The following is a 56,458-nucleotide window of genomic DNA, read 5'->3' on the forward strand; positions in this document are numbered from 1 at the left end:
TTTCGTTCAGTTTTCAAAGAACTACTTCGTCGCTCATTTGCGACTTCCTTATGTTAACATTTTCGTTTTTTAATGTCAACTAAGTTTTTTAATTTCTTTTTTGTCGTTTTCTGCGTTTCTGCATCAGCGACGTTTATTAATTTATCATATACTTATCCTTAACGTCAACACTTTTTAATAAAAAATTCTTTTTCTTACATAACGAATACATTCTTCTGTATTAGCAACTCTCCGAAATAAACAAAAAATGATTTTATATCTCTCTTCCATCGCCTTTTTTACAACGCTATGTATATGCTCATCTTCAAAATCAAATAAAAGTTCCTCTAGCTCTCTCTTCAATATGTATTCCATTTCTTTTTTCTCTTCTTTCGTCAACATAAGCCCAAGCAAATCATCACCCCAATAGTTCCTTACGTAATAATAACAGCCCGCTCGTTTTCACTTATCAATAACACATCACTGAAAAACCAAAATACTATCATTCATTATATCCACCACTTACGATATTAATCCCTTGTTCTCTTTTTTTAATTTAAAGCATATATGTAACTGAAAAGGATTGGACAAAGGGGCGTAATATTATGTTTTTCTTTTTTATTACGAGTAAAAGAACATTTAAACACATTAGCTTAATAGTCGTACTTTCCTTATTTACAGCATGGCTACTCTTTTTAAAAACATATTCACATGACTCTGCTTTTTCAACTGCTACTGGCCCTAAAGTAATTTACAAAGGGGACACCGCTAAAAAACAAGTTGCATTCACGTTCGACATTAGTTGGGGAGACAAAAAAGCTATTCCAATCCTTGATACACTCAAAGAAAGAGAAATTAAGAATGCAACCTTCTTTCTCTCTGCTGCATGGGCTGAAAGACACCCTGATATTGTCGAACGCATCATGAAAGATGGACATGAGATTGGTAGTATGGGCTATAATTACACGTCCTACACTTCACTAGAAGCAAATGAAATACGAAGAGATCTTTTGCGGGCACAAGATGTTTTTACGAAGCTTGGTGTAAAACAAGTCAAGCTATTACGCCCACCTAGTGGAGACTTTAACAAAACAACCCTTAAAATAGCAGAATCACTCGGATACACTATCGTCCATTGGAGTAACGATTCAAATGACTGGAAAAATCCCGGCGTAAATAACATCGTTTCCACCGTCTCTAGCAATTTGAAGGGCGGAGATATCATCTTATTACACGCTTCCGATTCCGCCCTTCAAACAAATAAAGCTTTACCACTACTCTTACAAAAATTAAAGAGTGACGGTTATGAACAAACATCTGTATCACAACTTATATCCAACACTAGTACGAAAAGTGAAGATATAAAGTAGTTCAATTCCAAACAGTTCTTCACGCATAAAAAGCTCTACTATCTTACGTTAAGATAGTAGAGCTTTTTTATTCAGCCAATTAAAACTCTTCGTCTACTCTTTAAATTAAGCGGTTTTACTCGTCTGTCCTATTAAACGATGTAATACAAGCAACTGATATGCATTACATAATAGAAGTGGTATAACCATTAAATATAACCAATCTGTATCATTAATCCGAAGCGCTGGTACCCACTCAAGAATTGTTACAACAACCATAAAAAACAGAGCGGGCACAAAAGCTTTTTTGTTTGTTTCTTTACTCTTTACGTAAGCAACAATCGCTCCAAATACAAATAACATGCCAGCAACAAGTATGTTATTCCCCAATGAAACTTCCCCATTTGCAATAAGTACTGACCTTAAATAAACAAAATCAAACAATACGAACGCAATAAAGAAAAGCTGTACTGCATTCCATAAAGAAGATGACCGGAACATCCCTAGTCCAAAACGATGGATTGTTAAATACGCAAAGAATCCCATTTGACTTATAACACTAAAAATAAATCCTATGCCCATCAACCAAAAAGAAATCGCTAAAATTTCTTTACCGTCGAAATTTTGAAAAAATTTAGCGTACTTGTCCCACTCCAAAACAAACCCAATAAAGACTGTGCTAATCCCACCAAGAAACAACGTCGTTAAAAATAGTCGTACCCACTTGCGGCTATTCACAACACATCCCCCATTATTCTTATATTTCTAATTAAATTGTATCAATGACAATTTCAAAAAGCTAGCCATGTTCATGTATAAATTCCTTAAAGATATTTATATTAAAAAAAGAGAACTGTGCTGAAAGGAGCTCCAACTTATGAAACGGATGCTGCTCGTTTCGATTTCTTCTCTTTTACTTTTCGCACTAGTAGCATGTGCACAAGGAAAAGACACGAAATCTGAACTAGATTACGATCAAACAAAGAAAATGATTGTTGATATTTTAAAAACCGATCAAGGAAAAAAAGCAATCCAAGATGTATTAAAGGATGAAAAAATGAAACAAGCACTCATACTAGATGAAACGGTAGTAAAGAAAACGATTGAAGATGCGATGGTATCCGATAAAGGACAACAATTCTGGGAAAAACTCTTTAAAGACCCTGAGTTCTCATCGAAATTTGCTAAAAGTATGGGAAAAGAACAAACAAACTTGATGAAAACTTTACTTAAAGATCCTGAATACCAATCAGGTGTTATAGAGATTATGAAGAATCCTGAAGTAGAAAAAATCATGTTACAAACAATGAAGAGTAAAGAATATCGTCAATATTTACAACAAGTACTAACCGAAACCGCTGAAAGTCCACTCTTCCAAGCTAAAATGATTGATATCATTAGTAAAGGTGTGCAAAAAGCCGAAAAAGGCGGATCTGCTAAAAAAGGCGGTGAAGGTGGTTCTCAAGGTGGGAATAAAGAGCAAAAGTAAAAATAATAATTATAATAATGAGTGGACAATGTATGTATTGCCCACTCATTATTACTTTACTTTTGTGTAACGGCCGTTTTATCAATAACTGTCTCAGCTATCGCACGATAAATGAGACCCGTTGTATGTGTATCTTCATATACTGACGGCGCAAAGTCTTCTTTATTCCAATCAGGTTGCTGAAGTGGAATTCGGCCAAGTACATCTGTTTGGAGTTCCGTAGCTAGTTTGTCTCCTCCGCCTCTTCCAAACACATACTCTTTCTCACCAGTCGCTTTACTTTCAAAGTATGCCATATTTTCAACGACACCAAGAATGCTATGTTCTGTACGTAAAGCCATCGCTCCAGCACGTGCTGCTACAAACGCTGCTGTTGGATGTGGCGTTGTTACAATAATCTCTTTACAAGACGGCAACATCGAATGCACATCTAACGCAACATCACCTGTACCTGGTGGTAAATCTAATACTAGGTAATCTAAATCACCCCATTCTACTTCTGTGAAGAAGTGATTTAACATTTTTCCAAGCATAGGTCCTCTCCAAATAACAGGCGCATTATCTTCTACAAAGAATCCCATTGAGATTACTTTCACACCTAGACGCTCCACTGGAATTATCTTATCGCCTCTTACGATTGGACGTTTTTCTATACCCATCATATCCGGTACACTAAAACCGTAAATATCTGCATCAATGATACCGACTTTTTTCCCTAAACGAGCTAAAGCAATTGCAAGGTTAACGGAAACAGTCGATTTTCCTACCCCACCTTTTCCACTTGCCACTGCTAAAAATGTTGTTTTTGAGTTTGGTGATAATAAAGATTCACTTTTCTCTTCTTCTTGCGGTGGTGCAAACTGAGCTAATTCCTCTTCTGTAAATTCTGCGAAACGAAGTCCAACTGTTGCTGCTCCAAGTTCTTTTACTAACTTTACAATTCCAGACTGCAACTGCATTTGTTCCGCTGTACCTGTTTTTACAATTGCAATTTTAACACTTACATGTTCCTTCTCAGGCTTGACTGTTACCTCTTTAATTGCATTTGTTTCTTTTAACGTTTTATGTAAAAACGGATCTACAATCCCTTCCAACGCTTCCACTACTTGCTCTTTTGTTACCATAATTAGCCCAGCCCCCTGTATGAAAAATAACGTAATGTTAATTGAATTTATCTCTCTTTATTTTTGAAATAAATGCGTTTACATTTCCAGTATAACATATTTTCGGAAAACTTCGTTAACGAGAGAAACTCGAAAAACCCTCCTTATTCTGGAGGATTTCCCTTTTCCGTAAAATAACGTAATATACCACGATATATTGCAGCTGCTACTTTTTGCTGATATTTCTCCGAATTTAACATATATCTTTCATTCACATTCGATAAAAAGCCAGCCTCAATTAAAGCACCTGGTGTTTTAGCATACTTCAATAAGTACACGTGAGGAATTGTTTTAGCAGCACGATTCGTATTTTCTAAGCTTGTTCTCAATTCAGCTTGTATAAATTTCGCAGCCCGTTCATTTTCAATTAAAGAACGGTAATAGAACGTTTGTGCGCCTTTGGATCCACTACTAGTTAGAGCATTTAAATGGATACTTGCAAAAAAGTCTACATCAGGCTTATTAATGATCTCCACACGCCTTTTTAAATCCTCTGCTTTTCGTCTACTATATGACTTTGTATCTTTGTTAGCTAAATCATAATCTCCCTCACGTGTTAAAATAACTAAAGCACCTTGTTCTTGTAAATAATCTTGTACTTTTTTTGTAATCTCAAGCGTAATATCTTTTTCTACAATATCCTTTCCACCAACAGCCCCTCCGTCTGGTCCACCATGCCCAGCATCCAATACAATTACTTTCCCTGATAAGGGCAAATTCCAAGCTCGCCACGATTTTGTAATTTGAAATTCTTGTTTGACTAAAAAAAACAAAACAACCGCAGCGAGCGCAAAAGAGATAATTCGAATTCTCTTCATACCTTTCCTCCTCCAGCTAGTCCCTCTAAATTACTTATATGGGACAAGAGGAAAGTTTATGCTTGTCTTAGTGTAGCTTTAATCGATATCTTCTTTCACCTTTTTCATATCCTTCTTGCCACCACAAGCCGATAAACTGCTGGCAAGATTCATAAAGTAATTCCTCATCATTTAATTTAATTTCTCGTATAGTCATACTCGTTAAAAATTGAAATAGCGTTTCAGTTAATTGTTGCTCTTCCTCTAATGCTCTATATTTCACATCAAGGAACGATTCACCATAATAACCAAATTTACTGTATCTCGCTCCTAATAAATAAGATTCTATTCCTAATTCAATACAATAATCTTCATACTGACGATGAAGCTCTTGCATATGAAAGGCATCGCGAATATTTGAACGTAATGTTTTTAATGATAATTCTCGCAGCATCTTCCGCTCGTATTTTAACTGCTTTTCTTTTTGTTTTTCTTGTAAGCTGACAATGACATTCATAGTACTTATAAACCTCCCTAATACGTATTAGTCTAAACTTCTAAAGAAGAAGCATACGCAGGACGGTAGCACTAAAATATTCCAAACTACAAAAATTACAAAAGAGGAATTAAACATAAAAAAACCCCAACCAAAATGGTTGGGGTTTGAAGTTCGCAAAAATTAACGTTTTGAGAACTGAGGTGCACGACGTGCGCCTTTAAGACCGTATTTTTTACGCTCTTTCATACGTGCGTCACGAGTTAATAGACCTGCACGTTTTAGTGTTAGACGGTATTCTGGATCAGCTTTTAATAAAGCGCGAGAAATACCGTGACGAATAGCACCAGCTTGACCAGTGTATCCACCACCATTTACGTTTACAAGTACATCGTAGTTACCTAAAGTTTCTGTTGCAACTAGAGGTTGTTTCACTACTTCACGTAATGCAGCAAATGGGATATAGTTTTCAAAATCACGACCGTTAATGATAACGCGTCCTTCGCCTGGAACTAGGCGTACGCGCGCTACTGAACTCTTACGACGTCCAGTGCCATAGTATTGAACCTGTGCCAAAGTAAGCCCTCCTTTAATTAATTATCCGCGAAGTTCGTAAACTTCTGGTTTTTGTGCTTGGTGTGGATGCTCTGCTCCAGCATACACGTTTAGTTTCTTAGAAACTTGACGTCCTAAACGTCCTTTTGGAAGCATGCCTTTAATTGCAAGCTCTAACATTTGTACAGGGTAGTTTGTACGCATTTCTAGAGCTGTTCTTTGCTTAAGTCCACCTGGGTGGTTAGTGTGACGGTAGTAAATTTTATCGTTTAATTTATTACCTGTTAAATGAATTTTCTCAGCGTTAATAATAATTACATGATCACCCGTGTCAACGTGTGGTGTAAATGTAGGTTTGTTTTTACCACGTAAAATGGATGCTACTTCACTAGCAAGGCGACCTAAAGTTTGACCTTCAGCGTCAACCACATACCATTTACGCTCAACTTCGTTAGCTTTTGCCATAAAAGTCGTACGCATGTGTTTCCCTCCTCGTTATCTTTTCCATAGAAAAAATCTATTGTTTATCTTAAACACGATTTCCTTCCGGGGCTAATCGTGGTTTTAGAAACAATACCATATGTTATGATATACTTTTGAGTTTCTAATGTCAAGCAAATGTTACACCAGGATTAGTTGTTATAGTTTACCTGCCATAAGTAAAGTCCATGACCTGGAGCCATCTTTCCAGCGAATTGGCGATTTTGTTTCGCTAAAATCTCTGGAATGCTATCAGGATCAAGCTTTCCTTGCCCTACGCTAAGTAACGTACCAACAATAATTCTGACCATATTATATAAAAATCCATTACCCACAAAACGAAAAATTAATTCATCATCTTGCTCAATTAACTCGATTTCATAAATTGTTCGCACTTTATCTTTTTTGTCAGTTTTTGCCGAACAAAAAGAAGTAAAATCATGCGTTCCAATAAAATAAGGAATCGCTTTTCTAATCAATTCTATTTCGAGTGGATATGGATATTGATATACGTAATTTCTACGGAATACATCCGCAGTCTTTGATAATAATACACGATAGCGATATTCTTTTCTCTCGACACCGTAACGTGCATGAAACTCTTCTGTTTTCTTCTCTACCTGCCTGATAACAATATCATCTGGCAACATTGTATTTAAAGCATTACTCCATTGCCACTCTTCAAGAGACAAAGGTGTATCAAAGTGTATAACTTGTCCTTTCGCGTGAACGGTAGAATCCGTTCTGCCTGATGCCTGAACACGAACAAGCTCTCCTTTATGCAACTTCTGCAATGCCTTCTCTATTTCTTGTTGAACAGTACGATGCTGTGGCTGAATTTGGTAACCACAAAAATGAATGCCATCATATGCAACTGTACATTTTATTCTTTCCATTTCTCTATTCTCCATTACGATCGCACCCATGCCAAAATACAAGCTAAACAAAGTAAGCTTATAATCGTTACTGTATCGCTTGTTTTCCAGCGTAGTTGCCTAAATTTAGTGCGTCCTTCGCCATTTTGATATCCACGAGCTTCCATCGCAATCGCTAAGTCCTCAGCACGCTTAAAAGCACTAATAAAAAGTGGAACGAGTAATGAGATAATTGCTTTCATCCTATCTTTTATCGGACCTCCGGCAAAATCAATACCACGTGACGCTTGTGCTTTCATAATTTTACTCGTTTCATCCATTAATGTCGGGATAAAACGAAGAGAAATAGACATCATTAATGCGATTTCATGAACGGGAACCTTTATACGCTTCAATGGTTTTAATAACGTCTCCAAACCATCTGTAATCTCAATTGGTGTCGTTGTTAACGTTAATAATGTCGTCATTAAAATAATAACGAAGAATCGTATAGAAATGTATATCCCTTGCTCTAATCCTTTTTCATGTATTGAAAACCAACCAAGCTGGAATAGTACATCCCCTTCTTTATTTGTAAAAATATGCAGGAAAAATGTAAAAAGAAAAATCCATAAAATTGGTTTTAAGCCCGAAAGTACATAACGAATCGGCACTTTTGCAAAAAATAAAGCAATGAGTGCATATAAAAATAAAAATCCATATGAAATCGCATTATTTGCTAAGAAAACAACAAATACATATAAAAAGACAATCAACAGCTTCGTACGAGGATCAAGTTGATGAATGAGTGACTGACCTGGAATGTATCTCCCAATAATCAACTGCTGCATGATTCATGACCACCTTTTCGTAACACCTGTACAACTTCATGAGTAAGATCCTCTAAAGATAAGGTAGCCTTCGAAATTGAAATACCAAACTTCTCTTCAATTGCACGTTTATACTTTAAAGACATCGGAAGATCCACACCAATTTGTTCTAATTCATCAGCATGTGAAAATACTTCCTCCGCTCTTCCTTGCAAAAAGACCGTTCCTTTATGCATGACCACAATTTGATCTGCATACTTAGCCGCATCCTCCATATTATGGGTAACAAGAATGACTGTAAGCCCCTGTTCCTTATGCAAATTATAAAACATCTCCATAAGCTCGTGCTGTCCTTTCGGATCAAGCCCTGCTGTAGGTTCATCTAATACAAGTACTTCGGGTTCCATTGCAAGTACACCTGCTATTGCAACACGCCTCATTTGCCCGCCGCTTAACTCAAATGGAGAACGTGCTAATAACTCTATGTCCAATCCAACAAGCTGGATTGCATCTTTCGCCTTTTGTTTTGCCATTTCTTCAGACACACCGAAATTAGTGGGTCCAAAACAAATATCCTTCTCAACTGTCTCTTCAAATAGTTGATGTTCTGGGAACTGAAAGACCACCCCTACTTTTTTTCGTAGTGGCTTAAGCTTCTTCTCTTTCTTCCCTGCTGAGATTAAATGTTCACCAATTTGAACCGTACCATTTGTCGGCTGCAATAAACCATTTAAATGTTGAATCATCGTCGACTTACCTGAACCAGTATGACCGATAATGGCATAATATCCCCCACTTGGAAACGACACGTCTACATCATAAAGTGCGCGTCTTTCAAATGGAGTTTTATATTGATAACGATGTTCTACTTTTTGGAATGTAATCTCCAAAGTTCGTTCACCAAGCTTTCCATTGTAAGATGCGTATTTTGCAAGAGAATTTCATTTCTTTTTAATAATTCTGCTATTTTTACTGAAAACGGTACATCTAATCCAATTTCTTGGAGCATATGAGAGGACCTGAAAATTTGTTCTGGAGTTCCTTCCTCTAATATTTCTCCCTTGTTTAAAATAATGACACGGTCTGATTGTGCCGCTTCTTCTAAATCGTGTGTAATTGATAACACAGTAATACCTTTTTGATTAACAAGTTGTCTAACCGTTTCTACTACTTCACGTCTCCCTTGAGGGTCTAGCATTGACGTTGCTTCATCTAATATTAAAATAGATGGCTGAAGTGCTAAAACGCCTGCTATTGCGACTCGTTGCTTTTGCCCACCAGATAACGAATGGGGTTCATCATTAAGAAAATCTTCCATACGGACAAGTTGCAGAGCCTGTTCTAATCTTTCTACCATCTGCTCTCTTGGCATTCCAATATTCTCTAAGCCAAATACAACATCATCTTGTACTGTCGTTCCAACAAATTGATTATCAGGATTTTGAAATACCATCCCAATTTGTTTTCGAACATCCCATACCGTTTCCTCCGATAAAACCATTGTATCATTTACAGTAATTGTCCCTGATTCCGGCAAAAACAAACCATTCAATAATTTTGCAAGTGTAGACTTCCCTGAACCGTTTTGTCCAATAACAGATACCCATTCTCCTTCATATAAGGAAAATGAAACATCTTTTAATGCATAAGAGGCTGCCCCAGGATATTGAAATGATATATTTTCTGTCCGAAGTTTCTCTTTTTTCAATACAAGGCACCCTTTCCTTCGCCAAGTTAGCCTATTTTTTTTATTTAAAAAAAAAGGGCCATGACCAGTTACTTGAAAAGAACTGTCCTGCCCTTTTAATCATCATTATACTAACTCGATAATTACCATTGGTGCTGCGTCTCCGCGACGTGGACCAATTTTTGCAATACGAGTGTATCCGCCTTGGCGCTCAGCATAGCGTGGAGCTACATCAGCGAATAATTTTTGAACTGCATCTTGACCAGTCTCAGCGTTAGCAACTTCATTACGGATGAAAGCTGCTGCTTGACGACGAGCATGAAGATCTCCGCGTTTACCTAAAGTGATCATTTTTTCCACTACAGAACGAAGTTCTTTTGCACGAGTTTCTGTCGTTTGGATGCGCTCGTTGATAATTAAATCAGTAGCTAAGTCACGTAACATAGCTTTACGTTGCGCACTTGTACGGCCTAATTTTCTGTATGCCATTCGTAGTTCCCTCCTTTGTTGATGGGTTTAAATCCTCAGTCGTCTTTACGTAAACCTAAACCTAATTCCTCAAGTTTATGTTTAACTTCTTCTAAGGATTTACGTCCTAAGTTACGAACTTTCATCATATCTTCTTCTGTTTTGTTCGCAAGCTCTTGTACAGTATTAATTCCTGCACGTTTTAGGCAATTATAAGAACGAACAGAAAGATCTAGTTCTTCGATAGTCATCTCAAGAACTTTCTCTTTTTGATCTTCTTCCTTCTCGACCATAATCTCAGCATTTTGTGCTTCATCAGTTAAACCAACGAAGATATTTAAATGCTCAGTTAAGATTTTGGCACCTAAAGAGATAGCTTCTTTTGGCCCGATGCTTCCATCCGTCCATACATCAAGCGTAAGCTTATCATAATTAGCCACTTGTCCGACACGTGTCTTTTCCACTTGGTAAGTTACACGTGATACTGGAGTATAAATAGAATCAATAGGAATTACTCCTATTGGTTGATCTTCGCTTTTATTTGCATCAGCTGGCGTATACCCACGGCCACGCTTTGCAGTTAAACGCATGCGGAAATGCGCATTTTTTGCTAACGTCGCAATGTGTAAATCTGGATTTAAGATTTCTACATCACTATCGTGAGTAATATCAGCAGCTGTGACAATACCTTCGCCCTGTACATCGATTTCCAACGTCTTCTCTTCTTCAGAGTAGATTTTAAGAGCTAACTTTTTCAAGTTTAAGATGATCGTCGTAACGTCCTCTACTACGCCCTCAACTGTTGAAAATTCGTGTAAAACGCCATCGATTTGGATGGCAGTTACAGCGGCACCAGGGAGTGAGGATAAAAGAATACGACGTAAGGAGTTACCCAAAGTAGTACCATATCCACGCTCAAGCGGTTCAATCACGAATTTGCCATACTTAGCATCTTCGTTAAGTTCAACCGTTTCGATTTTCGGTTTTTCGATTTCAATCATTAACTAAACCCTCCTTCAAAACGTCGAAACCCCGGTTAAACAAAGGACAAACCCCTGTTTAACCGAAAGTCCCCCTTAGGCAGTTCCCGATTGTGCACAACAAGCGATGTTTCTGTACGAAATTTCTCGATAATGCATCATATCCATTATAGACAAAAGGGAAAATTCTATACAGAAAAATTACACACGACGACGTTTTGGTGGACGACATCCATTATGAGGAACTGGAGTAACATCTCTAATTGCTGTTACTTCTAGACCTGCAGCTTGAAGAGCACGAATTGCAGCTTCACGACCAGCACCAGGACCTTTAACAGTAACCTCTAAAGTTTTTAAACCGTGCTCCATTGCAACTTTAGCAGCAGCTTCAGCAGCCATTTGCGCAGCGAATGGAGTAGATTTACGAGATCCACGGAAACCAAGTGCACCAGCACTAGACCAAGAAAGTGCGTTACCGTGAGTATCTGTAAGTGTTACGATTGTGTTGTTGAAAGTAGAACGAATATGAGCTATACCAGCTTCAATATTCTTTTTCACACGTTTTTTACGAGTGTTTGTTTTACGTGCCATTGTTAGTTCAACCTCCTTTACTTATTATTTCTTTTTATTTGCTACTGTACGACGTGGACCTTTACGTGTACGAGCATTGTTTTTAGAGTTTTGACCACGAACTGGTAAGCCACGACGGTGACGAAGACCACGGTAAGAACCGATCTCCATTAGACGTTTAATGTTAAGAGATACTTCACGACGAAGGTCTCCCTCAACTTTAATACGATCGATGATATCACGGATACGTCCTAATTCGTCTTCCGTTAAATCACGAACTCGTGTTTCTGAAGAAATACCAGCTTCAGTAAGAATTTTTTCAGCAGTTGTGCGACCAATGCCGAATACGTAAGTTAAAGAAATAACAACGCGCTTGTCACGAGGAATATCTACACCTGCGATACGTGCCATTCTGAATGCACCTCCTTCTGATTAACCTTGTTTTTGTTTATGTTTAGGGTTTTCACAAATAACCATTACTTTTCCACGTCTACGAATAACTTTACATTTTTCGCAGATTGGTTTAACTGACGGTCTTACTTTCATGTCTCGAACCTCCTTAAAGATTACGGAGTGCTATATTATTTAAAACGGTACGTAATACGACCACGATTTAAATCGTACGGAGATAATTCTACCGTAACTTTGTCTCCTGGTAAAATACGAATGAAGTTCATACGGATTTTACCAGAAACGTGAGCCAATACGACATGCCCATTCTCTAATTCTACTTTGAACATAGCATTTGGCAACGTTTCAAGAACGGTACCTTCGACTTCAATTACATCATCTTTAGCCATTCAATAGTTCTCCCTTCTTCAAATCAGTAACATTTTACACTGCTCTGAAATCCCGGAGAGCCAGCTACTTATAAAGTGGTAAGGATTTCGTATCCTGCTTCTGTAAGAGCAATCGTGTGCTCAAAATGGGCACACCATTTACCATCTACCGTTACCACTGTCCAGTCATCAGATAGTGTTTTTACATATCGTCTTCCTTGATTCACCATCGGCTCGACACAAATGACCATTCCCGGCTTTAATCTAGGGCCTCTATTTGGTGGACCATAGTGCGGGATTTGAGGGTCCTCATGTAAGTCTTGCCCGATTCCGTGACCAACATACTCCCTAACGATCGAGAATCCATTCTCTTCAGCATGGGTTTGAACCGCATGTGAGATATTTGATAATCTTTCGCCTGGTTTTACTTGTTCTAGACCAAGATACAACGATTTTTCTGTGACATCAAGTAGCTTTTGAACAGATTCAGAAATGTTTCCAACTGGATACGTCCATGCAGAATCTCCATGGTACCCATTGTATTTCGCACCAATATCGATACTGATGATATCGCCCTCTTGGAGCTTTCGCTTCCCTGGAATCCCGTGTACAAGCTCTTCATTTACAGAAGCACATATGCTCCCCGGAAATCCGTTGTATCCTTTAAAAGATGGCGTAGCACCATATTTTCGAATCGTCTTTTCCGCTATTTGATCGAGCTCTTTCGTTGTAATTCCTGGAGTAATATGCTGTTTCAACTCTTGATGAGTTAAAGCAACGATCCTGCCAGCTTCTCGCATGATTTCTATCTCGCGAGGAGTTTTGCAGATGATCATTACGCTAAGCCTCCGATGAGAACATCGATATCAGCAAATACTTTATTGATATCTTGCTCACCATTAATGCTTTGTAAGTAACCAAGCTCCTCGTAGAAATCAAGCAAAGGTTTTGTTTGCTTAATATTTACATCTAGACGATTTGCTACAGTTTCTTCATTGTCATCAGAGCGTTGATATAATTCGCCACCACATTTATCGCACACGTCAGCTTTTGCTGGCGGATTGAATTCTAAGTGGTAAGTCGCACCGCACTCTTTACAAATGCGACGGCCTGTAAGGCGTTTTAATAACAACCCTGAATCCACATTAATGTTTAAAACATAGTCGATTTTTTTGCCAAGATCTTTCATAATCTCTTCAAGAGCTGATGCTTGTGCAACAGTTCGTGGGAAACCATCTAATAAGAAGCCTTTAATACAGTCTTCTTGACTTAAACGTTCACGAACAATTCCGATTGTAACTTCATCTGGAACAAGCGCACCTTTATCAATAAAAGATTTTGCTTGTAAACCAAGTTCAGTTTCAGCCTTCATAGCAGCACGGAACATATCTCCTGTTGAGATGTGAGGGATGTTATACTTGGCAACAATCTGTTCGGCTTGTGTACCTTTACCAGCACCAGGAAGCCCCATTAAAATTAAGTTCATCCTTGTTCCCCCTCAGTACATGAGCATGTAGGGAAGATAATTCTTCCCACTTACTCACTGCTTGATAAACCCTTTGTAATGGCGTTTTACTAATTGGCTTTCTAGCTGCTTCATTGTTTCTAAAGCAACGCCGACAACGATTAACATACTCGTTCCGCCAATCTGTGCAGATGGAGGAAGATTTCCCAATTTCGTAAAGATAACTGGTAGAATTGCAATCGCTGCTAGGAAAATTGATCCTACAAAGGTCAAACGATACAAGATTTTTGTTAGATATTGTTCCGTATTCTTACCCGGACGAATACCTGGAACATATCCACCTTGCTTATTTAGATTCTCTGACATTTGCTCTGGATTAACCTGAACAAATGCATAGAAATATGTGAAGGCTACAATGAGCGCAACATATATGATCATTCCCACTGGGTGAGAATAGTTAAAGTTTGCAATAATCCACTGCGATACATCATGTTTCGGGAAGAACTGTGCAATAGTTGGAGGCGTAATTAAGAATGAAACAGCAAAAATGACTGGAATAACACCCGCACTATTTACCTTAAGCGGTAAATGTGTGTTTTGTGCTCCAGCATGATTCCCATTCCCTCCTGTTACACGCTTCGCATATTGAATTGGGATCTTTCTAACAGCCTGTTGAATGAAAATAACACCAACAATAACCGCTAGCACAGCTAGTAAAATCAATGCAACTTTAACGATACTCATGAACAATTGATCTCCGATATTTTGAAACTGTTGTTGATACACTTGAGATATAACACTTGGGATCGCTGCGGCAATACCACCAAAGATAAGGATGGAAATACCATTACCTACACCTTTAGCTGTAATCTGTTCACCTAACCACATTAAAAATGCAGTACCAGCAGTCAGTACCGTAGCAATGTATAAATAAGTGCTCCAACCTGGATTCAAAATTAATTGTCCACCTACCATACCGTTAAAACCGATTGACATACCAAACCCCTGAATAAACGCAAGAACAATTGTAAAGTAACGCGTGAATTGCGTTAGTTTACGACGGCCCATTTCACCTTGCTTCGACCATTCCGAAAATTTAGGAACAACATCCATCTGCAATAATTGCACGATGATGGATGCTGTAATATACGGCATGATTCCCATCGCGAAGATGGAGAAGTTTTTCAAGGCGCCACCGCCAAATGTATTTAGGATACCTAAAGCATTTAATTGGTCTTGTGCTTTCAGTACGTCTCCATTTGTAAATGGCACTGGGATAAACGTGCCAATCCTGAATACGATTAACATCGCTAAAGTGAATAATATTTTACGTCTTATCTCAGCAACGCGCATAAAGTTGGAGATTGTACGAAACATTAGATCACCTCAACTGATCCGCCAGCTGCTTCAATTGCTTCTTTAGCACTTGAAGAGAACTTGTGCGCTTTAACAGTCAATTTTTTCTCTACTGCTCCGCTTGCAAGAATTTTAACACCGTCGTTTAATTTGCTGATAACGCCAGTTTCCAGCAATAATTCAGGTGTTACTTCTGTACCATCTTCAAAACGATTTAACGTTGATAAGTTTACAATAGTAAACTCTTTACGGTTAATGTTTGTGAAGCCGCGTTTTGGTAAACGACGGAATAATGGAGTTTGACCACCTTCGAAGCCAAGACGAACACCGCCGCCAGAACGTGCGTTTTGTCCTTTATGACCTTTACCAGCAGTTTTACCGTTACCAGAACCGATACCACGACCGACACGGTTACGTACTTTACGAGAACCTTCTGCAGGTTTTAATTCATGAAGTTTCATTCCCAGGCACCTCCTTATATTAATGAGTTATCCTTAAGCTTCTTTTACAGTTATAAGGTGAGAAACTTTGTTGATCATACCAAGAATAGCAGGAGTTTCTTCCTTAACTACAGTTGAATTCAACTTTTTAAGACCTAAAGCTTCTACCGTCGCACGTTGATCTTGTGGACGACCAATTACACTACGAGTGAGGGTAATTTCTAACTTTTTCGCCATTTGTTTTCCCTCCTTAACCTAGTAGCTCTTCTACAGATTTACCGCGTAATTTTGCAACATCTTCAGCGCGCTTAAGTTCGCTTAATCCGTTCACAGTAGCGCGAATCATGTTGATTGGTGTGTTAGAACCAAGAGATTTCGAAAGAATATCTTGTACACCAGCTAATTCAAGTACCGCACGAACAGGTCCACCAGCAATAACACCAGTACCTTCAGCAGCAGGTTTTAAGAATACTTCACCAGCTCCAAAATGACCGTTGATTGTGTGTGGAATTGTTGTACCAACTAATGGTACAGCGATTAAGTTTTTCTTAGCGTCTTCGATAGCTTTGCGAATTGCGTCTGGTACCTCTTGTGCTTTACCAGTACCGAATCCAACATGACCGTTTTTATCGCCAACTACAACTAGTGCAGCAAAGCGGAAACGACGACCACCCTTAACAACTTTCGCGACACGATTTATCGTAACTACACGTTCTTCAAGTTCTAATTTACTTGGGTCAATGCGATGCATCAATTTTCCCTCCTTTGACCATTAAAATTGTAATCCAGCCTCACGAGCAGCTTCAGCTAGAGCTTTAACACGGCCATGGTATAAGTAACCACCGCGATCAAATACTACTTCTTTAACGCCTTTCTCTACAGCACGCTTAGCAACTGATTCTCCAACTTTCGTAGCAGCTTCAGTATTGCTAGTACCGTTAAGAGCAAGGTCTTTATCAAGAGTAGATGCACTTACTAACGTTACACCATTTACATCATCAATAACTTGAGCGTAAATATGTTGGTTAGAACGGAACACGTTTAAACGTGGACGTTCTGCAGTACCAGTAAGTTTAGCACGTACACGCGCATGTCTTTTCTTACGAGTCGCATTTTTATCAGCTTTAGTGATCATTCTTGTCACTCCTTTCTCTCACCTAACGGGTTTACTTAGCAGTTTTACCTTCTTTACGACGAACAACTTCGCCTTCGTAACGAATACCTTTACCTTTATATGGCTCAGGAGCACGTACAGCACGGATGTTAGCAGCAAATTCGCCAACACGTTGCTTGTCGATACCTTTAATTACGATTTTAGTTGGTGCAGGTACTTCAACTTCAAGACCTGCTTCCGGAGTCATTTCTACTGGATGAGAATAACCTACGCTTAATACAAGTTTATCTCCTTGTTTTTGAGCACGGTAACCAACACCGACTAATTCAAGTCCGCGTGCGAAACCTGCAGTTACACCTTCAACCATGTTTCCGATTAAAGCACGAGTTGTACCGTGTAATGCACGGTGTTCCTTCTGTTCAGATGGACGCTCAACTGTTAGTGTATTTTCTTCAATTTTGATAGACATATCAGCATTGAATGTACGAGTTAATTCACCTTTAGGGCCTTTTACTGTTACAGTATTGTCTTCTGCAATTGTAATAGTAACACCTGCAGGGATTTCAAGAATCTTTTTACCAATACGAGACATGTGGTCACACCTCCGTTCGTTTTAAATATATATTACCAAACGTATGCTACTACTTCTCCACCAGTTTGTAATTGACGAGCGTCTTTGTCTGTCATTACTCCCTTAGATGTAGAAACAAGAGCGATACCTAATCCGTTAAGTACACGTGGTACTTCATCAGCTTTAGCGTAAACGCGTAAGCCAGGTTTACTGATACGTTTTAATCCAGTGATTACACGTTCATTGTTTGCACCATATTTCAGGAAAATACGAAGGATACCTTGTTTGTTATCCTCGATGTATTCTACATCACGAATGAAACCTTCACGTTTTAAAAGTTCAGCGATCTCTTTTTTGATTTTAGAAGCAGGAACCTCTAATTTCTCATGACGTACCATGTTCGCATTACGGATGCGAGTAAGCATGTCTGCAATTGGATCTGTCATCACCATGTGTTTTACCTCCTTCCCATTTGTGGGTTTTACCAACTAGCTTTTTTAACACCAGGAATTTGACCTTTATATGCAAGTTCACGGAAACAAATACGGCAAAGTTTAAATTTGCGGTATACAGAATGCGGACGACCGCAGCGTTCGCAACGTGTATACTCTTGTACTTTAAACTTAGGAGTACGCTTTTGTTTCGCTATCATAGATTTTTTAGCCACGTTTTCGCCTCCTCTACTTAGCGTTGGCTTCCATTATTTTTGGAATGGCATACCGAATTGTGTTAAAAGTTCACGAGCTTCTTCATCAGTTTTCGCTGTAGTAACGATTACGATGTCCATACCGCGGACTTTGCTTACTTTATCATAATCGATCTCAGGGAAAATAAGTTGCTCTTTAACACCTAATGTGTAGTTCCCACGACCATCGAATGATTTCTTAGAAACACCACGGAAATCACGTACACGTGGTAAAGAAACTGATACTAATTTGTCGAAGAACTCATACATTTGTTGTCCGCGTAAAGTTACTTTCGCACCGATTGGCATACCTTCACGAAGACGGAAACCAGCGATTGATTTTTTAGCGCGAGTTACAACAGGTTTTTGACCTGCGATTTGAGTTAATTCTTCTACTGCATTGTCTAAAGCTTTTGAGTTAGATACCGCGTCACCAACACCAGTGTTGATTACGATCTTTTCGATTTTCGGTACTTCCATCACAGATTTATAGTTAAACTTGCTCATTAGAGCAGGAGTAATTTCCTTTTGGAACTTCTCTTTAAGGCGATTCAATGAAGTGACCTCCTTTCTTAAGAAAATTATTTATCTAATAATTCACCAGATTTTTTTGCAATACGAACTTTTTTACCATCTTCTACTTTGAAGCCTACGCGAGTAGGTTCGCCTGTTTTCGGATCTAAAATCATAACGTTAGAAACGTGAATAGGTGCTTCTTTAGTAATAATTCCACCTTGTGGATTTAATTGAGATGGCTTAGAGTGTTTTTTAACGATGTTAACACCCTCAACGATAACACGGTTTTGCTTTGGGAAAGCCACAAGGATAACACCTTGTTTTCCTTTGTCTTTACCAGTGATTACCTGTACTTTATCACCTTTTTTTACATGCATCTTAATTCTGCACCTCCTTAGCAAGGCAATACCTTAAATTATAGAACTTCTGGAGCTAAAGAAACGATCTTCATGAAGTTGCTATCACGTAATTCACGAGCTACTGGTCCGAAGATACGAGTACCACGTGGGCTCTTATCGTCTTTAATGATAACCGCTGCGTTTTCATCAAATTTGATATAAGAACCGTCCGGACGACGAGCTCCGCTCTTCGTACGTACCACTACTGCCTTAACAACGTCACCTTTTTTAACAACGCCACCTGGTGTTGCTTGTTTTACCGTAGCAACGATAATATCACCAATGTTAGCATATTTACGACCAGAGCCGCCTAATACTTTAATTGTTAAAAGTTCACGTGCACCAGAGTTGTCAGCAACTTTCAAACGAGATTCTTGTTGGATCATGTTATGAAACCTCCCTTCGGACTAAAAATTCCGATTCGTCTATTTAGATAATAACCGCTTCTTCAACGATTTCAACTAAACGGAAACGCTTAGTAGCAGAAAGCGGGCGAGTTTCCATGATTTTAACGATATCGCCAAGTTTCGCTTGGTTTTGCTCATCATGGGCTTTGTACTTCTTAGAATACTTAACACGTTTTCCGTACAAGGAATGAGTTTTGTAAGTTTCAACTAAAACTGTAATCGTTTTGTCCATTTTGTCAGACACTACACGACCAGTATAAACTTTGCGTTGGTTACGTTCGCTCACTATGCAAACCTCCCCTCAATTTATCGATTAATTCCGATCTCTCTTTCACGAACTACAGTTTTCATACGAGCAATCGCTTTACGCACTTCACGGATGCGAGTTGGATTCTCTAATTGTCCTGTAGCAAGTTGGAAGCGAAGATTAAACAACTCTTCCTTTAAAGCTTTAACTTTTGTTTCGATTTCGGCAGTGGTTAATTCACGAATATCATTAGTTTTCATTAGATTCACCACCATTTTCTTCACGTTTTACGAATTTACATTTCACAGGTAACTTGTGAGCTGCAAGACGTAATGCTTCGCGTGCTACCTCTTCAGATACACCCGCGATTTCGAACATAATTTTCCCAGGTTTTACTACTGCTACCCAGCCTTCTGGTGCCCCTTTACCGGAACCCATACGTACTTCTAGAGGTTTTGCAGTGTAAGGCTTAGAAGGGAAAATTTTAATCCATACTTTACCGCCACGTTTCATGTAACGAGTCATTGCACGACGAGCAGCTTCGATTTGACGGTTTGTAATCCATGAAGCAGCTTGTGCTTGTAAACCGAATTCACCGAAAGCAATTTCAGTTCCACCTTTTGCACGACCACGCATTTTACCACGATGCTCTCTACGATATTTTACGCGTTTTGGCATTAACATATTATTTTCCTCCTTCCTCAGAAGCTTTCTTTTTTGTAGGAAGGACTTCTCCACGGTAGATCCATACTTTTACGCCTAATTTACCGTATGTTGTATCAGCTTCAACTGCTGCATAGTCAATATCAGCGCGAAGTGTATGAAGTGGAACAGTTCCTTCACTGTAAGATTCTGCACGAGCGATATCAGCTCCGCCAAGACGACCAGAAACCTGTGTTTTAATACCTTTAGCACCTGCACGCATAGCACGTTGAATAACTTGCTTTTGTGCACGACGGAATGATACACGGTTTTCTAATTGACGAGCGATGTTTTCGCCTACTAATTTAGCGTTAAGATCAGCTCTCTTAACTTCTAAAATGTTGATGTGTACACGCTTGCCTGTTAATTGGTTAAGAGCTTTACGAAGTGCTTCAACTTCAGTACCACCTTTACCAATTACCATACCAGGTTTTGCAGTGTGAATTGTAACATTTACACGATTTGCTGCACGTTCGATTTCTACTTTAGCAACAGCAGAATCTTTTAAGCGTACAGTAATGTACTCACGGATTTTGATGTCTTCATGTAATAATGTAGCGTAATCTTTCTCAGCGAACCAACGAGATTCCCAGTCACGGATAACACCGACACGAAGACCAATTGGATTAACCTTCTGACCCATCGATTATCCCTCCTTCTTTTCTGATACCACAACTGTGATGTGGCTTGTGCGTTTGTTAATTTGGCTTGCACGACCCATTGCACGTGGACGGAAACGTTTCAACGTTGGACCTTCGTCAACGAAGACTTTTTCAACAACTAGGTTGTTAATATCCATCTCATAATTGTGCTCTGCATTTGCGATTGCAGATTTTAAAACTTTTTCTACAACTGGAGAAGCAGTTTTTGGTGTGTGGTTAAGGATAGCAATCGCTTCACCCACTTGCTTACCTCGGATTAAGTCTACTACTAAACGAACTTTACGAGGAGCAATACGAACTGTTCTCGCTACTGCTTTAGCTTGCATTGAAGTGCCTCCTCTCATTATCTTCTAGTTTTCTTATCGTCAGCAAGGTGACCTTTATACGTACGAGTTGGTGCGAATTCACCTAACTTATGGCCAACCATATCCTCAGTGATGTACACAGGTACGTGTTTACGACCATCATATACAGCGATTGTGTGTCCGATGAACTGAGGGAAGATAGTTGAACGGCGAGACCAAGTTTTAACAACTTGTTTTTGCTCAGATGCAACTAATTTTTCCATTTTGCTCATTAAGTGATCATCGACAAATGGTCCTTTTTTTAAGCTACGAGCCATTTTGGTGCCTCCCTTCGTGATTGGCGTACGGTTCTTGAAACGAACCGTACTACAATCCCATTATTTTTTACGACGACGAACGATAAATTTATCAGACGCTTTGTTTTTCTTACGAGTCTTGAATCCAAGAGTTGGTTTACCCCATGGAGACATTGGAGACTTACGTCCGATTGGAGAGCGTCCTTCACCACCACCGTGTGGGTGATCAACCGGGTTCATTACAGAACCACGAACTGTTGGGCGCTTACCTAACCAGCGAGAGCGACCTGCTTTACCGATTTTGATAAGTTCGTGTTGTTCGTTACCTACTTGACCGATTGAAGCGCGACAAGCAGATAATACTAAACGTACTTCACCAGAAGTTAAACGTACAAGTACGTATTTTCCTTCTTTACCAAGTACTTGAGCAGATGTACCAGCAGAACGAACTAATTGTCCGCCACGACCAGGCTTAAGCTCGATATTATGAACAACAGTACCTACTGGAATGTTGATTAATGGTAATGCGTTACCGATTTTAATGTCAGCTTCAGGGCCAGACATAACTTCCATACCTACTTCTAAAGTTTTAGGAGCAAGAATGTAACGTTTTTCACCGTCAACGTAGTTAATTAATGCGATATTCGCAGAGCGGTTTGGATCGTATTCGATCGTAGCAACGCGTCCTGGAATTCCATCTTTGTTACGCTTAAAGTCGATGATACGGTATTGACGCTTATGTCCGCCACCTTGATGACGTACAGTAATTTTACCTTGGTTATTACGACCAGCCTTTTTGCTTAAAGGAGCAAGTAAAGACTTTTCCGGTCTGTCAGTCGTGATTTCAGCGAAATCATTCGTAGTCATGTTACGACGACCGTTAGTAGTTGGATTATACTTTTTAATTCCCATCTCAATTTCCCTCCTTCTTTAGTAAGAATTAAACGCCTTGGAAGATTTCGATTTCTTTGCTGTCAGCAGTTAGCTTAACGATTGCTTTACGACGACGGCTAGTAAAACCAGCGTGACGACCAACGCGTTTTGCTTTCGGCTTGTAGTTCATGATGTTTACTTTGTCTACATTAACACCAAAGATCGCTTCTACAGCGTCTTTAACTTCTGTTTTATTAGATTTAACGTCCACGTCGAACGTGTATTTTTTTTCAGCCATCATTTCCATAGAACGTTCAGTGATAACTGGGCGCTTAATGATATCACGAGGATCTCTCATTATGCAAGCACCTCCTCTACTTTTTCCACTGCCGCTTTTGTCATGATTAGCTTATCATGATGAAGCACATCTAGCACGTTTACGCCATCAGCAGTGATTACTGTTACTCCAGGGATATTGCGAGCAGATAACTCTACAGATTCGTTTGCATCAGCAGTTACGATAAGAGCTTTCTTCTCAACAGTTAATCCTTTAAGTACTGCTACCATGTCTTTTGTTTTTGGTGCATTTAACACTAGGTCTTCAAGAACTACAATGTTGTTCTCAACTACTTTAGTAGCTAATGCAGATTTGATTGCTAAACGACGAACTTTCTTAGGAAGTTTGTACGCATAGCTTCTTGGTGTAGGTCCGAATACCGTACCACCACCACGCCATTGAGGAGAGCGGATAGAACCTTGACGAGCACGTCCAGTTCCTTTTTGACGCCATGGTTTACGACCACCACCGCGAACTTCAGAGCGAGTTTTTACTTTGTGTGTACCTTGACGTAAAGACGCACGTTGCATCATTACAGCTTCGAAAAGTACAGCTTCATTTGGTTCGATACCGAAAATAGCTTCAGCTAATTCGATTTCACCAACCTGTGAACCAGTTTGGTTATATACAGTAACTTTTGGCATTGGAATTCCTCCTTCCTATTGTGAATTATTTGCTAACCTTCACAGCGCCTTGAACAACTACAAGAGATTTCTTAGCACCTGGAACGTTACCTTTTACTAGTAATAAGTTGCGCTCAGTGTCAACTTGAACGATTTCTAAGTTTTGGATAGTAACTTGGTCTCCACCCATACGTCCAGCAAGTTTTTTGCCTTTGAATACACGGTTCGGAGCAACTGGGCCCATTGAACCTGGACGACGGTGATAGCGAGAACCATGAGACATAGGTCCGCGAGATTGTCCGTGGCGTTTAATTACACCTTGGAAACCTTTACCTTTAGAAATTCCTGTTACGTCAACGATTTCACCTGCAGCGAAAACTTCAACTTTTACCTCTTGACCAACCTCTAATCCGTCCACGTCTGCATCGCGGATTTCGCGAATGAAGCGCTTAGGAGTTGTAGATGCTTTAGCAGTGTGGCCTTGTTCAGGTTTGTTAGTTAACTTTTCACGTTTGTCTTCAAATCCTAACTGGATTGCATTGTAGCCATCAGTTTCAGTTGTTTTCTTTTGAAGAACAACGTTTGGATTAGCAGCGATTACCGTTACTGGGATTAACTCACCGTTCTCAGCAAATACTTGAGTCATACCGATCTTTCTTCCTAAGATTCCTTTGGTCATGAGTTACACCTCCTACATTTTTAAGTTATATAAATTATAGTTTGATTTCGATATCTACACCAGATGGTAAGTCTAAACGCATTAATGAATCTACTGTTTGCGGAGTAGGACTCACGATATCGATTAAACGTTTGTGTGTGCGCATTTCGAATTGCTCACGAGAATCTTTGTACTTATGAACAGCACGAAGAATTGTGTAAATAGTCTTCTCAGTTGGTAATGGGATCGGACCAGAAACTGTTGCCCCAGAACGCTTAGCTGTTTCTACAATTTTCTCAGCTGATTGATCAAGAATACGGTGATCATAAGCTTTTAAACGGATACGAATTTTTTCTTTTGCCATTATTTTCCCTCCTTCGTTCGCCTATTTCTAAAATAGACCTTCTCCATGGAAATTTCCCCACACCATGCCATGGCAAAGCGGCCGGGTGTGTCAGCAACCTTCCACTTCATCGCAGTCAAAGACCAACATTGTCTATTATACAATGTTATTCGTCTAGATGCAAGCATCTTTTTGTTTGCATCTGCTTTTCTCTACTTTTGCTATTATACATGGCACTTTAAAGAATATCAAGTTTTCATCTAACAGAATTCATTTTACAGTTTTTGGGTTTTGAGTTTGTTGAATTTATATTATTATAGAAGAAACTCGTCAAAACATAAATAAAATGATCTCATTCATTATATAAACACAAACAAAAAACCCAAGGGAAGATCCCTTGGGTTTTATATATCAGTTAAGATTACTCAACGATAGTTGCAACTACACCGTAACCTACTGTACGTCCACCTTCACGAATAGAGAATTTAGTTCCCTCTTCGATAGCGATTGGAGCGATAAGTTCGATAGTCATTTCGATGTTGTCACCAGGCATTACCATTTCAGTACCTTCTGGTAATTGGATGATACCAGTTACGTCAGTTGTACGGAAGTAGAACTGTGGACGGTAGTTAGCGAAGAATGGAGTGTGACGTCCACCTTCTTCTTTAGATAATACGAAAACTTCAGCTTTGAATTTAGCGTGTGCTTTTACAGAGCCAGTTTTAGCAAGAACTTGTCCACGTTGGATGTCTTCACGAGCAACTCCACGAAGTAGAGCACCGATGTTGTCTCCAGCTTGAGCTTGGTCAAGAAGCTTACGGAACATTTCTACACCAGTTACAGTTGTAGAAGCATTCTCTTCAGCAAGACCGATGATTTCTACTACGTCACCAACTTTAACGATACCGCGCTCAACACGACCAGTTGCAACTGTACCACGACCTGTGATAGAGAATACATCCTCGATAGGCATTAAGAATGGTTTGTCAGTTTCACGTTCTGGAGTTGGGATGTAAGCATCAACTTCAGTCATTAATTCGATGATTTTTTCTTCCCACTCAGCTTCTCCTTGAAGAGCTTTAAGAGCAGAACCTTTAATTACAGGAATATCGTCGCCTGGGAATCCGTATTCAGATAATAGGTCGCGAACTTCCATTTCAACTAATTCTAATAATTCTTCGTCGTCTACCATGTCGCATTTGTTTAAGAATACAACGATGTAAGGAACACCTACTTGACGAGAAAGAAGGATGTGCTCACGTGTTTGAGGCATTGGGCCATCAGCAGCAGATACTACTAAGATACCGCCGTCCATTTGAGCAGCACCAGTGATCATGTTTTTAACATAGTCAGCGTGACCTGGGCAGTCAACGTGTGCATAGTGACGAGTTTCAGTTTCGTACTCAACGTGTGCAGTTGAGATTGTGATTCCGCGCTCTCTTTCTTCTGGAGCAGCGTCGATTTGATCGTATCCGCGTGCTTCAGCACCACCAGCTTTTGCAAGAACTGTAGTGATCGCAGCAGTTAATGTAGTTTTACCATGGTCAACGTGGCCGATTGTACCGATGTTAACATGGGGTTTAGAACGTTCGAATTTAGCTTTAGCCATTCTAAATTCCTCCTTAGTTTATATAGGTTATTTTATATTTAGACTAGAAAGCGAGACATAAGCCTCACTTTCTAAGCTTACATAAGTAGTTATACTTGAACAATCGATAAAAATCAATTATTCACCTTTATTTTTTTTAATAATTTCTTCTGAAACAGACTTCGGTACTTCTTCATAATGATCAAATGTCATTGAGAATGTTCCGCGTCCTTGAGTGTTAGAACGTAATGACGTTGCATAACCGAACATTTCAGAAAGTGGAACCATAGCGCGAACAACTTGTGCGTTACCGCGAGCTTCCATACCTTCTACACGTCCACGACGAGATGTTACGTCACCCATAATGTCACCCATGTACTCTTCAGGAATTACAACTTCAACTTTCATCATTGGCTCAAGAATTACTGGGCTACATTTAGAAACCGCAGCTTTAAGCGCCATAGATGCAGCGATTTTGAACGCCATCTCAGAGGAGTCAACATCATGGTAAGATCCGTCAACTAATGCAGCTTTAATGTCAACTAGTGGATAACCAGCTAGTACACCATTTTTAAGTGCATCTTCAAGACCTGCTCCAACAGCTGGGATGTATTCACGTGGAACTACACCACCGACGATCTTGTTTTGGAATTCGAATCCTTTACCTTCTTCATTAGGTTCAAACTCAATCCAAACGTGACCGAATTGTCCACGACCACCAGATTGACGAGCGAACTTACCTTCAACTTTCGCAGCAGCGCGGAAAGTCTCACGGTATGCTACCTGAGGAGCACCAACGTTTGCTTCCACTTTGAATTCACGGCGCATACGGTCAACGATGATATCAAGGTGAAGTTCACCCATACCAGCGATGATTGTTTGGCCAGTTTCTTGGTCAGTGTGAGCACGGAATGTTGGATCTTCTTCAGAAAGCTTAGATAATGCTGTACCCATTTTATCTTGGTCAGCTTTAGATTTTGGTTCGATAGCTACAGAGATAACTGGTTCTGGGAATTCCATAGACTCAAGGATAACAAGGCTCTTCTCGTCACAAAGAGTATCACCAGTAGTAGTATCTTTTAAACCTACAGCAGCAGCGATATCACCAGCGTAAACTGTTGAAATCTCTTCACGGCTGTTAGCGTGCATTTGTAGGATACGACCTACACGCTCACGCTTACCTTTAGTTGAGTTTTTCACGTATGATCCAGAGTTTAACACACCAGAATACACACGGAAGAACGTTAACTTACCAACATAAGGGTCAGTCATGATTTTGAATGCTAGAGCTGCGAATGGTTCTTCATCGCTAGACTTACGTTCTACAGCTTCATCTGTATCCGGAAGAGTACCTTTAATAGCAGGTACATCTAATGGAGATGGTAAGTAGTCAATAACTGCGTCTAACAGAATTTGAACACCTTTATTTTTGAATGCAGAACCACAGATTACTGGGAAGAATTCAACAGAAGTTGTAGCCTTACGGATACCAGCTTTAAGCTCTTCTACAGTGATTTCTTCACCTTCTAGGTACTTCATCATCATTTCTTCATCAAGCTCAGCTACCGCTTCAATAAGTTTTCCACGGTATTCTTCAGCTAGTTCTTTGTGCTCTTCAGGAATTTCAACACGCTCGATGTCTGTTCCTAAATCGTTACTGTACATGTAAGCACACTCTTCAACAAGGTCAATGATACCATTGAACTCGTCTTCAGCACCGATTGGTAACTGAATTGGATGTGCGTTTGCTTGTAAACGATCGTGGATTGTTCCTACAGAGTATAAGAAATCTGCACCGATCTTATCCATTTTGTTAACGAATACGATACGAGGTACGCCATAAGTAGTAGCCTGACGCCAAACAGTTTCTGTTTGTGGTTCTACACCAGATTGTGCATCAAGTACTGCTACCGCGCCATCAAGTACGCGTAAAGAACGTTCTACTTCTACTGTGAAATCTACGTGTCCTGGAGTGTCAATGATATTTACACGGTGACCCTTCCATTGTGCTGTAGTTGCAGCAGAAGTAATTGTGATACCACGTTCTTGCTCTTGCTCCATCCAGTCCATCTGAGATGCACCTTCATGAGTTTCACCGATTTTATGAATACGTCCTGTGTAATACAGAATACGCTCAGTTGCTGTTGTTTTACCAGCATCGATGTGAGCCATGATACCAATATTACGAGTGTTTTCTAAAGAGAACTCTCTTGTCATTTGGTGTCTTGCTCCTTCCATATATGGATTGGATTATTTTATTTTAAGTAGCAAAAAAGCCACTTTATATTGTTACATATGCCAGTGTCCAGTACCCTCATTATGTAAAACGAGCGCCCAACGAAAGGGAGAGGCATTCTCCCTCTCCACACTTCCATAAGCGACAAATAAAGCGGTTTATGCTTACATTTATTTTACGTTGAATCCTACCAACGGTAATGAGCAAATGCTTTGTTAGCTTCTGCCATTTTATGAGTGTCTTCACGTTTCTTAACAGATGCACCAGCGTTGTTAGCTGCATCTAAGATTTCATAAGCTAGACGCTCTTCCATAGTTTTTTCACCACGAAGACGAGCATAGTTTACTAACCAGCGAAGACCTAAAGTTGTACGGCGTTCTGGACGAACCTCAACTGGAACTTGGTAGTTAGCACCACCAACACGACGAGCGCGTACTTCAAGAACAGGCATGATGTTCTTAAGAGCTTGCTCGAATACTTCCATAGGTTCTTTATCTGAACGTTCACGAACGATATCGAAAGCGTTATAAAGAATTGTTTGAGATTTACCTTTTTTACCGTCAACCATCATTTTGTTGATTAGGCGTGTTACTAGCTTCGAATTATACATTGGATCTGGTAACACGTCACGTTTCGCAACAGGTCCTTTACGAGGCATATTGAGTTCCTCCTTTCATTATAAGTTTATTATTTTTTAGCAGGTTTTGGTCGCTTAGTACCATATTTAGAACGTCCTTGCATACGTTTGTCAACACCAGCTGTATCAAGCGCACCACGAACGATGTGGTAACGTACCCCTGGTAAATCCTTTACTCGACCACCGCGAATTAATACTACGCTATGCTCTTGTAGGTTATGACCGATACCTGGGATGTAAGCTGTAACTTCAATACCATTTGTTAAACGTACACGAGCGTATTTACGTAACGCTGAGTTCGGTTTCTTTGGAGTCATTGTACCAACACGAGTACATACACCACGTTTTTGAGGTGCAGAGATATCAGTTGATTTTTTCTTTAAAGAGTTAAAACCTTTGTTTAACGCAGGTGATTTAGATTTCCATACTTTATCAGTACGACCATTTCTCACTAATTGGTTAATAGTAGGCATTTGATTATCCTCCCTTCGCATGTTTGTATGACCACATATCCAGGTGGTTCATTATTAGTTGAAAACAAAGTTTTTGCAAGGGAGAGCAAATGCTCTCTCCTCACAAAAACAGTTTTAACTTATTATTCCTATTGCTGAAGCTCCCACTTGAATCCCCGAAACTTTTCCAAGTTTACGAACTGATTCAACTTTGGTTATGGGTATGTTATGTTGCAAAGCAGTACGAATGATAACATGAGTTAACCTCACATCAGCATCTTCCGCAATGACAACTTCTTTAACTATACCATTTTTAATTGCTTCCAATGTTCGCTTATGACCAACGACTACATTTTCAGCATTTGACACTTTTTGATAAGACATATGAATATCCTCCAAAGCATCGTTCAGGAGCAACCTTGATTATAGTAACATTTTGACTCATACAATGTCAACTAAGATTAGCTGTTTTTATACAAAATTTACGACGGAAAATTTTACTGTTCCACATAAACTTCATCGTTTTCTACATTCATGTTATCTTGTGTTGTTTTTACAAGATCCACTTTGCGATAACGATTCATACCTGTTCCAGCAGGAACAAGCTTACCGATAATAACATTTTCTTTCAATCCTAGGAGCTCATCGCGTTTACCCTTAATTGCTGCATCTGTTAGAACACGAGTTGTTTCTTGGAACGATGCTGCAGATAAGAACGAATCAGTTTCAAGTGAAGCTTTAGTAATACCAAGTAGAACAGGTCTAGCTGTTGCTGGTTGTTTACCTTTCAGTAACACCTTCGCATTCGCATCAGTAAACTGATGGATATCTAGTAATGTTCCTGGTAATACATCTGTTTCACCCGCATCGCTTACACGAACTTTACGTAGCATTTGACGTACCATTACTTCTACGTGTTTGTCACCAATTTCTACCCCTTGCATACGGTATACTTTTTGAACTTCACGTAATAAGTATTCTTGTACTGCTGTAATGTCCGTTACTTTTAGTAATTCTTTCGGATCAATAGAACCTTCTGTTAACTCTTTACCATGGCTAATTGGCTGTCCTGGAGTTACTTTCAGACGAGCACCGTAAGGAATAGCATACGTACGAGCTTCAACTTCACCCTGTACAACTACTTCTTGGCGATCTTTAACATCGTTGATCGCTGCGATAACACCGTCGATTTCACTGATAACTGCCTGACCTTTCGGATTACGAGCTTCGAAGATCTCTTGGATACGAGGTAAACCTTGTGTGATATCATCTCCGGCAACCCCACCTGTATGGAACGTACGCATCGTTAACTGTGTACCTGGCTCACCGATAGATTGAGCTGCGATAATACCTACCGCCTCTCCTACTTCTACGTCTGTACCAGTTGCTAAGTTACGACCGTAACACTTCTTACATACACCGTGGCGAGTATTACACGTAAATGCTGAACGAATGTTTACAGTTTCAACACCCGAATTTTCAACGATATGAGCGATATCTTCAGTAATTAATTGGTTTTCACTAACTAATACTTCACCTGTTTCAGGATGTTTTACAGTTTTTCTTGCAAAACGTCCAACAAGACGATCATATAGTGACTCAATAACTTCATTACCCTCTTTAATCGCACCAATTAGTAAACCGCGATCTGTTCCACAATCATCTTGACGAACAATTACATCTTGTGCAACGTCTACAAGACGACGTGTTAAGTAACCAGAATCGGCAGTTTTAAGTGCTGTATCGGCAAGACCTTTACGTGCACCATGCGTAGAGATGAAGTACTCAAGTACTGTTAAACCTTCACGGAAACTTGATTTGATCGGAAGCTCAATGATACGACCAGATGGATTGGCCATCAGACCACGCATACCAGCAAGCTGAGTAAAGTTCGATGCGTTACCACGGGCACCGGAATCACTCATCATGAAGATTGGGTTGCGTTTATTCAAGGATTTCATCAGCTTTCCTTGGATAACATCTTTTGCATTACTCCAAATAGAGATAACACGATCGTAACGTTCTTCTTCCGTGATTAAACCGCGACGGAATTGTTTAATTACATTATCTACTTTTGCTTGTGCTTCGTGGAGAATTTCATCTTTTTCACCTAATACAAGAATGTCAGATACCCCAACTGTAATACCAGCTTTTGTAGAGTATTTAAATCCTAAGTTTTTCATACGGTCAAGCATGCGAGATGTTTCCGTAATTTGGAAACGCTTGAATACTTCCGCAATGATGTTACCAAGGATTTTCTTGCTAAATGGCGCCACTTCTTCGCGACTAGCAATAATTTCTTTAATGTTCGCACCTTTTTCAACGAAATATTCCGCTGGTGTTTCTTTTTCAAGGTTTGAGTTTGTCGGTTCATTAATATAAGGGAACGACTCTGGTAAGATTTCGTTAAATATTAATTTACCAACTGTTGTTAATAGAAGCTTACCTTTTTGCTCTTCAGTAAATGTTACGTTATTTACTGAACTTGCAGCAACTGCAACACGTGTGTGCAGATGTACATATCCATTTTGGTATGCAAGTATTGCTTCGTTTGCATCTTTGAAGACCATACCTTCACCGATTGCACCCTCGCGCTCAAGTGTTAAGTAATAGTTACCTAATACCATATCCTGAGATGGAGTAACAACTGGTTTACCGTCTTTCGGGTTCAAGATGTTTTGTGCCGCTAACATAAGAATACGAGCTTCTGCTTGTGCCTCTGATGATAACGGAACGTGAACCGCCATTTGGTCACCGTCAAAGTCCGCGTTGTATGCAGTACATACAAGTGGGTGAAGACGGATTGCGCGACCTTCTACTAACGTAGGTTCAAACGCCTGGATACCTAGACGGTGAAGTGTTGGTGCGCGGTTTAGAAGTACTGGATGCTCTTTGATCACAGATTCTAAAACGTCCCAAACTTCAGGTTGTACACGCTCGATTTTACGTTTAGCACTCTTAATGTTGTGTGCTAATCCTTTTCCAACTAACTCTTTCATAACGAAAGGCTTAAACAATTCAAGCGCCATTTCTTTCGGTAATCCACATTGGTACATCTTTAAGTTCGGTCCTACAACGATTACAGAACGGCCAGAGTAGTCAACACGTTTACCTAATAAGTTTTGACGGAAACGTCCTTGTTTACCTTTAAGCATGTGAGATAGTGATTTTAATGGACGGTTACCTGGTCCAGTAACTGGACGGCCACGACGACCATTATCGATTAATGCGTCTACAGCTTCTTGTAGCATACGTTTTTCGTTTTGAACGATGATGCTTGGTGCACCTAGGTCCAATAGACGTTTTAAACGATTGTTACGGTTAATTACACGACGATATAAGTCGTTTAAGTCAGAAGTAGCAAAACGTCCACCATCTAACTGTACCATCGGGCGTAGTTCTGGTGGGATAACTGGAAGAACATCTAAGATCATCCAAGATGGGTGATTTCCAGAGTTACGGAATGCTTCTAATACTTCTAGACGTTTAATAGCACGAGTACGGCGTTGTCCTTGTGCTGTTTTTAATTCTTCTTTTAAGAAGTCTACTTCTTTATCTAAATCGATATCTTGCAGTAGCTTTTTAATCGCTTCTGCACCCATAGCAGCTTGGAATGTGCTGCCATATCGATCACGATATGCACGGTATTCTTTTTCAGAAAGTAATTGCTTCTTATCAAGTGGTGTATCTCCACTTTCTGTTACAACATAAGAAGCGAAATAAATTACTTCTTCAAGCGCGCGAGGGGACATGTCTAAGACAAGTCCCATGCGGCTCGGGATACCTTTGAAATACCAAATATGAGATACAGGAGCAGCTAATTCGATATGGCCCATACGTTCACGACGAACTTTTGCACGCGTTACTTCAACGCCACATCGATCACAAACTACACCTTTATAACGTACACGTTTATATTTTCCGCAATGACATTCCCAGTCCTTTTGTGGTCCGAAAATACGCTCACAGAACAAGCCATCTTTTTCAGGCTTTAACGTACGATAGTTAATTGTTTCTGGTTTCTTAACTTCACCGTATGACCAAGAACGAATCTTGTCAGGTGAAGCAAGTCCAATCTTCATATATTCAAAGTTATTTACATCTATCAAGGGGCCTACCTCCCTTTTAGTCTACAGGTTATCCCAATTATTCCTTAGTTGTCTCAACTTCAACATTCAATTTATCTGCTGATTGATGATCGTCGTCATCTTCCGTATCACGCATTTCAATTTCTGTATCGTCGCTAGACATCATTTTAACGTCCATACCTAAACTTTGCAGTTCTTTAATCAATACTTTGAATGATTCAGGAACGCCTGGTTCTGGAACATTTTCGCCTTTAACAATTGCTTCGTACGTCTTAACACGTCCAACAACATCATCAGACTTCACTGTTAAGATTTCTTGAAGAGTATAAGCAGCACCGTAAGCTTCAAGTGCCCAAACCTCCATCTCACCGAAACGCTGTCCACCGAACTGAGCTTTACCTCCAAGAGGTTGCTGCGTTACAAGTGAGTATGGTCCAGTAGAACGAGCATGAAGTTTATCGTCAACCATGTGCGCAAGTTTGATCATATACATGACACCAACAGATACGCGGTTATCGAATGGCTCACCAGTACGTCCGTCATACAGGATTGTTTTCGCGTCATTTGCCATACCAGCTTCTTCGATTGTGCCCCATACATCTTCCTCACGAGCACCATCAAATACTGGTGTTGCAATGTGAATGCCAAGGTATCTTGCCGCCATACCAAGATGAAGCTCTAATACCTGACCGATATTCATACGAGATGGTACCCCTAATGGGTTTAACATGATATCGATTGGCGTACCGTCTGGTAAGTAAGGCATATCTTCTTCTGGTAAAATACGAGAGATAACACCTTTGTTACCGTGACGACCGGCCATCTTGTCACCTTCAGAAATTTTACGTTTTTGAACGATATATGCACGCACAAGTTGATTCACGCCTGGTGGCAATTCATCGCCATCTTCACGGTTGAACACTTTTACGTCTAAGATAATACCGCCACCACCGTGTGGTACACGTAGTGATGTATCACGTACTTCACGTGCTTTTTCACCGAAGATTGCATGTAATAGACGTTCTTCTGCTGTTAATTCTGTTACACCTTTTGGCGTTACTTTACCAACAAGTAGATCTCCATCTTTTACTTCAGCACCAACGCGAATAATACCGCGCTCGTCAAGATTACGAAGTGCATCTTCCCCAACATTCGGGATATCACGTGTAATTTCTTCTGGTCCAAGCTTCGTATCACGAGCTTCTGACTCATATTCTTCAATATGAATAGAAGTGTACACATCATCTTTTACAAGGCGCTCACTCATAATGATCGCATCCTCGTAGTTATAACCGTCCCATGTCATGAAGCCAACAAGCACGTTACGTCCAAGTGCTAGTTCACCTAATTCCATAGAAGGACCATCCGCAAGGATTTCACCTTTCACAACCTGATTTCCAACACTTACGATTGGACGTTGGTTGTAGCAAGTTCCTTGGTTAGAACGAATGAATTTCTGCATTTTGTAGCGATCTAAGTCGCCTTTTACTGTTTGACCGTCAACTTCTACATAGCGACGTACCCAAACTTCACGTGCTTCTACGCGTTCAACAACACCAGGGTGTTTACAGATTACTGCAGCACCTGAGTCTTTTGCTGATACGTACTCCATACCAGTACCTACAATCGGAGATTCCGGATTCATTAACGGAACCGCCTGACGTTGCATGTTCGCTCCCATAAGTGCGCGGTTAGAGTCATCGTTTTCTAAGAACGGAATACAAGCTGTCGCTGCCGACACTACTTGTTTTGGAGATACATCCATGTAGTCGATGCGTTCTTTATTTGTGACAATGTTTTCACCACGGAAACGAGCTACGATATCTTCATCAAGGAATTCCCCTTCTGCAGATAATTTCATATTCGCTTGGGCTACAACATAATTATCTTCTTCATCTGCTGTTAAATAATCAACATGCCCTGTTACAAGACCAGTTTCTGGGTCAACACGACGATATGGTGTTTCAATGAAACCAAACTCATTTACTTTCGCGAACGAAGATAATGAGTTAATCAAACCGATGTTTGGTCCCTCTGGTGTTTCAATTGGACACATACGACCGTAGTGAGAGTAGTGAACGTCACGCACTTCAAAGCCTGCGCGCTCACGCGTTAAACCACCAGGTCCTAATGCAGATAGTCTTCGTTTGTGAGTTAACTCTGCTAATGGGTTTGTTTGATCCATGAACTGAGATAACTGAGAACTTCCGAAGAACTCTTTAATAGATGCAATAACAGGACGAATATTAATTAATGCCTGTGGTGTAATTGCATTTGTATCTTGAATCGACATTCTCTCACGAACAACACGTTCCATACGAGAAAGACCGATACGGAATTGGTTTTGTAATAGTTCTCCTACAGAACGCAGACGACGATTTCCTAAATGGTCGATATCATCTGTATCCCCTACTTTGTATAGTAAGTTGAAGAAGTAACTAATAGAAGCAAGAATATCACCTGGTGTGATGTGTTTTACATCACGAGTAATATTTGCATTCCCAATTACGTTAATAGTACGTTCGCCTTCTGATTCTGGAGCATAAATCTTAATAGATTGCAGCTCAACATCGCCTTCTACCACTCCACCCATTGGTTTCGCTGTTTTGAATCCAATGTTTTTCTCTAAGTAAGGTAAAATGCGATCCAGTGTACGACGATCTAAGACTGTTCCTTCCGCCGCTAAAATTTCACCAGTTTCTGGATCCACTAATGTTTCAGCTAAACGTTGGTTAAACAATCTGTTTTTCATGTGTAACTTTTTGTTGATCTTATAGCGACCTACATTTGCTAAATCGTAGCGCTTTGGATCGAAGAAACGAGACACAAGTAAGCTCTTTGCATTTTCTACTGTTGGTGGTTCACCAGGACGTAGACGCTCATAAATTTCAAGCAATGCTTTTTCTGTGCTATCTGTATTGTCTTTTTCTAATGTGTTGCTTAAGTATTCGTTATCACCTAAAAGCTCGGTGATTTCTTGATCAGAGCCAAACCCTAATGCGCGTAACAAAACAGTTACAGGAAGTTTACGCGTACGGTCAATACGCACATATACAACATCCTTAGCATCTGTTTCATACTCTAACCAAGCTCCGCGGTTTGGAATTACAGTAGCAGTAAAACCACGTTTTCCGTTTTTATCCACTTTGCCACTATAGTATACGCTTGGAGAGCGAACTAACTGGGAAACGATAACACGTTCTGCACCGTTAATTACGAATGTTCCAGTCTCTGTCATGAGTGGGAAATCTCCCATGAACACATCTTGTTCTTTTACTTCACCAGTTTCCTTGTTGATTAGACGCACTTTTACACGAAGTGGTGCTGCATACGTCACATCACGCTCTTTGCATTCGTCTACAGAGTATTTAGGTTCACCTAAGCTGTAGTCGATAAATTCAAGCGATAGATTTCCCGTAAAGTCTTCAATCGGAGAAATGTCTTGGAACATTTCTCGCAAACCCTCATCAAGAAACCACTGATAAGAAGAGGTTTGAATTTCGATAAGATTTGGTAACTCTAATACTTCACTAATACGGGCATAACTTCTTCGTTGGCGGTGGCGTCCGTATTGAACTAGTTGACCTGTCAACTGCTTCACCCCTCAAATCATGAGTATTATAAATGCACAAAAAAATTTGTGCAAAATCACAAATAAATACAACTACTGCTAATAGCGTAGTCTTTTTCTCTTAAAGATAGATACGTTGAGTCTTTCTACCTGCTCAAAAAGAAAAATGGCTTCTATAAGAAAACCATCATTCTGTTTCATAATCTGCTGATTTTACTATCTTTTCCAAGAGAAACAAAAATATACATCTTTCTCAACGCAGAAAATCATATATTGGCATTGTATAATGTTAACATAGCCAAAAATAACCGTCAACGTTTTTTTGATTTTATGATATAATATCCTTTTTTCTTTTCTACAACTTCAACTTCAGAAAATACTTCCTCTAGTTTTTTCAGCGCAGATGGTGCACCTTGCTTCTTTTGAATAACAATCCACAGCTCTCCACCTGGAACTAAATACTCCACAGCCTTTTCTAAAATCTCATGCACGGTATCTTTACCCGCACGAATTGGAGGATTAGATAGAATAGCAGCATACTTGCCATCTACATTTTCATAGACGCTACTTTGAAAAATACGTACATTCTCGATTCTGTTATTAGCGGCATTTTCTTTTGCAAGCCCAAGTGCTCTTTCGTTCACATCCACCATGTGAACGTCACAACCTTGAAACTCTTTCGCTAACGACAAACCAATCGGACCGTATCCACAACCTACATCTAATATATCACCTTTAATATCTGGCATTTGAAACGCTTCAATTAAAAGACGGGAACCAAAGTCCACCTCGTTTTTCGAGAACACCCCATGGTCAGATACAAAAGTGAATTGAGATCCACGAAGTGTAAATTCCCATCGTTTACGATCACTTTTACTCGTAGGGTCGTTAGAAAAATAATGGTCTGCCATATGGCCACCTCTTTTCTTTACAGTTAAAAAAAAAGCTCGCATGAGAGCGAGCTTTTTTAAAGCATCAAAAGTTAATTACTTAACTTCTACAGCAGCGCCAACTTCTTCAAGTTTAGCTTTCATTTCTTCAGCTTCCTCTTTAGAAACGCCTTCTTTGATTGCTTTTGGAGTGTTGTCAACTAATTCTTTAGCTTCTTTTAAGCCAAGACCAGTGATTTCACGTACAGCTTTGATAACTTTGATTTTTTGAGCGCCAGCACTTGCAAGTACTACGTCAAACTCAGTTTTCTCAGCAGCAGCTTCACCAGCGCCACCAGCTACAGCTACAGGAGCAGCAGCAGTTACGCCGAATTCTTCCTCGATAGCTTTTACTAAGTCGTTAAGTTCTAATACAGTCATAGATTTAACTGCTTCAATGATTTGTTCTTTAGTCATTGTAAATATCCTCCCTTAAATAGGTTTGTATTGTTTTATAGATAACAAGTAATTATCTTTTAAAAAATTAAGCGCCTTGCTCTTCCTTTTGATCTGCAACTGCTTTAGTAGCAAGTGCAAGGTTACGGATTGGAGCTTGAAGAACGCTAAGAAGCATAGAAAGTAAGCCTTCACGTGATGGAAGAGTAGCAATAGCTTTAACCTCATCAAGTGTTACAAGTTTACCTTCGATTACACCAGCTTTAATTTCTAAAGCTTCATGTTTTGTAGCGAAGTCGTTTAATACTTTCGCAGGAGCAACTACATCCTCGTTACTGAACGCGATTGCGTTTGGTCCTGTTAAGAATTCGTTTAACTCAGCCATTTCAGCAGACTCTGCAGCACGACGAGTTAAAGAGTTTTTGTAAACTTTGAACTCAACGCCAGCTTCACGTAAGTTTTTACGTAATTCTGTTGCTTCAGAAACTGTTAAACCACGGTAGTCAACAACGATTGTAGATTTACTCGCGCGAAGTTTTTCAGCGATTTCAGTTACAACTTGTTGTTTAGTTTCGATTACTTTGCTCATGTTATTACACCTCCTGTAGATTATATAGAAGATGTACCGAAAGTGCACTAAAAACCTCCATGCCCAACTTGTAGACATGGAGGCATATAGTCACAGAAAAAAGATTCCGCTTCGTATATTAACACCTAGGTAGGAAATTAAGTCGAATCGACACCTACTGTCTACGGTACACTATTTAAATTCACAACATAAATGATTATATTAAAACTTCTTTATGAAGTCAACTTCCAATTTTTACGCAAGTGTAGAAACATCTACGCGTACGCCAGGTCCCATTGTAGAAGCAACAGTTGCGTTCTTCATGTAAGTACCTTTTGCAGCAGCTGGTTTAGCTTTTTGTAGCGTGTCAGCAATTGTTTTGAAGTTTTCTACTAGTTTAGCATCTTCGAAAGATACTTTACCGATTGGAACGTGGATGTTACCAGCTTTATCAACGCGGTATTCAACTTTACCAGCTTTGATTTCGTTAACAGCTTTAGTTACATCGAAAGTAACCGTTCCAGTTTTAGGGTTTGGCATTAAACCTTTAGGTCCTAATACGCGACCAAGTTTACCAACTTCACCCATCATGTCAGGAGTTGCTACTACTACATCGAAATCGAACCAACCTTGTTGGATTTTACCGATGTAATCAGTATCGCCTACGAATTCAGCGCCAGCAGCTTCAGCTTCTTTTGCTTTTTCGCCTTTAGCGAATACTAATACACGTTGTACTTTACCAGTACCGTGCGGAAGAACAACTGCACCACGAATTTGTTGGTCAGCTTTCTTAGGGTCAACACCTAAACGGAATGCAGCTTCTACAGTTGCATCAAATTTAGCTGTGTTTGTTTTCTTTACTAATTCTACTGCTTCTGTTGCAGAGTAAGCAGCTGCACGATCAACAAGCTTCGCAGCTTCTACGTACTTTTTACCTCTTTTAGCCATTTTTATTTCCTCCTCGAATGTGGTTTTAGCGGAATAACCTCCCACGTTTACGCCTTTTTTCCAGGGATAACCTGAGGATGCGCGCCATCCTTTTATTTAAAAAACGATAATCATTTACGATAATAAAGGTTGCGAATTGGAATTCCAGACCCGCAACCTTTTTTTAAAAACAAATCGAATTAGTCTTCGATAACGATGCCCATACTGCGTGCAGTACCTTCAACCATACGCATTGCAGCTTCTACGCTAGCAGCGTTTAGGTCAGGCATTTTAGTTTCAGCGATTTCGCGTACTTTATCACGCTTAACAGTTGCCACTTTATTACGGTTTGGTTCACCAGAACCAGACTCGATACCAGCTACTTTCTTAAGAAGAACAGCAGCAGGAGGAGTTTTAGTAATGAAAGTGAATGAACGGTCCTCAAATACCGTAATTTCAACAGGGATGATAAGACCAGCTTGATCAGCTGTACGAGCGTTGAACTCTTTACAGAAGCCCATGATGTTAACACCTGCTTGTCCTAATGCTGGACCAACTGGTGGAGCTGGGTTAGCTTTACCTGCAGGAATTTGAAGTTTTACCATTTTAATTACCTTTTTAGCCACGAGACACACCTCCTTAAGTCCGTGATGTGGTCAATTGGACAGTGATTTGCCCTCCCACGTCATATTTTATCTGTAACGATAAAATCTTTCAAAAAACGTCTCCGATAACGAAGACGTACTGACTTAAAAGATATTATCACTTTTTACAATTCATTTCAAGTTTCATTTTATAATTTTTCAATTTGATGGAAGTCAAGTTCAACTGGAGTCTCGCGACCAAACATGTCTACAAGCACACTAACTTTCTTCTTCTCCACATCAATTTCTTCAATAGCACCTGTATAATCTGCGAATGGTCCTTCATTTACACGTACTGTCTCATGAAGTTCAAAGTCGAAATCAACCACTTCGTTGTCCATTCCCATATGCTTCATGATGGTAACAACTTCCTCTTCTAATAGAGGAGATGGTTTAGATCCAGAACCCGAAGAACCGACAAAACCTGTTACACCCGGTGTATTACGAACAACATACCAAGAGTCATCAGTCATGATTAGTTCTACTAATACGTAACCTGGGAACACTTTTCTTTTCATTAATTTTTCTTTACCGTTTTTCATTTCTACTTCTACTTCTTCCGGGACAACAACACGGAAAATTTTATCTTGCATACCCATTGATTCTACACGTTTCTCTAGGTTTGCTTTTACTTTATTTTCATATCCAGAATAAGTATGGACAACATACCAACTTTTTTCCATTCATTTAGGACGAGCGTCCTTCCCTCCCTGACGTACATTTTTTTGCGCAAATGAAAAAACCCGTTCACCGGGCTTTTACACAGTTCTTATAAATAACATTATATCATGGATAAGTGCTTCTTATTCAAGAATTAACCAAGAATTAACCGAATTAAAGAAGAAATGCCCATATCAACTACTGCGAAGAAAATCGCAAAGAAGACAACTGTAGCGATAACAGTCGCTGTTGAGCGGAGTAATTCATCTTTTTTAGGCCAACTTACTTTTTTCATTTCGCGACCTACATCGCCGAAAAAGTTCGTTAAACGCATCTGCGGGACCTCCAGTGTATTATTTCAATTATTTATTTTGTTTCCTTGTGAACTGTATGCTTATTGCATGTTTTACAAAACTTCTTTATCTCAAGTCGCTCTACTGAGCTCGTATCTTTCATCGTAGAGTAGTTTCGATTTTTACACTCTTCACATGAGAGTACAACTTTTTTCCTCATTAGTTACACCAACCTTGTAACATTATGTCCCTAAAAATGTATCATACAACAAAAGATAATGTCAATGTCATGACTTCCACTCTCTCTACAAAAAGAAAACAGGTGAATTATTTTACACCTGCGGTATTTACTACGAATTTAAAGTTGTACTCTCTCTCATCTCCATATATCTTTCCAATTTCCTTTTCACACGCTGTAATGCGTTATCAATGGATTTCACATGTCTGTTTAACTGTTCTGAAATCTCTTGATAGGAACGGCCATCTAAGTATAAAGAAAGTACTTTCCTTTCTAAATCGCTTAATAATTCAGATATTTTAGATTCTATGTCTGTATATTCTTCCTGACTAATAATCATTTCTTCAGGATCAGTCACCTTTGCTTCCGAAATAACATCTAATAGCGTTCGATCAGATTCCTCATCGTAAATCGGTTTATCTAATGACACATACGAATTTAATGGAATATGTTTTTGCCTTGTTGCTGTTTTAATAGCGGTAATAATTTGTCGAGTGATACACAGTTCAGCAAATGCTTTGAACGAAGACAGCTTGTCCTCTTTATAATCACGAATCGCCTTAAACAATCCAATCATACCTTCTTGAACAATATCTTCTCGATCGGCACCCACTAAGAAATAAGATCTTGATTTCGCACGAACAAAGTTCTTATATTTGTGAATTAAATATTCTAGAGCGTCAGTATTACCCTTTCGAACTAACTCAACGATTGCCTCATCCTCTAAATCACGAAATGTAACGTCGCCTACACTTACGAAGCCTGCTTCCACCTTGATCCCTCCGACCGCTATATATTTAGCAATATTATACAGTAAAAAGATAAAGAGCGTCAATGCTTCAACGCTCTCCTCTTCTTAATTTTTCTAATTTTTCTGTAATATCTTTGCTAAATATCTTTCTCATGGCGGGTTGCTTGTCTTTCGTGTCTTTTGTACGCCTTCTTACTTGCTGCTCCATCGCTTGCACTTCTAACTCTAATTCACGCGCAGATTTCCGAAGTGCACCTTGCGCAAATACAACCCATTGCTCCGTATAATCTGAAGTTGCAACGTATATTTGTGTATTTATACTTCTAAGTTCAATCGCAAGTTGTTCTATCTTTTCATCTGCAGTTTGATTCTTTCTCGTGAATATTACTTCCACCCGCGATTGTTTCATCTTCTTTTCAATACCATGGACTGTATAGGCATCAAAGACAATCATTACTTTTGTGCCTGTATAACCTTGATAATCCGCCATCTTATCAATAAGCGCGTCTCTTGATGATTGTAAATCTACATCCCGCAGTTTTTTCAAGTCTCCCCAAGCTCCGATAATGTTGTAACCGTCAACGATTAAAATATCGTTCATTTTTTATTTACCAATTTCGTGACGTTTACGATATACCTCATACATTAACAAACTTGCGGCTACTGAAGCATTTAAGGATGTAACTTTACCAACCATCGGTAAAGTAATTAAGAAATCACACTTTTCACCAATAATACGACTCATACCTTTTCCTTCACTACCGATTACTAATCCGATTGGCATTTTACCATCTAAATGACGGTAATCCGTTTTCCCTTTAGCATCTGTACCAGCAATCCAAAGTCCACGCTCTTTTAACTCATCAATTGTACGAGATAAATTTGTTACGCGCGCAACAGGAATATATTCAATTGCTCCAGTCGATGCTTTCGCAACTGATGCCGTAAGCCCTACCGCTCTTCTTTTCGGAATAATAATTCCATGAGCTCCTGTTGCATCAGCAGTACGCATAATAGAACCTAGGTTATGTGGATCTTCAATTTCATCTAAAATTAAGAAGAACGGATCTTCATTACGTTTTTCTGCTACTTTGAATAAATCTTCTAACTCAGCATATTGATATGCAGCGACTTGAGCAATTACACCTTGATGATTACCCTCAACTAATTGATCTAACTTCTTCTTTGGTGCATGTTGTAAAATAATCTTATTCTCTTTCGCTAATGCTAGTACAATCTGTACTTGCCCTTTGGCAGCACCTTCTGCGATCCAAATTTTATTAATATCTCTCCCTGATCGTAACGCTTCAATTACAGGGTTACGTCCGATAATATATTCACTACTCATGATGATGTGCCCCCTTCCTTTTCTTCTAAAACAGCAATTGCCTTATATACAATTTCGTCTAATCTTTCACGATTATTTAATAAGTGATGATAACCGATTAACGCTTCAAAGGCTGTACTATGTCGATATGTTTGTACATCCGTATTTTTTGGAACGGTACCTGAATTTGCATTACGCCCTCTTCTTAATACCGCCTCTTCTTCCTCTGTCAAAAATGCCGTCTCTAATAAATGATAAACAACTTTTGCCTGTGCTTTTGCCGAAACAAAGCTCGTCCCTAAGCGATGTAATTGATTAGGGCGAACTTTTCCTTTTTGAAGGAGGTGATAGCGGATATATTGTTCATATACCGCATCACCCATATACGCTAACGCTAAGCTGTTTAATTGCTTTGCATCAATCATTCTTATCCTCTTTTCCATCTTGTACCTTGAGCGGTATCTTCTAAAATAATATTACGTTCTTTTAAATCATCGCGAATTTGATCGGATAATGCGAAATCGCGATTTTTACGAGCCTCAATACGCTTTTGGATAAGTGCTTCAATTTCTTCATCAAGCAACTCTTCTTGTGCTAATTCTAATCCTAAAATATCAAATAATGTTTCAAGTTGTTTTACGTATGCTTCAATTACAACTTTAGAAGTATGTTCTTCTAACAAATATTGATTTGCATGATTTGCTACATTATATAATTCAGTAATTGCATTAGCCGTATTGAAATCATCATCCATCGCTTCTTCAAATGCAACCTGGAATTTTTCCATTTCAGCTAACCATTTCTCATTATGATCTGTTAAATCCGTACTACTTTCCATACGATGCTTTAAGTTACCGTAAGCTGTTTTAATTCTTTCTAGCCCATTATTCGTACTTTGTAATAACTCTTCACTAAAGTTAATTGGGTGACGGTAATGTACCGATAACATAAAGAATCTAATTAACTGTGGATCATATTGCTTAATGATATCGTGAACTAAAATGAAGTTTCCAAGCGACTTAGACATCTTCTCATTATTAATATTAATATATCCATTATGCATCCAATATCGTGCAAATGTTTTTCCAGTCAACGCCTCGGACTGCGCAATTTCATTTTCATGATGAGGAAATGCTAAATCTTGACCACCAGCATGAATATCAATTGTATCCCCTAAATATTTACGCGCCATTGCCGAGCATTCAATATGCCACCCTGGGCGTCCTTTCCCCCAAGGGCTTTCCCAGAAGATTTCCCCTTCTTTCGCAGCTTTCCATAAAGCAAAGTCAAGAGGGTCTTGTTTCTTTTCCCCTACTTCAATACGTGCACCGTGACGTAAATCTGCGATTGGTTGATGCGATAACTTACCATAACCTTCGAACTCTTTCGTTCTAAAGTACACATCACCTTCTGATTCATATGCATATCCCTTATTCACAAGTTCTTGAATAAATTCAATAATGATATCCATATTTTCCGTTACACGCGGATGAACCGTTGCATGTTTGCAACCTAGCGCCGTTACATCTTCAAAGTACGCTTCAACGAAACGGTCAGCAATCGTCGGTACATCTTCACCTAATTCATTTGCCGCTTTAATTAATTTATCATCTACGTCAGTAAAGTTAGATACATATTGCACGTCGTATCCTTTGTATTCTAAATAACGGCGCACTGTATCGAATACCATCGGAGGTCTCGCATTCCCAATATGAATATAGTTATAAACTGTAGGTCCGCACACATACATCTTTACCTTATTTTCTTCTAATGGAATAAACTCTTCTTTTTGACGTGTTAACGTATTATAAATGTGAATAGTCATTTTTATCCTTCCTTTCTACCTTTACTTCCAGTTGTTTCTTTAATTTATCAAGCTCCACTTCCATAGCCTTTAACTTATCAAAAATCGGATCCGGAAGATCGGAATGATTTAACTCTTGACCAATCTTTACTCCATTTTGAATTACGACTCGGCCTGGTATACCTACAACTGTAGAATGTGCAGGAACTTCTTTTAATACGACCGATCCTGCTCCGATTTTAGAATTCTCTCCCACGGTAATAGAACCAAGGACTTTAGCACCCGTTGCAATTAATACATTATCCTGAATTGTAGGATGCCTCTTTCCTTTTTCTTTTCCTGTACCACCTAATGTAACTCCTTGATAAATCGTTACATTATCACCAATTTCACATGTTTCTCCAATTACAACTCCCATTCCATGATCGATAAAAAAGCGCTGACCAATAGTTGCTCCTGGATGAATCTCAATGCCCGTAAAAAATCGACTTACTTGTGAAACAAAGCGTGCAAGAAAGAAAAAATTCCTTTTGTAAAAAGCATGTGCAATTCGATGGGCCCAAACTGCATGTAATCCAGAGTAAGTTAAAATGACTTCGAAATAACTTCGTGCCGCTGGATCCTGTTCAAAAACGACTTCAATATCTTCCCGAAGCCTCTTAAACATCGATGTTCCCTCCCCTTTATGGGCTGCTTTTTTCGAGTGAACTAAACTCCCTTAACTCCCCATTTATCTCCCTAAATCTTTATACAAGAAGATAAAACTTATACTCATATCCATTTATATGGTATAAAAAAAGACGCCTCTGTCATATCGACAGAGACGCCTTATAAGCGCGGTTCCACTCTGTTTAGGCTAAAGAAAGCCTCAAACTCATCCATGATAACGGTTTACACCGCTTCTGTTTACTTTGCGCCCTAGGACGTTCCGCGAAATACTTCGCTGTTCAACAGAAGACTCGAAGGGGCATTTCAAAAATCCGCTTATAAACCACTTCCAGCCTAAAGGTGGTTCTCTCTGTAAAAAGCCTGATTTTCTACTTCTCCTTCTCGTCGCTTTTCCTTATTAGGTTTTAAGTATACTTATTATATTTCTAAACCTAGAAAATGTTAACCAATTACTTTTTGAATACGATTTAAAACTTTTTCTTTACCAAGAAGAGCAATCGCATTAGGAAGTTCCGGACCATGCGTTTGTCCAGTAGTAGCAACACGGATTGGCATAAATAAGTTTTTACCTTTATGTCCTGTTTCCTTTTGAACTGCTTTAATAGCCGCCTTAACTGCTGCTGGCTCCATTGCTTCTAGCGCTTCTAATTGATTAGCAAATGTACGAAGTACTTCAGGTACTTGTTCACCTTTCAATACTTCTTGTCCCTCTTCTTCATGATCAACATGATCTTTAAAGAACATTTCAGAAAGCTCTACAATTTCAGCTCCAAAGCTCATTTGGTCATGATATAAAGCAATTACATCACGAACCCAAGCTTGTTCTTGTTCGCTTAAGTTTTCACTTACGCGACCTGCTTTCACTAAATGCGGTAAGCTTAGTTCAACAACCGTATCTAAATCTTGTTTTTTCATATATTGGTTGTTCATCCATTTTAGTTTTTGAGAATCAAATAATGCAGGTGATTTTGATAAACGAGCTGCATCAAACATTTTGATAAACTCATCTTGAGAGAAGATTTCTTCTTCACCTACTGGTGACCAACCTAGTAATGCAATAAAGTTAAAGATTGCTTCTGGAAGATATCCAAGCTCTTTATATTGCTCAATAAATTGAATAATAGATTCGTCACGCTTACTTAGCTTTTTACGGCTTTCGTTTACAATTAAAGTCATATGACCGAATTGCGGGATATCCCAACCGAAAGCTTCATAAATCATCATTTGTTTTGGCGTATTTGAAATATGATCATCACCACGAAGTACGTGTGTAATTTCCATTAAGTAATCATCTACTGCTACCGCAAAGTTATAAGTTGGAATTCCATCTTTTTTCACGATAACGAAATCACCAAAATCATTTGAATGGAATGCAACTTCATCTTTTACGATATCTTTAAACGTGTAGTCGCTATCAGCTGGTACACGGAAGCGAATACTTGGAATACGGCCTTCAGCCTCAAATCCTTTCATTTGCTCCTCAGTTAAATCACGGTGGTTTCCTGCATAACGTGGTGTTTCACCACGAGCGATTTGACCTTCACGCTCTGCCTCTAGCTCTTCTTCTGTCATATAACATTTGTAAGCTAAACCACGCTCTAATAAATCTAGATATAATTTTTTATAAATATCTAAACGCTCTGTTTGACGATATGGTCCAAATTCACCACCAACATCAACACCTTCATCCCAGTCCATACCGAGCCATTTCAAGTATTTTAATTGGCTTTCTTCTCCACCAGCAACATTACGTTTCACATCAGTATCTTCAATACGAATAATAAACTTGCCATCTTGATGACGAGCAAATAAATAATTAAATAATGCCGTACGCGCATTTCCGATATGTAAGTGTCCTGTTGGACTTGGCGCATAGCGCACTCTCACTTGCTTTTCCATAATTGGTACACCTTCCAATCTTAATGTCAACACATTCTATAATTGTACACCAAAAAAATGTGATTATCCATCTTACGAATTAAAAACCATTATTTTTTCTGTAATAAAACAACCGCTTGAGAAGCAATTCCTTCTTCTCTACCTGTAAATCCTAATTTTTCTGTTGTTGTTGCCTTTACATTAATATTATCAATAGACGTTTCTAATAGTTCACTAATACGTTTACGCATGCTTTCAATATGTGGTGCCATTTTTGGCTTTTGAGCAATAATTGTACAATCTAGGTTTCCTAGCTCGTAACCTTGTTCACGTACAAATTCCCAAACCTTTTGTAATAATATAGCTGAATCTGCATCTTTAAAGGCAGGATCCGTATCAGGAAAATGCTTTCCGATATCTCCTGCTGCAATTGCCCCTAAACATGCGTCAGCAATCGTATGTAACAATACGTCCGCATCCGAGTGACCAATTAATCCCTTCTCATGAGGAATTGTAATTCCGCCGATAATTAATGGTCTACCTTCCGCAAATTCATGTACATCAAAACCTTGTCCAATTCGAAACATTCTTTACATCCTCCTCAAGCTAAACTACTGAGCTTTATGACTCTATATTATATCGCTATCCTTATAAAGAAAAGCCCGGCCGTTGCCGAGCTTTTCTTCACTATAATACCATCACCGCTATCTCTTTTGAACTTGAAGGAAACTTTCAGCAATTAATAAATCCTCTGGGGTTGTCACTTTAATATTATAGTAACTCCCCTCTACTACACCTACTTGCTTTCCGATTCGTTCTACGAGACTTGCATCATCCGTACCGAGGAAACAACTCTGTTTTGCACTTCTATGAGCTTCTAATAAAAGAGGAACAGAGAACCCTTGCGGCGTTTGAACAGCTTTAAGCTGAGAACGTTCTACCGTTTCAACAACAACATTCTGTTCTACTTTCTTAACTGTATCCTTCACTGGCACGGCACAAATGGAAGCACCATGCTTTTCCGCTGAAGTTAATACATCTTGAATCATTTTATTCGTTACGAACGGGCGCGCACCATCGTGTACGAGAACATACTCAATTCCGCTCACATGCTGAAGCGCATTATATACGCTATCTTGTCGTTCAGCTCCGCCCTGAATAAATTGCACCTGTTTTTCAACCGGGTACTTCTGCATTAACTCCTCAAAATATGGACGTTCCTCTTCGTTAATTGCCATAATAATACTTTTACACGCTTTATCTTTTTCAAAAGCACGTAATGTATGTACAATGATCGGCACTTCATTTATAAGTAAGAATAACTTATTTTTGCCAGCACCCATTCGTTTTCCTTGACCCGCTGCTGGAATAATTAATGTATACATATTAATAATCCTCTACTTATAATGCTTTTTCTAATAATTTACGTTTTGCGAAAATCATACGACCAGCTGATGTTTGCAACACACTCGTAACAAGTACATTGAGTTGCGAACCAACATATTCTCTACCATCTTCTACTACAATCATCGTGCCATCATCTAAGTATGCAACACCTTGATTTTGCTCTTTACCATCTTTTACAACATAAACACTTAGTTCTTCACCAGGGAGTACAACTGGTTTAATTGCATTTGCTAAATCGTTAATGTTTAACACTGTTACTCCTTGTAATTCAGAAACTTTGTTTAAGTTGAAATCATTTGTTACAACAGTTCCACCAGTGACTTTCGCTAACTTTACAAGCTTGCTATCCACTTCTTGGATATCATCAAAATCGCCTTCATAAATTTCTACCGGAATTGGCATCTCTTTTTGAATACGATTTAAAATGTCTAATCCTCTTCGGCCACGATTACGCTTTAACGCATCAGAAGAATCGGCAATATGCTGTAGCTCTTCTAATACGAATTGTGGAATCACAATTGTTCCTTCTAAAAACTTCGTTTGGCAAATATCAGCAATACGTCCATCAATAATTACACTCGTATCGAGAATTTTCCAATGAGCTGTAGATTTTTCTACCTCTGCCTCTTCGTTCTCACTATTGTTTTTCTTCTTACCTCCGCGTTGGGGTAATGTAAATAATCCTAACAATTCATTTCTCTTTTTAAACCCTACTTGGAATCCTAAATAACCAAGTAATAGGGTAAAGAACACTTGTAATACTGTACTAATGACTGGAATCGTGAATTCACGAATTGGTATTAAAATTAAATATGCAACAATAAGACCAGAGATCAATCCTAATGTACCAAATAAAACATCTGCTACAGGTGCCTTTACAAGGGCTTCTTCGATATGCTTAATAAGTTGGACAATATAATCTACAAGCCAAAATGTTGTTAAAAATAAAATAATTGCACCAATAATCGCACGAACATACGATCCCTCTAGCCATGGAACAGCACCGATGTCCAATACATTAATAACTTTTGGGATAAAGAAAATCCCTAATGCTCCCCCGATTACTAAAAAGAAGAGCTGTACGATCCGTTTTAACATCCAACCACCTCCTACTCATTATTAACCATTGTTTCGCTAATCAAAACGCCGAATGCAAAAGCGGATGTGTTTTTTTGTAAATAGTTTTATTTACCAATATACCATATCATATACCAAAAGTGTTCTAGTGTCGTTATATTATGGAATCAATGTAATATTCTTAATTGTGTCTACTCATGTAGAGATGCTCTTGAATTCTTTTTAAACCTTCTCGTATTTTCTTCGCCCTGACTTCTCCAATTCCTTCCACATCGTCCAATTCATTAATAGTTGCACGACAGACACCTTGTAACGTTTTAAATCGATTAATTAAATTTTCAATGATAAGTGGTGGAACACGAGAAATTTTACTTGTGATTCGGTATCCTCTTGGTGTCACGCTTGCTTCTAAGCTCGTTTGTCCTGGATAGCCAAGCAATTTAACTAAATCGCTATCCTCTAGAAGTTGTGTATTTGCAAGATCTTGTAACTTTTTCAAAATTTGATGGTGATCTTGCGTTTTTTCTTGATAATAGTCTTTAATTAATAACGCTGCCTCTGCTTCTAAGTCGGCTAGTAATTCTGTAAGCTGTAAACGAATTAACCTTCCTTCTGTTCCTAACTCATGAATATAGCTCAATATTTCATTTTTAATACGCAGTACCATTTCAACACTATGTAAAACATGAACGACCTCGGACATTGTAACGACCTCTTCAAATTCTAGAATGCCCAAATTCGTGATACCATCATTCCATACAGCTTTATATTTTTCTAACGTTTGAATAGCTTGATTTGCCTTCGTTAAAATAACACCTATATCCTTTAGTGTATAACGTAAACTCCCTTGATATAGTGTAATTACGTTACGTCTTTGTGAAATAGCCACAACAAGGCTGCCCGTCTGCTTGGCTACACGCTCTGCCGTTCGGTGACGCATACCCGTTTCAATAGAATCAATGGCTGACTCTGGAACTAATTGTGCATTTGCAATTAAAATTTTACTCCCAGTTTCATTTAAAATAAGTGCCCCATCCATTTTTGCTAATTCATATAAACTAGCAGGTGAGAATGCACAATTAATGTGAAACCCTCCATCAACAATACTTTTAATCTGCTCATTATACCCAAGAACAATTAGTCCCCCTGTTTGCGCACGAAGTACGTTATCTATCCCTTCGCGCAGTGGTGTTCCTGGGGCAACGAGCTGTAGAATGTTAATCATACTTTTGACACGTTGCTTGTTTTCCTCCATAGCCTAGCCTCCTAATGTCAAACGAAGCGCTTCTCCTAAATTAGAAACACCCACTACCTCAATCCCATCCGGAATTGTCCATCCCCCTAAATTTTTTCTAGGAATAATAGCACGTTGAAATCCTAATTTCGCTGCTTCTTGTACACGTTGTTCAATTCTTGATACTCTTCTTATTTCTCCAGTTAGTCCTACTTCTCCTATTACTGCATCAGTTGGTGCAGTAGATTTATCCCTGAAACTTGAAGCGATACTTAATGCGACAGCTAAATCAATTGCTGGTTCATCTAATTTCAAACCACCTGCGACTTTTAAATACGCATCTTGATTTTGCAACAATAAACCTGTTCTTTTTTCTAGCACTGCCATAATAAGTGAAACGCGGTTATGATCAATTCCCGTCGCCATTCTTCGAGGGTTTCCAAAACTAGTAGGGGAGATTAATGCTTGTATTTCTACTAAAACCGGTCTTGTTCCTTCCATTGAAGCAACCACTGTGGATCCTGCGACTCCAACCGGCCTTTCCTCAAGGAAAATTTCAGAAGGGTTTAAGACTTCCGCAAGACCGAGTTCCTTCATTTCAAAGATACCCATTTCATTCGTGGAACCAAAACGGTTCTTAACAGCCCGCAAAATACGATATGTATGGTGGCGATCTCCTTCAAAGTAAAGAACTGCATCAACCATATGTTCTAACATACGCGGCCCTGCAATTGCACCCTCTTTTGTCACATGTCCGACGATAAAAATAGGGATCCCCTTTGTCTTTGCAAGTTTCATTAGTTCTGCTGTACATTCACGTACTTGTGCCACACTTCCAGGAGCTGACGTCACTTCGGGTAAATGTATCGTTTGAATAGAGTCAATAACAACAAAAGCTGGATTCATCTCTTCAATATGTGCTGCAATTCGTTGTAAGTCAGTCTCTGATACAACGAATAAATTACTACCCTTTACATGCAAACGATCTGCACGAAGTTTTATCTGCTTTGCCGACTCCTCACCCGATATATATAGTACATCATATGAAGAATCTGCTAATTGCGATGAAATCTGTAATAGCAATGTCGATTTCCCAATCCCAGGATCTCCACCAATGAGTACTAAAGATCCATCTACAATGCCGCCACCAAGTACACGGTTAAACTCCTGAAATTTCGTTTCAATACGCGCCTCAGACTTTGTTTCTACTTCTGTTAGGCGTCTTGGTTTTGTTACTTCTGATTGAATTGCATTTACATAATTAAGGCGCCTTGACGATACAACTGGTTCCATCTCTTCAACAAGCGTATTCCATTGACCACATCCAGGACATTTCCCCATATATTTTGGTGACTGATAACCACATTCTTGACATGTAAATTTTGTTTTCTTTTTAGCCATATCTTTTTATAGTTCACTTCACTTTCATCTATAAACGTTTATCCTTCTCGTACAAGAAAGAGGGCTATCGCGTAGCCCTCTTTGTTTGTCTATACTTATTTTACCTTTTCCGCACTATGAATGACAAATGATTCTCCTTCTACATCAAAGATAACTTTTTGTCCTTTCTCAATAGCACCTTTTAAAAGCTCTTCTGATAGTCTATCTTCTACATGTTTCTGAATTGCTCTACGAAGCGGACGAGCACCGTACTCACGATCAAATCCTTTATCCGCAATTGCTGAAATTGCTCCTTCTGTTAAGTGCAATTCAATTTCTTGTTCTTTTAAGCGATTCACTAACTGATTTACCATAAGTGTTACAATTTCTTGAATATGTTTTTTCTCAAGCATATGGAACACGATAATTTCATCGATACGGTTTAAGAATTCTGGACGAAATGCTTTTTTCAATTCATCCATTACTTTACCTTTCATATCCGAATAATCACGGCTCTCATCTTGTACGTTAAATCCAAGATGTTTATTACGTTTTAACGCCTCTGCACCAACATTAGACGTCATAATAACAATTGTATTACGGAAATCAACTGTACGTCCTTTAGAATCTGTTAAACGGCCGTCTTCTAATACTTGTAATAAAATATTAAACACATCAGGATGAGCTTTCTCTACTTCATCTAATAAGACAACTGAATATGGCTTACGACGAACTTTCTCTGTTAATTGTCCACCTTCTTCATATCCAACATATCCTGGAGGAGATCCAACTAAACGAGAAGTAGAATGCTTTTCCATGTACTCAGACATATCGATGCGGATCATTGCATCCTCATCACCGAACATAGATTCCGCTAATGCCCTCGCTAGTTCCGTTTTACCTACACCAGTCGGCCCTAAGAAAATAAATGAGCCAATTGGGCGTTTCGGATCTTTTAATCCCGCTCTCGCACGACGAACAGCTTTTGCCACAGCTACGACTGCTTCTTCCTGCCCAATTAAACGATCGTGTAAAATTGATTCTAAGTTTAATAATTTATCCGTCTCTGTTTGTGCAAGTTTAGAAACCGGAATACGTGTCCATGTGGAAACGACATTTGCAATATCTTCTACTGTTACTTCTGAGTTTTCTTTTCCTTGTTGCTCTTTCCACTGACGCTTTGTATCTTCTAACTTTTCACGTAAACGTTGTTCCATATCACGTAAGGAAGCAGCTTTTTCAAATTCTTGGCTTTGTACAGCTGCATCTTTTTCTTTTCGAATTTCCTCAAGCTTCACTTCAAGCTCTTTTAAGTTTGGCGGTGTTGTATAAGAACGTAAGCGCACTTTTGATGCAGCTTCATCAATTAAATCGATTGCTTTATCAGGTAAGAAACGGTCTGTAATGTAACGATCTGAAAGTTTTACAGCCGCATCTATTGCATCGTCTGTAATAGATACGCGGTGATGCGCCTCATAACGGTCACGTAAACCTTTTAAAATTTGAATTGATTCTTCTAAGTTTGGTTCATCAACATGAATTGGTTGGAAACGTCTTTCTAATGCCGCATCTTTTTCAATATATTTGCGATACTCATCTAAAGTTGTTGCACCAATACATTGTAATTCACCACGTGCTAAAGATGGTTTTAAAATATTCGATGCATCAATTGCACCTTCCGCCCCTCCTGCACCAATTAACGTATGAAGCTCATCAATAAATAGAATAATGTTACCAGCTTGGCGAATCTCATCCATCACTTTCTTTAAACGATCCTCAAATTCACCACGATATTTTGTACCAGCAACAACTGTACCCATATCTAATGTCATAACACGCTTATCTCTTAACGTTTCAGGAACTTCATTATTTACAATTTGTTGCGCTAACCCTTCTGCAATTGCCGTTTTACCTACACCAGGCTCTCCAATTAATACTGGATTGTTTTTTGTTCTACGACTTAACACTTCAATTACGCGTTGAATTTCTTTACTACGTCCAATAACAGGATCTAGTCTGCTTTCACGTGCAACAACTGTTAAATCACGTGCTAAACTGTCAAGTGTAGGTGTATTCGCATTTGTTGATGAACCACCTTGATGACCTGAACTAGCTTCATTACTTCCAAGGAGTTGTAACACTTGTTGTCTTGCTTTATTTAGGCTTACACCTAAATTATTTAAAACACGTGCTGCTACACCTTCACCTTCACGGATTAAACCAAGTAAAATATGTTCTGTTCCAACGTAGGAATGGCCCAATTTACGAGCTTCGTCCATAGACAACTCAATAACTTTTTTAGCACGAGGTGTGTAATGTACTGTTTGAGAAGCTTCCGTTCCACGTCCAATTAATGCTTCTACCTCTTTTTGAACTTTCTCTGGACTTAATCCAAGAGCAATTAACGCTTTTGCTGCAATTCCTTCACCTTCGCGTACAAGCCCAAGTAAAATATGTTCTGTTCCAATATTATTATGCCCAATGCGAATTGCTTCCTCTTGAGATAAAGCTAATACTTTCTGTGCTCGTTCTGTAAATCTTCCAAACATCATAGAAATCGCCTCCTACTTGCGCTTAATTTTGTTCAATTCGTAATCGCTCACGGATTAAGGTTGCTCTTCGATAATCTCTTTCTTCTGGTCCTAAAGGTCCTCCTGCATATTGTTGCAAAATGCCTGGCTGAGTAAGAACCATTAATTCAGTCAAAATATTTCTCGATATACCTTGTATATATCCTAGGTCAATACCAAGTCGTACATCTGATAAGCAAGTTGCTGCTTCCGCAGATTGAATTAAACGACTGTTAGCTAGTATGCCGTAAGAACGATATACTTTATCTTCAAGCTCAATACTTGAATTTTGTACAATTAATTCTCTAGCCATTTTTTCTTGTTGTATGATTTGTTGGATGACACTCTTTAAATCTGCAATAATATCTTCTTCTGATTTCCCTAGTGTCATTTGATTTGACACTTGAAATATATTACCTAACGCTTCGCTACCTTCACCGTATATTCCTCTTACTACTAGCCCTAATTTTTGAATTACTTGTATAATACGGTTAATTCTTTTCGTTAAAACCAGTCCCGGTAAATGAATCATTACCGAAGCCCTTAATCCTGTACCGACGTTAGTGGGACAACTCGTAATATATCCAAGCGATTCATCAAAAGCATATTCAACCTCTTCCTCGATCCAATTATCTATTTGATTGGCACTTTGAAGCGCCT

The 56,458-nt window shown here is 39.1% G+C and carries 72 protein-coding genes and 2 other annotated features (1 of these 74 cut by a window edge); of the genes, 2 read left to right on the forward strand and 70 right to left on the reverse strand.

Annotation, left to right across the window (positions count from 1 at the left end; all coding sequences use genetic code 11):
* Positions 1–174 precede the first annotated feature (174 nt).
* Positions 175–393 carry a hypothetical protein gene (locus tag VK90_RS17740; RefSeq protein ID WP_025149617.1) on the reverse strand — a complete coding sequence of 73 codons (219 nt, stop codon included), beginning with the start codon at positions 391–393 and terminating at the stop codon, positions 175–177.
* A 191-nt stretch (positions 394–584) separates the two neighbouring features.
* Here VK90_RS17740 and pdaB point away from each other — a divergent pair, with 191 nt between their 5' ends.
* Complete coding sequence (gene pdaB, locus VK90_RS17745) at positions 585–1,349, forward strand: polysaccharide deacetylase family sporulation protein PdaB (protein ID WP_048374294.1); 765 nt, start codon at positions 585–587, stop codon at positions 1,347–1,349.
* A gap of 105 nt (positions 1,350–1,454) precedes the next feature.
* Here the strand turns inward: pdaB and kbaA are convergent, their stop codons facing one another.
* Positions 1,455–2,066 (reverse strand): KinB signaling pathway activation protein KbaA, encoded by a 612-nt coding sequence (gene kbaA, locus VK90_RS17750; RefSeq protein ID WP_048374295.1) that lies wholly within the window; start codon positions 2,064–2,066, stop codon positions 1,455–1,457.
* A 139-nt stretch (positions 2,067–2,205) separates the two neighbouring features.
* Here kbaA and gerD point away from each other — a divergent pair, with 139 nt between their 5' ends.
* Complete coding sequence (gerD, locus tag VK90_RS17755; RefSeq protein ID WP_002175422.1) at positions 2,206–2,817, forward strand: spore germination lipoprotein GerD; 612 nt, start codon at positions 2,206–2,208, stop codon at positions 2,815–2,817.
* Positions 2,818–2,873: 56 nt separating this feature from the next.
* Here gerD and VK90_RS17760 read toward each other — a convergent pair whose 3' ends face one another.
* The 68 genes from VK90_RS17760 to VK90_RS18090 form a co-directional block, all read right to left on the reverse strand.
* A complete protein-coding gene (locus VK90_RS17760) occupies positions 2,874–3,941 on the reverse strand; it encodes an Mrp/NBP35 family ATP-binding protein (RefSeq protein ID WP_002175423.1) in 1,068 nt (355 codons plus the stop codon).
* 143 nt (positions 3,942–4,084) lie between these two features.
* A complete protein-coding gene (gene cwlD, locus VK90_RS17765; RefSeq protein WP_048374296.1) occupies positions 4,085–4,798 on the reverse strand; it encodes an N-acetylmuramoyl-L-alanine amidase CwlD in 714 nt (237 codons plus the stop codon).
* A gap of 67 nt (positions 4,799–4,865) precedes the next feature.
* Positions 4,866–5,294, reverse strand: coding sequence for a DUF2521 family protein (locus tag VK90_RS17770; protein WP_048374297.1), 429 nt, complete (start codon positions 5,292–5,294; stop codon positions 4,866–4,868).
* Positions 5,295–5,456: 162 nt separating this feature from the next.
* Entirely contained in the window at positions 5,457–5,849 is a 393-nt protein-coding gene (gene rpsI, locus VK90_RS17775) for a 30S ribosomal protein S9 (protein ID WP_000079986.1), read from the reverse strand.
* A gap of 21 nt (positions 5,850–5,870) precedes the next feature.
* Complete coding sequence (gene rplM / locus VK90_RS17780) at positions 5,871–6,308, reverse strand: 50S ribosomal protein L13 (protein WP_001260793.1); 438 nt, start codon at positions 6,306–6,308, stop codon at positions 5,871–5,873.
* A gap of 152 nt (positions 6,309–6,460) precedes the next feature.
* Positions 6,461–7,204, reverse strand: coding sequence for a tRNA pseudouridine(38-40) synthase TruA (gene truA / locus VK90_RS17785; RefSeq protein WP_048374312.1), 744 nt, complete (start codon positions 7,202–7,204; stop codon positions 6,461–6,463).
* A gap of 14 nt (positions 7,205–7,218) precedes the next feature.
* Positions 7,219–8,013: an energy-coupling factor transporter transmembrane component T family protein gene (locus tag VK90_RS17790; protein WP_002175427.1), complete on the reverse strand. Its 795-nt coding sequence runs from the start codon at positions 8,011–8,013 to the stop codon at positions 7,219–7,221.
* A complete protein-coding gene (locus tag VK90_RS17795; protein ID WP_002175428.1) occupies positions 8,001–8,882 on the reverse strand; it encodes an energy-coupling factor ABC transporter ATP-binding protein in 882 nt (293 codons plus the stop codon). The genes VK90_RS17790 and VK90_RS17795 overlap by 13 nt, the downstream gene beginning before the upstream one ends.
* Positions 8,858–9,700, reverse strand: coding sequence for an energy-coupling factor ABC transporter ATP-binding protein (locus VK90_RS17800; RefSeq protein ID WP_025149622.1), 843 nt, complete (start codon positions 9,698–9,700; stop codon positions 8,858–8,860). Before VK90_RS17800 ends, VK90_RS17795 begins: the two co-directional genes overlap by 25 nt.
* Before the next feature lie 105 nt (positions 9,701–9,805).
* The gene (gene rplQ / locus VK90_RS17805) at positions 9,806–10,168 is read right to left on the reverse strand and encodes a 50S ribosomal protein L17 (RefSeq protein ID WP_048374298.1); all 363 of its coding nucleotides are present in this window, start codon (positions 10,166–10,168) and stop codon (positions 9,806–9,808) included.
* 35 nt (positions 10,169–10,203) lie between these two features.
* The gene (locus tag VK90_RS17810; RefSeq protein ID WP_000569644.1) at positions 10,204–11,148 is read right to left on the reverse strand and encodes a DNA-directed RNA polymerase subunit alpha; all 945 of its coding nucleotides are present in this window, start codon (positions 11,146–11,148) and stop codon (positions 10,204–10,206) included.
* 180 nt (positions 11,149–11,328) lie between these two features.
* Positions 11,329–11,718 (reverse strand): 30S ribosomal protein S11, encoded by a 390-nt coding sequence (gene rpsK / locus VK90_RS17815; RefSeq protein ID WP_000101797.1) that lies wholly within the window; start codon positions 11,716–11,718, stop codon positions 11,329–11,331.
* 24 nt (positions 11,719–11,742) lie between these two features.
* Complete coding sequence (gene rpsM, locus VK90_RS17820; RefSeq protein ID WP_000090790.1) at positions 11,743–12,108, reverse strand: 30S ribosomal protein S13; 366 nt, start codon at positions 12,106–12,108, stop codon at positions 11,743–11,745.
* Between the two features lie 21 nt (positions 12,109–12,129).
* A complete protein-coding gene (rpmJ, locus tag VK90_RS17825) occupies positions 12,130–12,243 on the reverse strand; it encodes a 50S ribosomal protein L36 (protein ID WP_000868344.1) in 114 nt (37 codons plus the stop codon).
* A 35-nt stretch (positions 12,244–12,278) separates the two neighbouring features.
* A complete protein-coding gene (gene infA / locus VK90_RS17830; protein ID WP_001029884.1) occupies positions 12,279–12,497 on the reverse strand; it encodes a translation initiation factor IF-1 in 219 nt (72 codons plus the stop codon).
* A gap of 68 nt (positions 12,498–12,565) precedes the next feature.
* Entirely contained in the window at positions 12,566–13,312 is a 747-nt protein-coding gene (gene map, locus VK90_RS17835) for a type I methionyl aminopeptidase (RefSeq protein ID WP_048374299.1), read from the reverse strand.
* Positions 13,312–13,962 (reverse strand): adenylate kinase, encoded by a 651-nt coding sequence (locus VK90_RS17840; RefSeq protein ID WP_025149623.1) that lies wholly within the window; start codon positions 13,960–13,962, stop codon positions 13,312–13,314. Before VK90_RS17840 ends, map begins: the two co-directional genes overlap by 1 nt.
* A gap of 54 nt (positions 13,963–14,016) precedes the next feature.
* The gene (gene secY, locus VK90_RS17845) at positions 14,017–15,318 is read right to left on the reverse strand and encodes a preprotein translocase subunit SecY (RefSeq protein ID WP_000490118.1); all 1,302 of its coding nucleotides are present in this window, start codon (positions 15,316–15,318) and stop codon (positions 14,017–14,019) included.
* A complete protein-coding gene (gene rplO / locus VK90_RS17850) occupies positions 15,318–15,758 on the reverse strand; it encodes a 50S ribosomal protein L15 (protein WP_000766083.1) in 441 nt (146 codons plus the stop codon). The genes secY and rplO overlap by 1 nt, the downstream gene beginning before the upstream one ends.
* Before the next feature lie 33 nt (positions 15,759–15,791).
* Positions 15,792–15,974: a 50S ribosomal protein L30 gene (gene rpmD, locus VK90_RS17855; RefSeq protein ID WP_001085231.1), complete on the reverse strand. Its 183-nt coding sequence runs from the start codon at positions 15,972–15,974 to the stop codon at positions 15,792–15,794.
* 13 nt (positions 15,975–15,987) lie between these two features.
* Positions 15,988–16,488 (reverse strand): 30S ribosomal protein S5, encoded by a 501-nt coding sequence (gene rpsE / locus VK90_RS17860; protein WP_000554646.1) that lies wholly within the window; start codon positions 16,486–16,488, stop codon positions 15,988–15,990.
* A gap of 21 nt (positions 16,489–16,509) precedes the next feature.
* Positions 16,510–16,872: a 50S ribosomal protein L18 gene (gene rplR, locus VK90_RS17865; RefSeq protein WP_000628818.1), complete on the reverse strand. Its 363-nt coding sequence runs from the start codon at positions 16,870–16,872 to the stop codon at positions 16,510–16,512.
* A 31-nt stretch (positions 16,873–16,903) separates the two neighbouring features.
* The gene (rplF, locus tag VK90_RS17870) at positions 16,904–17,443 is read right to left on the reverse strand and encodes a 50S ribosomal protein L6 (protein WP_002115328.1); all 540 of its coding nucleotides are present in this window, start codon (positions 17,441–17,443) and stop codon (positions 16,904–16,906) included.
* Positions 17,444–17,475: 32 nt separating this feature from the next.
* A complete protein-coding gene (gene rpsH / locus VK90_RS17875) occupies positions 17,476–17,874 on the reverse strand; it encodes a 30S ribosomal protein S8 (protein ID WP_000245511.1) in 399 nt (132 codons plus the stop codon).
* Between the two features lie 29 nt (positions 17,875–17,903).
* Positions 17,904–18,089 (reverse strand): 30S ribosomal protein S14, encoded by a 186-nt coding sequence (rpsN, locus tag VK90_RS17880; RefSeq protein ID WP_001085700.1) that lies wholly within the window; start codon positions 18,087–18,089, stop codon positions 17,904–17,906.
* Positions 18,090–18,122: 33 nt separating this feature from the next.
* Positions 18,123–18,662: a 50S ribosomal protein L5 gene (gene rplE, locus VK90_RS17885; protein ID WP_002091528.1), complete on the reverse strand. Its 540-nt coding sequence runs from the start codon at positions 18,660–18,662 to the stop codon at positions 18,123–18,125.
* Between the two features lie 26 nt (positions 18,663–18,688).
* Positions 18,689–19,000 (reverse strand): 50S ribosomal protein L24, encoded by a 312-nt coding sequence (gene rplX, locus VK90_RS17890; protein ID WP_000558200.1) that lies wholly within the window; start codon positions 18,998–19,000, stop codon positions 18,689–18,691.
* 38 nt (positions 19,001–19,038) lie between these two features.
* Positions 19,039–19,407 (reverse strand): 50S ribosomal protein L14, encoded by a 369-nt coding sequence (rplN, locus tag VK90_RS17895; protein ID WP_000615912.1) that lies wholly within the window; start codon positions 19,405–19,407, stop codon positions 19,039–19,041.
* A 43-nt stretch (positions 19,408–19,450) separates the two neighbouring features.
* Positions 19,451–19,714, reverse strand: a complete 264-nt coding sequence (gene rpsQ / locus VK90_RS17900) for a 30S ribosomal protein S17 (protein WP_000004106.1) — start codon at positions 19,712–19,714, stop codon at positions 19,451–19,453.
* Between the two features lie 20 nt (positions 19,715–19,734).
* On the reverse strand, positions 19,735–19,935 hold the full coding sequence (gene rpmC, locus VK90_RS17905; protein ID WP_000855718.1) for a 50S ribosomal protein L29: 201 nt from the start codon (positions 19,933–19,935) through the stop codon (positions 19,735–19,737).
* The gene (gene rplP / locus VK90_RS17910; RefSeq protein WP_000928969.1) at positions 19,925–20,359 is read right to left on the reverse strand and encodes a 50S ribosomal protein L16; all 435 of its coding nucleotides are present in this window, start codon (positions 20,357–20,359) and stop codon (positions 19,925–19,927) included. Before rplP ends, rpmC begins: the two co-directional genes overlap by 11 nt.
* A 1-nt stretch (position 20,360) precedes the next feature.
* Complete coding sequence (gene rpsC / locus VK90_RS17915; protein WP_000529958.1) at positions 20,361–21,020, reverse strand: 30S ribosomal protein S3; 660 nt, start codon at positions 21,018–21,020, stop codon at positions 20,361–20,363.
* A gap of 3 nt (positions 21,021–21,023) precedes the next feature.
* Positions 21,024–21,365, reverse strand: a complete 342-nt coding sequence (gene rplV, locus VK90_RS17920; protein WP_001148024.1) for a 50S ribosomal protein L22 — start codon at positions 21,363–21,365, stop codon at positions 21,024–21,026.
* 17 nt (positions 21,366–21,382) lie between these two features.
* Positions 21,383–21,661 carry a 30S ribosomal protein S19 gene (gene rpsS / locus VK90_RS17925; protein WP_000124454.1) on the reverse strand — a complete coding sequence of 93 codons (279 nt, stop codon included), beginning with the start codon at positions 21,659–21,661 and terminating at the stop codon, positions 21,383–21,385.
* A 60-nt stretch (positions 21,662–21,721) separates the two neighbouring features.
* Positions 21,722–22,552: a 50S ribosomal protein L2 gene (rplB, locus tag VK90_RS17930; RefSeq protein ID WP_000511584.1), complete on the reverse strand. Its 831-nt coding sequence runs from the start codon at positions 22,550–22,552 to the stop codon at positions 21,722–21,724.
* A 28-nt stretch (positions 22,553–22,580) separates the two neighbouring features.
* A complete protein-coding gene (rplW, locus tag VK90_RS17935) occupies positions 22,581–22,871 on the reverse strand; it encodes a 50S ribosomal protein L23 (protein WP_001205559.1) in 291 nt (96 codons plus the stop codon).
* Positions 22,871–23,494, reverse strand: a complete 624-nt coding sequence (rplD, locus tag VK90_RS17940) for a 50S ribosomal protein L4 (protein ID WP_001127261.1) — start codon at positions 23,492–23,494, stop codon at positions 22,871–22,873. The genes rplW and rplD overlap by 1 nt, the downstream gene beginning before the upstream one ends.
* Before the next feature lie 25 nt (positions 23,495–23,519).
* Positions 23,520–24,152: a 50S ribosomal protein L3 gene (gene rplC, locus VK90_RS17945; RefSeq protein ID WP_000160209.1), complete on the reverse strand. Its 633-nt coding sequence runs from the start codon at positions 24,150–24,152 to the stop codon at positions 23,520–23,522.
* 34 nt (positions 24,153–24,186) lie between these two features.
* On the reverse strand, positions 24,187–24,495 hold the full coding sequence (rpsJ, locus tag VK90_RS17950) for a 30S ribosomal protein S10 (protein WP_001040595.1): 309 nt from the start codon (positions 24,493–24,495) through the stop codon (positions 24,187–24,189).
* Positions 24,496–24,895: 400 nt separating this feature from the next.
* Complete coding sequence (tuf, locus tag VK90_RS17955; protein ID WP_048374300.1) at positions 24,896–26,083, reverse strand: elongation factor Tu; 1,188 nt, start codon at positions 26,081–26,083, stop codon at positions 24,896–24,898.
* Between the two features lie 117 nt (positions 26,084–26,200).
* Positions 26,201–28,279: an elongation factor G gene (gene fusA / locus VK90_RS17960; protein ID WP_025149625.1), complete on the reverse strand. Its 2,079-nt coding sequence runs from the start codon at positions 28,277–28,279 to the stop codon at positions 26,201–26,203.
* 206 nt (positions 28,280–28,485) lie between these two features.
* Positions 28,486–28,956, reverse strand: a complete 471-nt coding sequence (gene rpsG, locus VK90_RS17965) for a 30S ribosomal protein S7 (RefSeq protein ID WP_001137492.1) — start codon at positions 28,954–28,956, stop codon at positions 28,486–28,488.
* Positions 28,957–28,985: 29 nt separating this feature from the next.
* Entirely contained in the window at positions 28,986–29,408 is a 423-nt protein-coding gene (rpsL, locus tag VK90_RS17970; RefSeq protein ID WP_001142341.1) for a 30S ribosomal protein S12, read from the reverse strand.
* Between the two features lie 114 nt (positions 29,409–29,522).
* A complete protein-coding gene (locus tag VK90_RS17975; protein WP_000121833.1) occupies positions 29,523–29,771 on the reverse strand; it encodes a 50S ribosomal protein L7ae-like protein in 249 nt (82 codons plus the stop codon).
* Between the two features lie 113 nt (positions 29,772–29,884).
* Positions 29,885–33,496: a DNA-directed RNA polymerase subunit beta' gene (rpoC, locus tag VK90_RS17980; RefSeq protein ID WP_048374301.1), complete on the reverse strand. Its 3,612-nt coding sequence runs from the start codon at positions 33,494–33,496 to the stop codon at positions 29,885–29,887.
* A gap of 37 nt (positions 33,497–33,533) precedes the next feature.
* Positions 33,534–37,067, reverse strand: coding sequence for a DNA-directed RNA polymerase subunit beta (gene rpoB, locus VK90_RS17985; RefSeq protein WP_025149628.1), 3,534 nt, complete (start codon positions 37,065–37,067; stop codon positions 33,534–33,536).
* Between the two features lie 290 nt (positions 37,068–37,357).
* Entirely contained in the window at positions 37,358–37,957 is a 600-nt protein-coding gene (locus VK90_RS17990) for a class I SAM-dependent methyltransferase (protein WP_025149629.1), read from the reverse strand.
* A 75-nt stretch (positions 37,958–38,032) separates the two neighbouring features.
* On the reverse strand, positions 38,033–38,392 hold the full coding sequence (gene rplL, locus VK90_RS17995) for a 50S ribosomal protein L7/L12 (RefSeq protein WP_000159737.1): 360 nt from the start codon (positions 38,390–38,392) through the stop codon (positions 38,033–38,035).
* A 67-nt stretch (positions 38,393–38,459) separates the two neighbouring features.
* Positions 38,460–38,960: a 50S ribosomal protein L10 gene (gene rplJ, locus VK90_RS18000; protein ID WP_048374302.1), complete on the reverse strand. Its 501-nt coding sequence runs from the start codon at positions 38,958–38,960 to the stop codon at positions 38,460–38,462.
* Positions 38,961–38,999: 39 nt separating this feature from the next.
* Positions 39,000–39,145: a sequence feature (ribosomal protein L10 leader region), on the reverse strand.
* A gap of 49 nt (positions 39,146–39,194) precedes the next feature.
* Positions 39,195–39,887 carry a 50S ribosomal protein L1 gene (gene rplA, locus VK90_RS18005; RefSeq protein ID WP_002175435.1) on the reverse strand — a complete coding sequence of 231 codons (693 nt, stop codon included), beginning with the start codon at positions 39,885–39,887 and terminating at the stop codon, positions 39,195–39,197.
* A 179-nt stretch (positions 39,888–40,066) separates the two neighbouring features.
* Complete coding sequence (rplK, locus tag VK90_RS18010) at positions 40,067–40,492, reverse strand: 50S ribosomal protein L11 (protein ID WP_001085872.1); 426 nt, start codon at positions 40,490–40,492, stop codon at positions 40,067–40,069.
* Between the two features lie 167 nt (positions 40,493–40,659).
* Positions 40,660–41,193 (reverse strand): transcription termination/antitermination protein NusG, encoded by a 534-nt coding sequence (gene nusG / locus VK90_RS18015; protein WP_000415794.1) that lies wholly within the window; start codon positions 41,191–41,193, stop codon positions 40,660–40,662.
* A 131-nt stretch (positions 41,194–41,324) separates the two neighbouring features.
* Entirely contained in the window at positions 41,325–41,504 is a 180-nt protein-coding gene (secE, locus tag VK90_RS18020; RefSeq protein ID WP_001241321.1) for a preprotein translocase subunit SecE, read from the reverse strand.
* A gap of 32 nt (positions 41,505–41,536) precedes the next feature.
* Positions 41,537–41,683: a 50S ribosomal protein L33 gene (gene rpmG, locus VK90_RS28905; RefSeq protein WP_012260172.1), complete on the reverse strand. Its 147-nt coding sequence runs from the start codon at positions 41,681–41,683 to the stop codon at positions 41,537–41,539.
* Positions 41,684–41,813: 130 nt separating this feature from the next.
* A complete protein-coding gene (locus VK90_RS18025; RefSeq protein WP_000387198.1) occupies positions 41,814–42,473 on the reverse strand; it encodes an RNA polymerase sporulation sigma factor SigH in 660 nt (219 codons plus the stop codon).
* A 67-nt stretch (positions 42,474–42,540) separates the two neighbouring features.
* A complete protein-coding gene (locus tag VK90_RS18030) occupies positions 42,541–43,053 on the reverse strand; it encodes an NYN domain-containing protein (protein WP_002175437.1) in 513 nt (170 codons plus the stop codon).
* A gap of 3 nt (positions 43,054–43,056) precedes the next feature.
* On the reverse strand, positions 43,057–43,800 hold the full coding sequence (gene rlmB / locus VK90_RS18035; RefSeq protein WP_048374303.1) for a 23S rRNA (guanosine(2251)-2'-O)-methyltransferase RlmB: 744 nt from the start codon (positions 43,798–43,800) through the stop codon (positions 43,057–43,059).
* The gene (locus tag VK90_RS18040) at positions 43,797–44,204 is read right to left on the reverse strand and encodes a Mini-ribonuclease 3 (RefSeq protein WP_000564261.1); all 408 of its coding nucleotides are present in this window, start codon (positions 44,202–44,204) and stop codon (positions 43,797–43,799) included. The genes rlmB and VK90_RS18040 overlap by 4 nt, the downstream gene beginning before the upstream one ends.
* A gap of 2 nt (positions 44,205–44,206) precedes the next feature.
* Positions 44,207–45,604: a cysteine--tRNA ligase gene (cysS, locus tag VK90_RS18045; protein ID WP_048374304.1), complete on the reverse strand. Its 1,398-nt coding sequence runs from the start codon at positions 45,602–45,604 to the stop codon at positions 44,207–44,209.
* Positions 45,585–46,250: a serine O-acetyltransferase gene (gene cysE / locus VK90_RS18050; protein ID WP_048374305.1), complete on the reverse strand. Its 666-nt coding sequence runs from the start codon at positions 46,248–46,250 to the stop codon at positions 45,585–45,587. The genes cysS and cysE overlap by 20 nt, the downstream gene beginning before the upstream one ends.
* A 149-nt stretch (positions 46,251–46,399) precedes the next feature.
* Positions 46,400–46,646, reverse strand: a binding site (T-box leader).
* A 47-nt stretch (positions 46,647–46,693) separates the two neighbouring features.
* Positions 46,694–48,151, reverse strand: a complete 1,458-nt coding sequence (gltX, locus tag VK90_RS18055; protein WP_048374306.1) for a glutamate--tRNA ligase — start codon at positions 48,149–48,151, stop codon at positions 46,694–46,696.
* A gap of 89 nt (positions 48,152–48,240) precedes the next feature.
* A complete protein-coding gene (gene ispF, locus VK90_RS18060) occupies positions 48,241–48,717 on the reverse strand; it encodes a 2-C-methyl-D-erythritol 2,4-cyclodiphosphate synthase (protein WP_000488380.1) in 477 nt (158 codons plus the stop codon).
* A 117-nt stretch (positions 48,718–48,834) separates the two neighbouring features.
* A complete protein-coding gene (gene ispD / locus VK90_RS18065) occupies positions 48,835–49,515 on the reverse strand; it encodes a 2-C-methyl-D-erythritol 4-phosphate cytidylyltransferase (protein ID WP_048374307.1) in 681 nt (226 codons plus the stop codon).
* 16 nt (positions 49,516–49,531) lie between these two features.
* A complete protein-coding gene (locus VK90_RS18070) occupies positions 49,532–50,635 on the reverse strand; it encodes a PIN/TRAM domain-containing protein (protein ID WP_048374308.1) in 1,104 nt (367 codons plus the stop codon).
* Positions 50,636–50,795: 160 nt separating this feature from the next.
* Positions 50,796–51,869, reverse strand: coding sequence for a DNA integrity scanning diadenylate cyclase DisA (disA, locus tag VK90_RS18075; RefSeq protein ID WP_025149635.1), 1,074 nt, complete (start codon positions 51,867–51,869; stop codon positions 50,796–50,798).
* Positions 51,870–51,872: 3 nt separating this feature from the next.
* Positions 51,873–53,249 (reverse strand): DNA repair protein RadA, encoded by a 1,377-nt coding sequence (radA, locus tag VK90_RS18080; protein WP_048374309.1) that lies wholly within the window; start codon positions 53,247–53,249, stop codon positions 51,873–51,875.
* Between the two features lie 95 nt (positions 53,250–53,344).
* Positions 53,345–55,780, reverse strand: coding sequence for an ATP-dependent protease ATP-binding subunit ClpC (gene clpC, locus VK90_RS18085; protein WP_025149637.1), 2,436 nt, complete (start codon positions 55,778–55,780; stop codon positions 53,345–53,347).
* A 22-nt stretch (positions 55,781–55,802) separates the two neighbouring features.
* Positions 55,803–56,458 carry the 3' portion of a protein arginine kinase gene (locus tag VK90_RS18090; RefSeq protein WP_048374310.1) on the reverse strand. 409 nt of this gene lie beyond the right edge of the window, so 656 of the gene's 1,065 nt are visible here — the last part of the coding sequence; its start codon lies beyond the right edge, outside the window — the gene reads right to left on this strand; it ends in the stop codon at positions 55,803–55,805.

Origin of the sequence: Bacillus sp. LK2, assembly GCF_001043575.1 — a bacterium.
GTDB lineage: Bacteria > Bacillota > Bacilli > Bacillales > Bacillaceae_G > Bacillus_A > Bacillus_A paramycoides.

Excerpts from the sequence above, each read along its gene's own strand:
- rpsE (WP_000554646.1), bottom strand. The coding sequence starts at position 16,488 with ATGCATCGCATTGACCCAAGTAAATTAGAACTTGAAGAACGTGTAGTT.
- rplW (WP_001205559.1), bottom strand. The coding sequence starts at position 22,871 with ATGAGAGATCCTCGTGATATCATTAAGCGCCCAGTTATCACTGAACGT.
- rplR (WP_000628818.1), bottom strand. The coding sequence starts at position 16,872 with ATGATCACTAAAGCTGATAAAAATGCGACTCGTAAGAAAAGACATGCG.
- rplV (WP_001148024.1), bottom strand. The coding sequence starts at position 21,365 with ATGCAAGCTAAAGCAGTAGCGAGAACAGTTCGTATTGCTCCTCGTAAA.
- rpsS (WP_000124454.1), bottom strand. The coding sequence starts at position 21,661 with ATGGCTCGTAGCTTAAAAAAAGGACCATTTGTCGATGATCACTTAATG.
- rpsH (WP_000245511.1), bottom strand. The coding sequence starts at position 17,874 with ATGGTGATGACAGATCCAATTGCAGACATGCTTACTCGCATCCGTAAT.
- rplX (WP_000558200.1), bottom strand. The coding sequence starts at position 19,000 with ATGCATGTAAAAAAAGGTGATAAAGTACAGGTAATCACTGGTAAAGAC.
- gltX (WP_048374306.1), bottom strand. The coding sequence starts at position 48,151 with ATGGAAAAGCAAGTGAGAGTGCGCTATGCGCCAAGTCCAACAGGACAC.
- ispF (WP_000488380.1), bottom strand. The coding sequence starts at position 48,717 with ATGTTTCGAATTGGACAAGGTTTTGATGTACATGAATTTGCGGAAGGT.
- radA (WP_048374309.1), bottom strand. The coding sequence starts at position 53,249 with ATGGCTAAAAAGAAAACAAAATTTACATGTCAAGAATGTGGTTATCAG.
- rpsJ (WP_001040595.1), bottom strand. The coding sequence starts at position 24,495 with ATGGCAAAAGAAAAAATTCGTATCCGTTTAAAAGCTTATGATCACCGT.
- VK90_RS17790 (WP_002175427.1), bottom strand. The coding sequence starts at position 8,013 with ATGCAGCAGTTGATTATTGGGAGATACATTCCAGGTCAGTCACTCATT.
- clpC (WP_025149637.1), bottom strand. The coding sequence starts at position 55,780 with ATGATGTTTGGAAGATTTACAGAACGAGCACAGAAAGTATTAGCTTTA.
- rplP (WP_000928969.1), bottom strand. The coding sequence starts at position 20,359 with ATGTTAATGCCAAAACGCGTAAAATATCGTAGAGAGCATCGTGGTAAA.
- gerD (WP_002175422.1), top strand. The coding sequence starts at position 2,206 with ATGAAACGGATGCTGCTCGTTTCGATTTCTTCTCTTTTACTTTTCGCA.
- disA (WP_025149635.1), bottom strand. The coding sequence starts at position 51,869 with ATGGAGGAAAACAAGCAACGTGTCAAAAGTATGATTAACATTCTACAG.
- rpsC (WP_000529958.1), bottom strand. The coding sequence starts at position 21,020 with ATGGGTCAGAAGGTTAATCCAATTGGTCTTCGTGTCGGTGTTATCCGT.
- VK90_RS18040 (WP_000564261.1), bottom strand. The coding sequence starts at position 44,204 with ATGATTGATGCAAAGCAATTAAACAGCTTAGCGTTAGCGTATATGGGT.
- VK90_RS17975 (WP_000121833.1), bottom strand. The coding sequence starts at position 29,771 with ATGTCTTATCAAAAAGTGTCAAATGCTGAAAATGTAGTCGTTGGTCAT.
- rplD (WP_001127261.1), bottom strand. The coding sequence starts at position 23,494 with ATGCCAAAAGTTACTGTATATAACCAAACTGGTTCACAGGTTGGTGAA.
- rplN (WP_000615912.1), bottom strand. The coding sequence starts at position 19,407 with ATGATCCAACAAGAATCTCGTTTGAAAGTTGCTGACAACTCTGGTGCA.
- rplA (WP_002175435.1), bottom strand. The coding sequence starts at position 39,887 with ATGGCTAAAAGAGGTAAAAAGTACGTAGAAGCTGCGAAGCTTGTTGAT.
- rplQ (WP_048374298.1), bottom strand. The coding sequence starts at position 10,168 with ATGGCATACAGAAAATTAGGCCGTACAAGTGCGCAACGTAAAGCTATG.
- infA (WP_001029884.1), bottom strand. The coding sequence starts at position 12,497 with ATGGCTAAAGATGATGTAATTGAAGTCGAAGGTACCGTTCTTGAAACG.
- rpmG (WP_012260172.1), bottom strand. The coding sequence starts at position 41,683 with ATGAGGAAAAAAGTTGTACTCTCATGTGAAGAGTGTAAAAATCGAAAC.
- rplM (WP_001260793.1), bottom strand. The coding sequence starts at position 6,308 with ATGCGTACGACTTTTATGGCAAAAGCTAACGAAGTTGAGCGTAAATGG.
- VK90_RS18030 (WP_002175437.1), bottom strand. The coding sequence starts at position 43,053 with ATGAACGATATTTTAATCGTTGACGGTTACAACATTATCGGAGCTTGG.
- truA (WP_048374312.1), bottom strand. The coding sequence starts at position 7,204 with ATGGAAAGAATAAAATGTACAGTTGCATATGATGGCATTCATTTTTGT.
- rplO (WP_000766083.1), bottom strand. The coding sequence starts at position 15,758 with ATGAAACTTCATGAATTAAAACCTGCAGAAGGTTCTCGTAAAGTACGT.
- secY (WP_000490118.1), bottom strand. The coding sequence starts at position 15,318 with ATGTTTCGTACAATCTCCAACTTTATGCGCGTTGCTGAGATAAGACGT.
- rplC (WP_000160209.1), bottom strand. The coding sequence starts at position 24,152 with ATGACCAAAGGAATCTTAGGAAGAAAGATCGGTATGACTCAAGTATTT.
- VK90_RS18070 (WP_048374308.1), bottom strand. The coding sequence starts at position 50,635 with ATGTTAAAACGGATCGTACAGCTCTTCTTTTTAGTAATCGGGGGAGCA.
- rplB (WP_000511584.1), bottom strand. The coding sequence starts at position 22,552 with ATGGGAATTAAAAAGTATAATCCAACTACTAACGGTCGTCGTAACATG.
- VK90_RS17770 (WP_048374297.1), bottom strand. The coding sequence starts at position 5,294 with ATGAATGTCATTGTCAGCTTACAAGAAAAACAAAAAGAAAAGCAGTTA.
- ispD (WP_048374307.1), bottom strand. The coding sequence starts at position 49,515 with ATGTATACATTAATTATTCCAGCAGCGGGTCAAGGAAAACGAATGGGT.
- VK90_RS17810 (WP_000569644.1), bottom strand. The coding sequence starts at position 11,148 with ATGATTGAAATCGAAAAACCGAAAATCGAAACGGTTGAACTTAACGAA.
- rplJ (WP_048374302.1), bottom strand. The coding sequence starts at position 38,960 with ATGAGCAAAGTAATCGAAACTAAACAACAAGTTGTAACTGAAATCGCT.
- rpsG (WP_001137492.1), bottom strand. The coding sequence starts at position 28,956 with ATGCCTCGTAAAGGACCTGTTGCGAAACGTGACGTGTTACCAGATCCA.
- rpsL (WP_001142341.1), bottom strand. The coding sequence starts at position 29,408 with ATGCCTACTATTAACCAATTAGTGAGAAATGGTCGTACTGATAAAGTA.
- rpmJ (WP_000868344.1), bottom strand. The coding sequence starts at position 12,243 with ATGAAAGTAAGACCGTCAGTTAAACCAATCTGCGAAAAATGTAAAGTT.
- map (WP_048374299.1), bottom strand. The coding sequence starts at position 13,312 with ATGATCATCTGCAAAACTCCTCGCGAGATAGAAATCATGCGAGAAGCT.
- VK90_RS17990 (WP_025149629.1), bottom strand. The coding sequence starts at position 37,957 with ATGGCAGACCATTATTTTTCTAACGACCCTACGAGTAAAAGTGATCGT.
- rpmD (WP_001085231.1), bottom strand. The coding sequence starts at position 15,974 with ATGGCGAAAAAGTTAGAAATTACCCTCACTCGTAGTGTAATTGGTCGT.
- rpsK (WP_000101797.1), bottom strand. The coding sequence starts at position 11,718 with ATGGCACGTAAAACAAACACTCGTAAAAAACGTGTGAAAAAGAATATT.
- nusG (WP_000415794.1), bottom strand. The coding sequence starts at position 41,193 with ATGGAAAAAAGTTGGTATGTTGTCCATACTTATTCTGGATATGAAAAT.
- rplF (WP_002115328.1), bottom strand. The coding sequence starts at position 17,443 with ATGTCTCGTATTGGTAAAAAGATTCTTGAAATCCCTGCAGGTGTTACT.
- secE (WP_001241321.1), bottom strand. The coding sequence starts at position 41,504 with ATGCGTTTAACGAACTTTTTCGGCGATGTAGGTCGCGAAATGAAAAAA.
- rpmC (WP_000855718.1), bottom strand. The coding sequence starts at position 19,935 with ATGAAAACTAATGATATTCGTGAATTAACCACTGCCGAAATCGAAACA.
- fusA (WP_025149625.1), bottom strand. The coding sequence starts at position 28,279 with ATGACAAGAGAGTTCTCTTTAGAAAACACTCGTAATATTGGTATCATG.
- pdaB (WP_048374294.1), top strand. The coding sequence starts at position 585 with ATGTTTTTCTTTTTTATTACGAGTAAAAGAACATTTAAACACATTAGC.
- rplL (WP_000159737.1), bottom strand. The coding sequence starts at position 38,392 with ATGACTAAAGAACAAATCATTGAAGCAGTTAAATCTATGACTGTATTA.
- cwlD (WP_048374296.1), bottom strand. The coding sequence starts at position 4,798 with ATGAAGAGAATTCGAATTATCTCTTTTGCGCTCGCTGCGGTTGTTTTG.
- VK90_RS17840 (WP_025149623.1), bottom strand. The coding sequence starts at position 13,962 with ATGAACTTAATTTTAATGGGGCTTCCTGGTGCTGGTAAAGGTACACAA.
- rpsM (WP_000090790.1), bottom strand. The coding sequence starts at position 12,108 with ATGGCACGTATCGCAGGTGTAGATATTCCTCGTGACAAGCGCGTTGTT.
- tuf (WP_048374300.1), bottom strand. The coding sequence starts at position 26,083 with ATGGCTAAAGCTAAATTCGAACGTTCTAAACCCCATGTTAACATCGGT.
- rlmB (WP_048374303.1), bottom strand. The coding sequence starts at position 43,800 with ATGAGTAGTGAATATATTATCGGACGTAACCCTGTAATTGAAGCGTTA.
- cysS (WP_048374304.1), bottom strand. The coding sequence starts at position 45,604 with ATGACTATTCACATTTATAATACGTTAACACGTCAAAAAGAAGAGTTT.
- cysE (WP_048374305.1), bottom strand. The coding sequence starts at position 46,250 with ATGTTTAAGAGGCTTCGGGAAGATATTGAAGTCGTTTTTGAACAGGAT.
- VK90_RS17760 (WP_002175423.1), bottom strand. The coding sequence starts at position 3,941 with ATGGTAACAAAAGAGCAAGTAGTGGAAGCGTTGGAAGGGATTGTAGAT.